Origin of the sequence: Roseburia sp. AF42-8, from assembly GCF_003435965.1 — a bacterium.
Classification (GTDB): Bacteria; Bacillota; Clostridia; order Lachnospirales; family Lachnospiraceae; genus Roseburia_C; species Roseburia_C amylophila.
Genome location: NZ_QTVB01000016.1, coordinates 1 through 57,671, shown reverse-complemented (window position 1 = coordinate 57,671; position 57,671 = coordinate 1). Strand labels below are relative to the sequence as shown.

General features: G+C 41.8%; 49 protein-coding genes, 2 tRNA genes and 7 pseudogenes (1 of these 58 running past the window's edge). 8 read left to right on the top strand and 50 right to left on the bottom strand.

Annotated elements, in window-relative coordinates; all coding sequences use genetic code 11:
* The 3 genes from DW059_RS08645 to DW059_RS08630 form a co-directional block, all read right to left on the bottom strand.
* Positions 1–333: the 5' end (the start) of a MobA/MobL family protein gene (locus DW059_RS08645; protein ID WP_040893156.1), read on the bottom strand. It extends 1,389 nt beyond the left edge of the window; the window shows 333 of its 1,722 coding nt (coding positions 1–333); its start codon is at positions 331–333; its stop codon lies beyond the left edge, outside the window.
* 329 nt (positions 334–662) lie between these two features.
* A complete protein-coding gene (locus DW059_RS08635) occupies positions 663–977 on the bottom strand; it encodes a hypothetical protein (RefSeq protein WP_005608351.1) in 315 nt (104 codons plus the stop codon).
* A 140-nt stretch (positions 978–1,117) separates the two neighbouring features.
* Complete coding sequence (locus DW059_RS08630) at positions 1,118–1,348, bottom strand: helix-turn-helix domain-containing protein (RefSeq protein ID WP_004843519.1); 231 nt, start codon at positions 1,346–1,348, stop codon at positions 1,118–1,120.
* 171 nt (positions 1,349–1,519) lie between these two features.
* Here DW059_RS08630 and DW059_RS08625 point away from each other — a divergent pair, with 171 nt between their 5' ends.
* Together DW059_RS08625 and DW059_RS08620 are read left to right on the top strand one after the other, a co-directional pair.
* Complete coding sequence (locus tag DW059_RS08625) at positions 1,520–2,149, top strand: helix-turn-helix domain-containing protein (RefSeq protein ID WP_005608353.1); 630 nt, start codon at positions 1,520–1,522, stop codon at positions 2,147–2,149.
* Positions 2,150–2,235: 86 nt separating this feature from the next.
* The gene (locus tag DW059_RS08620) at positions 2,236–3,531 is read left to right on the top strand and encodes a tyrosine-type recombinase/integrase (RefSeq protein WP_005608354.1); all 1,296 of its coding nucleotides are present in this window, start codon (positions 2,236–2,238) and stop codon (positions 3,529–3,531) included.
* A 406-nt stretch (positions 3,532–3,937) separates the two neighbouring features.
* Here the strand turns inward: DW059_RS08620 and DW059_RS08615 are convergent, their stop codons facing one another.
* Positions 3,938–4,183, bottom strand: coding sequence for a LacI family DNA-binding transcriptional regulator (locus tag DW059_RS08615; protein ID WP_242986179.1), 246 nt, complete (start codon positions 4,181–4,183; stop codon positions 3,938–3,940).
* A gap of 132 nt (positions 4,184–4,315) precedes the next feature.
* On the opposite strand from DW059_RS08615, the gene DW059_RS17240 reads away from it, so the two are divergent.
* Positions 4,316–4,543 (top strand): hypothetical protein, encoded by a 228-nt coding sequence (locus DW059_RS17240; protein ID WP_330408351.1) that lies wholly within the window; start codon positions 4,316–4,318, stop codon positions 4,541–4,543.
* Between the two features lie 13 nt (positions 4,544–4,556).
* On the opposite strand, the gene DW059_RS08610 is transcribed toward DW059_RS17240, so the two are convergent.
* The 23 genes and pseudogenes from DW059_RS08610 to DW059_RS08500 all read right to left on the bottom strand — a co-directional run bounded on the left by DW059_RS08610 (position 4,557) and on the right by DW059_RS08500 (position 29,819).
* Positions 4,557–5,951 carry a GTP-binding protein gene (locus tag DW059_RS08610; protein ID WP_330408350.1) on the bottom strand — a complete coding sequence of 465 codons (1,395 nt, stop codon included), beginning with the start codon at positions 5,949–5,951 and terminating at the stop codon, positions 4,557–4,559.
* A gap of 1 nt (position 5,952) precedes the next feature.
* On the bottom strand, positions 5,953–6,852 hold the full coding sequence (gene cysD, locus DW059_RS08605; protein WP_117698502.1) for a sulfate adenylyltransferase subunit CysD: 900 nt from the start codon (positions 6,850–6,852) through the stop codon (positions 5,953–5,955).
* A 33-nt stretch (positions 6,853–6,885) separates the two neighbouring features.
* Positions 6,886–7,200, bottom strand: a complete 315-nt coding sequence (locus DW059_RS08600) for a 4Fe-4S dicluster domain-containing protein (protein ID WP_117698501.1) — start codon at positions 7,198–7,200, stop codon at positions 6,886–6,888.
* Positions 7,184–8,896 carry an adenylyl-sulfate reductase subunit alpha gene (locus DW059_RS08595; protein ID WP_117698500.1) on the bottom strand — a complete coding sequence of 571 codons (1,713 nt, stop codon included), beginning with the start codon at positions 8,894–8,896 and terminating at the stop codon, positions 7,184–7,186. Before DW059_RS08595 ends, DW059_RS08600 begins: the two co-directional genes overlap by 17 nt.
* A 6-nt stretch (positions 8,897–8,902) precedes the next feature.
* Complete coding sequence (locus tag DW059_RS08590; RefSeq protein WP_117698499.1) at positions 8,903–9,964, bottom strand: ABC transporter ATP-binding protein; 1,062 nt, start codon at positions 9,962–9,964, stop codon at positions 8,903–8,905.
* A 1-nt stretch (position 9,965) separates the two neighbouring features.
* A complete protein-coding gene (locus DW059_RS08585; RefSeq protein ID WP_117698498.1) occupies positions 9,966–10,829 on the bottom strand; it encodes a sulfate ABC transporter permease in 864 nt (287 codons plus the stop codon).
* A 12-nt stretch (positions 10,830–10,841) separates the two neighbouring features.
* Entirely contained in the window at positions 10,842–11,690 is an 849-nt protein-coding gene (gene cysT / locus DW059_RS08580) for a sulfate ABC transporter permease subunit CysT (protein WP_117698497.1), read from the bottom strand.
* A 14-nt stretch (positions 11,691–11,704) separates the two neighbouring features.
* Positions 11,705–12,670 carry a sulfate ABC transporter substrate-binding protein gene (locus tag DW059_RS08575; protein ID WP_242986180.1) on the bottom strand — a complete coding sequence of 322 codons (966 nt, stop codon included), beginning with the start codon at positions 12,668–12,670 and terminating at the stop codon, positions 11,705–11,707.
* 113 nt (positions 12,671–12,783) lie between these two features.
* A complete protein-coding gene (cysK, locus tag DW059_RS08570) occupies positions 12,784–13,716 on the bottom strand; it encodes a cysteine synthase A (protein WP_117698496.1) in 933 nt (310 codons plus the stop codon).
* 130 nt (positions 13,717–13,846) lie between these two features.
* Positions 13,847–15,316, bottom strand: a complete 1,470-nt coding sequence (gene cobA, locus DW059_RS08565; protein WP_117698495.1) for a uroporphyrinogen-III C-methyltransferase — start codon at positions 15,314–15,316, stop codon at positions 13,847–13,849.
* A gap of 48 nt (positions 15,317–15,364) precedes the next feature.
* On the bottom strand, positions 15,365–16,384 hold the full coding sequence (locus tag DW059_RS08560) for an ABC transporter substrate-binding protein (RefSeq protein ID WP_117698494.1): 1,020 nt from the start codon (positions 16,382–16,384) through the stop codon (positions 15,365–15,367).
* A 200-nt stretch (positions 16,385–16,584) separates the two neighbouring features.
* A complete protein-coding gene (locus tag DW059_RS08555; protein WP_117698504.1) occupies positions 16,585–17,232 on the bottom strand; it encodes a thiamine diphosphokinase in 648 nt (215 codons plus the stop codon).
* Position 17,233: 1 nt separating this feature from the next.
* Entirely contained in the window at positions 17,234–17,893 is a 660-nt protein-coding gene (rpe, locus tag DW059_RS08550; RefSeq protein WP_117698493.1) for a ribulose-phosphate 3-epimerase, read from the bottom strand.
* A 100-nt stretch (positions 17,894–17,993) separates the two neighbouring features.
* Entirely contained in the window at positions 17,994–18,872 is an 879-nt protein-coding gene (rsgA, locus tag DW059_RS08545; RefSeq protein WP_117698492.1) for a ribosome small subunit-dependent GTPase A, read from the bottom strand.
* 8 nt (positions 18,873–18,880) lie between these two features.
* Positions 18,881–20,944 carry a Stk1 family PASTA domain-containing Ser/Thr kinase gene (gene pknB / locus DW059_RS08540; RefSeq protein WP_117698491.1) on the bottom strand — a complete coding sequence of 688 codons (2,064 nt, stop codon included), beginning with the start codon at positions 20,942–20,944 and terminating at the stop codon, positions 18,881–18,883.
* On the bottom strand, positions 20,938–21,681 hold the full coding sequence (locus DW059_RS08535) for a Stp1/IreP family PP2C-type Ser/Thr phosphatase (protein ID WP_117698490.1): 744 nt from the start codon (positions 21,679–21,681) through the stop codon (positions 20,938–20,940). Before DW059_RS08535 ends, pknB begins: the two co-directional genes overlap by 7 nt.
* 10 nt (positions 21,682–21,691) lie before the next feature.
* Entirely contained in the window at positions 21,692–22,729 is a 1,038-nt protein-coding gene (gene rlmN, locus DW059_RS08530) for a 23S rRNA (adenine(2503)-C(2))-methyltransferase RlmN (protein ID WP_117698489.1), read from the bottom strand.
* Positions 22,726–24,034: pseudogene (gene rsmB / locus DW059_RS17810) on the bottom strand (16S rRNA (cytosine(967)-C(5))-methyltransferase RsmB). The gene rlmN and the pseudogene rsmB overlap by 4 nt, the downstream one beginning before the upstream one ends.
* Positions 24,027–24,730 (bottom strand): annotated as a pseudogene (locus tag DW059_RS08520) (zinc metallopeptidase). Before DW059_RS08520 ends, rsmB begins: the two co-directional pseudogenes overlap by 8 nt.
* 15 nt (positions 24,731–24,745) lie before the next feature.
* The gene (gene fmt / locus DW059_RS08515) at positions 24,746–25,687 is read right to left on the bottom strand and encodes a methionyl-tRNA formyltransferase (protein WP_117698488.1); all 942 of its coding nucleotides are present in this window, start codon (positions 25,685–25,687) and stop codon (positions 24,746–24,748) included.
* 2 nt (positions 25,688–25,689) lie between these two features.
* Positions 25,690–26,160 (bottom strand): peptide deformylase, encoded by a 471-nt coding sequence (gene def, locus DW059_RS08510; RefSeq protein WP_117698487.1) that lies wholly within the window; start codon positions 26,158–26,160, stop codon positions 25,690–25,692.
* A gap of 27 nt (positions 26,161–26,187) precedes the next feature.
* Positions 26,188–28,413: a replication restart helicase PriA gene (gene priA, locus DW059_RS08505; RefSeq protein WP_117698486.1), complete on the bottom strand. Its 2,226-nt coding sequence runs from the start codon at positions 28,411–28,413 to the stop codon at positions 26,188–26,190.
* A gap of 9 nt (positions 28,414–28,422) precedes the next feature.
* A pseudogene (locus DW059_RS08500) lies at positions 28,423–29,819 on the bottom strand (UDP-N-acetylmuramoyl-L-alanyl-D-glutamate--2,6-diaminopimelate ligase).
* Between the two features lie 531 nt (positions 29,820–30,350).
* On the opposite strand from DW059_RS08500, the gene DW059_RS08495 reads away from it, so the two are divergent.
* Positions 30,351–30,749, top strand: coding sequence for a putative ABC transporter permease (locus tag DW059_RS08495; RefSeq protein WP_117698485.1), 399 nt, complete (start codon positions 30,351–30,353; stop codon positions 30,747–30,749).
* Between the two features lie 86 nt (positions 30,750–30,835).
* Here the strand turns inward: DW059_RS08495 and DW059_RS08490 are convergent, their stop codons facing one another.
* Positions 30,836–31,252, bottom strand: a complete 417-nt coding sequence (locus tag DW059_RS08490; RefSeq protein ID WP_117698484.1) for a PH domain-containing protein — start codon at positions 31,250–31,252, stop codon at positions 30,836–30,838.
* Between the two features lie 179 nt (positions 31,253–31,431).
* Here DW059_RS08490 and pyrB point away from each other — a divergent pair, with 179 nt between their 5' ends.
* Positions 31,432–32,346, top strand: a complete 915-nt coding sequence (gene pyrB / locus DW059_RS08485) for an aspartate carbamoyltransferase (RefSeq protein ID WP_022243183.1) — start codon at positions 31,432–31,434, stop codon at positions 32,344–32,346.
* 5 nt (positions 32,347–32,351) lie between these two features.
* Entirely contained in the window at positions 32,352–32,792 is a 441-nt protein-coding gene (locus tag DW059_RS08480) for an aspartate carbamoyltransferase regulatory subunit (protein ID WP_022243184.1), read from the top strand.
* A gap of 104 nt (positions 32,793–32,896) precedes the next feature.
* On the opposite strand, the gene DW059_RS08475 is transcribed toward DW059_RS08480, so the two are convergent.
* From DW059_RS08475 to DW059_RS08450, 6 genes are all read right to left on the bottom strand, one after another.
* Positions 32,897–33,829 carry a hypothetical protein gene (locus DW059_RS08475; RefSeq protein ID WP_117698483.1) on the bottom strand — a complete coding sequence of 311 codons (933 nt, stop codon included), beginning with the start codon at positions 33,827–33,829 and terminating at the stop codon, positions 32,897–32,899.
* Between the two features lie 319 nt (positions 33,830–34,148).
* The gene (locus DW059_RS08470; RefSeq protein ID WP_022243186.1) at positions 34,149–34,376 is read right to left on the bottom strand and encodes a KH domain-containing protein; all 228 of its coding nucleotides are present in this window, start codon (positions 34,374–34,376) and stop codon (positions 34,149–34,151) included.
* Between the two features lie 12 nt (positions 34,377–34,388).
* Entirely contained in the window at positions 34,389–34,634 is a 246-nt protein-coding gene (gene rpsP / locus DW059_RS08465; RefSeq protein WP_022243187.1) for a 30S ribosomal protein S16, read from the bottom strand.
* 49 nt (positions 34,635–34,683) lie between these two features.
* On the bottom strand, positions 34,684–36,045 hold the full coding sequence (gene ffh, locus DW059_RS08460) for a signal recognition particle protein (RefSeq protein WP_117698482.1): 1,362 nt from the start codon (positions 36,043–36,045) through the stop codon (positions 34,684–34,686).
* A 1-nt stretch (position 36,046) separates the two neighbouring features.
* Positions 36,047–36,391 (bottom strand): YlxM family DNA-binding protein, encoded by a 345-nt coding sequence (gene ylxM / locus DW059_RS08455; protein ID WP_117698481.1) that lies wholly within the window; start codon positions 36,389–36,391, stop codon positions 36,047–36,049.
* A 239-nt stretch (positions 36,392–36,630) separates the two neighbouring features.
* A tRNA-Leu gene (locus tag DW059_RS08450) sits at positions 36,631–36,714 on the bottom strand.
* Between the two features lie 182 nt (positions 36,715–36,896).
* Here DW059_RS08450 and DW059_RS08445 point away from each other — a divergent pair.
* Positions 36,897–36,981: transfer RNA gene (locus tag DW059_RS08445), tRNA-Leu, on the top strand.
* Between the two features lie 162 nt (positions 36,982–37,143).
* Here DW059_RS08445 and DW059_RS08440 read toward each other — a convergent pair.
* From DW059_RS08440 to DW059_RS08415, 7 genes and pseudogenes are all read right to left on the bottom strand, one after another.
* Positions 37,144–37,920: an NYN domain-containing protein gene (locus DW059_RS08440; protein ID WP_022243191.1), complete on the bottom strand. Its 777-nt coding sequence runs from the start codon at positions 37,918–37,920 to the stop codon at positions 37,144–37,146.
* Between the two features lie 22 nt (positions 37,921–37,942).
* Positions 37,943–39,364 (bottom strand): annotated as a pseudogene (pyk, locus tag DW059_RS08435) (pyruvate kinase); the annotation flags it as partial.
* Between the two features lie 45 nt (positions 39,365–39,409).
* The gene (locus DW059_RS15910) at positions 39,410–39,547 is read right to left on the bottom strand and encodes a hypothetical protein (RefSeq protein ID WP_158552089.1); all 138 of its coding nucleotides are present in this window, start codon (positions 39,545–39,547) and stop codon (positions 39,410–39,412) included.
* Positions 39,548–39,644: 97 nt separating this feature from the next.
* Positions 39,645–40,049, bottom strand: a complete 405-nt coding sequence (locus DW059_RS08430) for a hypothetical protein (RefSeq protein ID WP_117698479.1) — start codon at positions 40,047–40,049, stop codon at positions 39,645–39,647.
* Between the two features lie 197 nt (positions 40,050–40,246).
* Positions 40,247–40,858, bottom strand: a complete 612-nt coding sequence (locus DW059_RS08425; RefSeq protein WP_117698478.1) for an HAD family hydrolase — start codon at positions 40,856–40,858, stop codon at positions 40,247–40,249.
* Positions 40,859–40,876: 18 nt separating this feature from the next.
* A pseudogene (locus tag DW059_RS08420) lies at positions 40,877–42,150 on the bottom strand (adenylosuccinate synthase).
* Between the two features lie 228 nt (positions 42,151–42,378).
* The gene (locus DW059_RS08415; protein ID WP_117698476.1) at positions 42,379–43,266 is read right to left on the bottom strand and encodes a LysR family transcriptional regulator; all 888 of its coding nucleotides are present in this window, start codon (positions 43,264–43,266) and stop codon (positions 42,379–42,381) included.
* Positions 43,267–43,414: 148 nt separating this feature from the next.
* Between DW059_RS08415 and DW059_RS08410 the strand changes: the two are divergent.
* A pseudogene (locus DW059_RS08410) lies at positions 43,415–44,763 on the top strand (MATE family efflux transporter).
* A 144-nt stretch (positions 44,764–44,907) separates the two neighbouring features.
* Here DW059_RS08410 and DW059_RS08405 read toward each other — a convergent pair.
* From DW059_RS08405 to gltB, 9 genes and pseudogenes are all read right to left on the bottom strand, one after another.
* A complete protein-coding gene (locus DW059_RS08405) occupies positions 44,908–45,624 on the bottom strand; it encodes a zinc ribbon domain-containing protein (protein ID WP_117698475.1) in 717 nt (238 codons plus the stop codon).
* Between the two features lie 11 nt (positions 45,625–45,635).
* Positions 45,636–46,811: a hypothetical protein gene (locus tag DW059_RS08400; protein WP_117698474.1), complete on the bottom strand. Its 1,176-nt coding sequence runs from the start codon at positions 46,809–46,811 to the stop codon at positions 45,636–45,638.
* Positions 46,808–47,059, bottom strand: a complete 252-nt coding sequence (locus DW059_RS08395) for a zinc-ribbon domain-containing protein (RefSeq protein WP_158552087.1) — start codon at positions 47,057–47,059, stop codon at positions 46,808–46,810. The genes DW059_RS08400 and DW059_RS08395 overlap by 4 nt, the downstream gene beginning before the upstream one ends.
* 131 nt (positions 47,060–47,190) lie before the next feature.
* The gene (locus tag DW059_RS08390; RefSeq protein ID WP_117698472.1) at positions 47,191–48,054 is read right to left on the bottom strand and encodes a DegV family protein; all 864 of its coding nucleotides are present in this window, start codon (positions 48,052–48,054) and stop codon (positions 47,191–47,193) included.
* A gap of 190 nt (positions 48,055–48,244) precedes the next feature.
* A complete protein-coding gene (groL, locus tag DW059_RS08385; RefSeq protein WP_022242509.1) occupies positions 48,245–49,867 on the bottom strand; it encodes a chaperonin GroEL in 1,623 nt (540 codons plus the stop codon).
* A 67-nt stretch (positions 49,868–49,934) separates the two neighbouring features.
* A complete protein-coding gene (gene groES / locus DW059_RS08380) occupies positions 49,935–50,219 on the bottom strand; it encodes a co-chaperone GroES (protein ID WP_022242508.1) in 285 nt (94 codons plus the stop codon).
* Positions 50,220–50,451: 232 nt separating this feature from the next.
* Positions 50,452–51,240, bottom strand: a complete 789-nt coding sequence (locus DW059_RS08375) for a Cof-type HAD-IIB family hydrolase (RefSeq protein WP_117698471.1) — start codon at positions 51,238–51,240, stop codon at positions 50,452–50,454.
* 166 nt (positions 51,241–51,406) lie between these two features.
* A complete protein-coding gene (locus DW059_RS08370; RefSeq protein ID WP_117698470.1) occupies positions 51,407–52,900 on the bottom strand; it encodes a glutamate synthase subunit beta in 1,494 nt (497 codons plus the stop codon).
* A 14-nt stretch (positions 52,901–52,914) separates the two neighbouring features.
* Positions 52,915–57,467: pseudogene (gltB, locus tag DW059_RS08365) on the bottom strand (glutamate synthase large subunit).
* Between the last annotated feature and the right edge of the window lie 204 nt (positions 57,468–57,671).

Here is a 57,671-nt window from a genome sequence, read left to right as displayed (position 1 = left end):
TTTTTCAATCTTCAATACCTCATTCCATAACCGTTGTTTCTGAAATGTGATTTTAAATTTTTCTAAAGCAGCTTCTTTATCTTCTGACCTTTTGTATCGGACAGATTTTTGAAAGCGTTTTATATTTTCTTCTGGTACTATCTGCCATTCAGGAGGTGCGTTTTCGCACATCATCAGACTGGTGTAGACCACTTCTTTTTTAGAAGTGTAATAACTGATTCGCCCGGTTTCCTCGTTTTTCATCACATCCCCATTGAGATATGCGGAAGCGGAGATAACAGATTTCCCTTTACTTCGTCCGACTATTTTGATTGTGTAATGAAAAATCGCCATGTCTGGATTCCCCCTTTCTGCACATCCGGCATAGATTTCCGGCAACATTGCTTTCAGTTTTAGAAAAAGCAGTATTGCCGGAACGCCCTCTGCGTAAGAGTGCCCTGCGCATAGCAGCCTGCATGGAATGCGCCCCTCTGGCGAAGAGTGCCTCCTGCGGCATGAGCAGGTCTGGCTGAAAGCCCCGCCGACGGAACGAGCCCGGCAAGCGTGAGCGAAGACCGGTTGCCACTTGTGGCAAACTTATTGGGACGACCTCTGGTTGTCCATAAGTGCGCCCTTCATGAAAAAGCAATGAAGGGAATGAAAAACTCATCCCCCCCCCGCCATTACACTTCCTCCATATCGGTATGTGTTTCTTTCTGCATTGCCTTTGAAAAAAATTTCCCATTGGCTTCCTGCTTTTTCAGAAAACCAATCAGCTTTGGGATGTCCTCTTCCTCGATAGGCGCACCGAGAACGGATTCCACCGCACCGCCAACCTGACAGAGCCTATGGGTTCGTTTTTTACTTTCTTCGGCTTTCTTTCGTTTCAGAAGTTCTTTCTTCTGTGCTGCATATCGTTTTGCTTTTTCAAGGCTTTCCTGTTCCTTCTTTTCCATTTCAAGCATTCGTTCTTCATAACTTTTTGTTGATTTTGCCATGATTACATTCCCCTTTCTTTTACAAACATAAGTTCTCGGTTGCGTATCAGAAGAAGCACATGGTATAATCTTCTTGCGTGTAGGTATATCATGGCTTCGGTCTGATAGAACCTTTGGCGGTTTCTTTGGAAGCCGCCTTTTTAATTTGCCGCAGTTCTTGTTACGGCTTTTACATTTCCTCTATCCCTCAAATCACGACCTTCATTCGCTTCCATAAACATTTCCAGAATATCGGTTTTAATCAGGACTTTGCGACCAACCTTTAATACTGGAAGTTTCTTCCATTCTACAAGCTGTCTTAAGGTGTTTCTGCCGATTCCCGTATAGTCAGCAGCTTCTTCGATGGATAATGCAATTTTTCTTTGCGTCATATAATCACCTCCTTATAAATTGCATTATGCAATTCTTGTGATGTAAGTATATCCTTTTCATATCTTTTTGTCAAGCGTTACGAAATATTAAAAATAATTTTTAAGTTGCATATTGCAATTGCAGAAAAACAATGCTATAATTCATACATACCGAAAAAGGAGGCAGTCAGCATGAAAGATAAAGAACTACGCAAGCTGATAGGCAGCAGAGTAAAACAGCGCCGTCTGGAATTGAATCTGACACAGCCTTATGTCGCAGAAAAGATGGGTGTTACCGCTTCTACAATCCTGCGTTATGAGAATGGTTCGATTGACAATACGAAAAAAATGGTGCTGGAAGGTCTTTCGGAAGCACTCCATGTATCTGTGGAATGGCTCAAAGGGGAAACAGATGAATATGAAACCGACATTACGGATAAGAGAGAGTTACAGATTCGTGATGCGATGGGAGATATTCTGGAACAGTTACCGCTTGCCCTTACCAAAGAAGAAGATGCTTTTTCAAAAGATTTATTACTGCTGATGTTAAAACAATATGGTCTGTTTTTGGATTCCTTCCAGTTCGCCTGCAAAAACTTCAAGGGGAATGCTGGTCAGACGGATATTGCCAAAACAATAGGGTTTGAATCGAATGATGAATATAATGAGATTATGTTCTTAAGGGAAATCACTCACACCATCAATGCTTTTAATGAGATGGCAGACGTTGTAAGGCTCTATTCCAAGAAACCAAAAACAGCAGAACAAAGGCTTGCAAATCTTTTATCAGAAGTCTTATACGAAGATTCCGAATCGGTATAGTAAGACAACCGGAGTTATGATATACTTACACGCACGAAGCATTTCATCAGTTCCGATTGTCTAATATCGAAAGGAGACATACGATTATGGCAAAAGGATCTGTAAGAAAAAAAGGAAAGAAATGGTACTACCGCTTCTATGTAGAGGACGCAAGCGGCAATCTTGTTCAGAAAGAATGCGTTGGAACAGAAAGCAAAAGTGAAACTGAAAAGCTGCTCCGTCAGGCAATGGATGATTATGAGAAAAAGAAATTTGTTGCCAAAGCGGAAAATCTCACAGTCGGACAGCTTTTGGATGTGTGGGCAGAGGAGGAATTAAAAACAGGTACGCTCAGCAATGGTACGGTGGAGAATTACCTCGGAACAATCCGAAATATCAAGAAACACCCATTGGCAGAACGGAAACTGAAAAATGTAACCTCTGAACATTTGCAATCCTTCTTCGATTTGCTTTCCTTCGGGGGAGTTCATCCCGACGGAAAAGAGAGAAAGGGTTACAGCAAAGATTATATCCATTCTTTTTCCGCAGTCATGCAGCAGTCCTTCCGTTTTGCAGTATTTCCAAAGCAGTATATTACGTTCAATCCCATGCAGTATATTAAACTGCGGTATCAGACGGATGAAGTGGATTTGTTTTCCGATGAGGATATGGACGGAAATGTCCAACCAATTTCACGAGAAGATTATGAAAGATTGCTTGCTTATCTGCAAAAAAAGAACCCAGCCGCAATACTTCCAATCCAGATAGCCTATTATGCCGGGCTTCGTATTGGAGAAGCCTGCGGTTTGGCATGGCAGGACGTAAATCTGGAAGAACAATGCCTTACCATAAGACGCAGCATCCGATATGATGGCTCAAAGCGCAAATATATCATCGGACCAACCAAGCGGAAAAAAGTAAGGGTTGTTGATTTTGGAGATACACTGGTAGAGATTTTCCGTAATGCCCGGAAAGAGCAGTTAAAAAATCGAATGCAGTACGGAGAACTTTATCACACGAACTACTACAAAGAGGTCAAAGAGAAAAACAGAGTGTACTACGAATATTATTGTTTAGACAGAACAGAGGAAGTCCCGACAGATTATAAAGAAATTTCTTTCGTCTGTTTAAGACCGGATGGTTGTTTGGAACTTCCAACTACTTTGGGGACTGTTTGCAGAAAGGTGGCAAAAACATTAGAGGGATTTGAAGGCTTTCATTTCCACCAGTTACGTCACACCTATACAAGCAACCTTTTAGCAAATGGAGCTGCCCCAAAAGATGTGCAGGAATTGTTGGGACACTCAGATGTCAGTACCACAATGAACGTCTATGCTCACTCCACAAGAGATGCGAAACGAAAATCAGTTCGGCTTCTTGATAAAGTGGTGGGCAATGACTAAAAAATTTCCCTTATTTCCCTTGTGATTATCTCATAAGGGCAAAAATAAGGGAAACTACATATCATTTCACTAATGGACAGGCGGGAAAGCCTATAAAATGGGGAAAGTTAGAGGAATAATTATATAAATTCCAGTTTGTCAATTACAGATGACATTGAAAGAGTCAGCCCATTCAAGATGCTGGCTCTTTCAAAAATTCCATTCTAATAAATTGCACGACAACTTATCAAAAAATAAGCTCCACATTATGGAAAATGAATATAAAATGTATAAAAGTAGAAAAAGCGAATAATTATAAGGAATTATGCATCAGACACACTTTTGTAAAAAGGGAGTTACTTTATAGTAGGAAGACAGCTTCTTTAACACCTGGGGCTCACATTTTCCAGGTATAATTAAGCCGTCACTATTCCTGATTATTTCCCGTCCGTGTCATTAAAATATCAAGGTAATACATCGTGTCTTTTGTAGTACTCTTACCCATTTTCAGATTCCTGGCTGCCTCGTTTGGCATATAGTTCATCTCTCTTGCTATCTGCCAGATTTTCTCCCGCAATTCTTCGGAAGAGCATTTGTAATCCAGATTATTCAAAACACGGGATACAGTGGCTGTCGAAACGCCTGCTATCGCCGCAATTTTCTTAATCGACATATGAATCCCTCCTGTATCCCGCATTTTTTATGGGGAACCGCAAAAAGCGTATTCCCCGCAGCTTTCTTATTTTTATAACCAGATTTCGTCTTTGAAAATATCTTACGATAAGTCTCAAAATGTAACCACTTATTGAAGAAGTCGCTGGATGGTTTTTCACCTGCTGCAGCCAAATCGTCTAAGAATGCCTGTGCATCCTGTGCAGATGTAATGGCAACAGCAAATCCTCTTCCGTTGATAACCGGAACATTGTTGTACTGGTATTCTGCCAGCGGTGCAATCTTTTCTACCTTGCGTCCACGAACCTGTACAAAGATTCTTTCTCTTAAGATGACAATATCGAAGTCATCCGGATACTGATAGCTTTCTCCGCTTACCGGGATTTCATCTCCAATGGTATAGGTCTTCTGAACCGGACGTACCTTGCAATCGTCATGCTCTCAAGGTTATAATAGAACTCTTCGAAAATGTCTCCATTTCCCTTAAGACTTCCATATACGAAAGCTGCTTTTAAATCCTTGCTCTCATCTACGGTAGCATCTTCTACTACACCGCAGGCAGAAGTCATATTGGAAATACGGTCAATCAGAATCAGCTCTCCTAAAGTCTTATGCTTTTTGAATTCATCGATGACAACCGGCTCCTGCAAATCAAGGTCACAGACTGCAATCTCATTTTTCTTAAGCTGTCCTGCCGGAATAAATTCACCGGTATTTACATCAATCTTATACTGAATGTTCTTTAAGATACCAGGAATCTGCTTGGTTCCAAGTTTTACCAGATAATCGGTTCCCGGTGTCAGCTCCTCATCATCCATCCAGAGAATGGTTGCTGTAAAGGATTTGCTGATTGGCAGGTTATTGCCGGATGCAATGACACAGCCTCTGGATACGTCTACTTCTTTATCAAGCTGCAGTGTAACCGGCTGTCCCATAAAGGCACTATGGCTGTCTTTATCTCCTACTAAAATGCTCTTGATATGCGCACGCTCATTGCTTGGCAGGGTAACGATTTCGTCTCCGACTTTTACTTCACCGGATTCAATCTGCCCCTGGAATCCACGGAAAGTATGGTCCGGACGGCACACTCTCTGTACCGGCATATAGAAGCCCTCTTCCTGCTTCTTCTCTGTTACATCTACTTTTTCAAGGTATGGAAGCAATGCCTCTCCCTTGTACCAGCTAATCTTATCAGACTTGGTTGTTACATTATCACCTTCTGTTGCAGAAACCGGAATAATGTAAATGCTCTCTAACTTCAGTTCGTCTGCTAATTCTTTAATCTGTGCTTCGATTTCTTTGAAACGCTCTTCGCTGTAGTCTACCAGATCCATTTTGTTTACTGCAAATACAAAGAACTTGATTCCCATTAATGCACAGATTCTGGCATGTCTTCTGGTCTGTACCAGTACCCCTTGTTTTGCATCAATTAAGATAACTGCAAGGTCTGCAAAGGATGCACCAACCGCCATGTTTCTGGTGTACTCTTCATGACCCGGTGTATCTGCTACGATAAAGCTTCTGTTGTCTGTTGTAAAATAACGGTATGCTACGTCAATGGTAATACCCTGCTCACGCTCTGCCATCAGTCCGTCCAACAGAAGAGAATAGTCAATTGCTCCACCGCGGCTTCCTACTTTGGAATCTAATTCCAGTGCTTTTTCCTGGTCTGTATACAAAAGCTTTGCATCATAAAGAATGTGTCCAATCAAAGTGGACTTTCCGTCATCCACACTACCGCATGTAATAAATTTTAATAATCCACTCATCTTAGAAATACCCCTCTCTCTTTCTTCTTTCCATACTGCCTGCTGCTTCGTTATCAATGACACGGGTGGTTCTCTCGGAAGATACTGCACTTAAAGTCTCATCGATAATTTCATCCAATGTAGTTGCTGTTGACTCTGTTCCTCCGGTCAAAGGATAGCATCCTAAGGTACGGAAACGTACACTCTTGTACTGGATTTTCTCTCCCGGAAGCAGACGCATACGATCATCGTCCACCATGATAATATTTCCATCACGATATACTACCGGACGTACTGCTGCAAAATATAATGGCACAATGTCAATTTTTTCACGTTTGATATACTGCCAGATATCGGTTTCTGTCCAGTTGGAAATCGGGAATACACGAATGCTCTCGCCTTTATTGATTTTGGCGTTGTAAAGTTTCCACATTTCCGGTCTCTGGTTCTTCGGGTCCCAGGCATGATTTTCATTACGGAAGGAGAAAATTCTTTCCTTTGCACGGGATTTTTCCTCGTCTCGTCTGCCACCGCCAAATGCTGCGGTAAATCCATATTTATTCAATGCCTGCTTCAATGCCTGTGTTTTCATGATATCGGTATATGCAGAGCCATGGTCGAATGGGTTAATGCCCTTCTTTACACCATCTTCATTGATATACTCTAACATTTCAATGCCAAGCTTCTTTGCTGTCTCATCACGGAATTGAATCATTTCCTTGAATTTCCATGTGGTATTTACATGCAGGAATGGAAATGGCGGCTTCTCCGGATAAAATGCTTTCATGGCAAGATGCAGCATTACGGAGCTGTCTTTTCCAATGGAGTAAAGCATAACCGGCTTCTCGCACTCTGCGGCTACCTCTCTTATGATGTAAATTGCTTCTGCTTCCAGTTCATCCAAATGTGATAATTCACCCATACTTACCTCTTTCTGCCACCCCGTGGCGATTTATTAATATTGATTCGATTGCTTTCTGTCAATAACGATGGTTTCTACGCTGCCATCTCGTTTCTCTATCTTCCAGTCCAGATATTGTTCCCGGCTTGCTACACTCATCTTACTTCCCATGCCGCCCATATCTGCACCCAAGTAAAGTGCTATGGCATCTACCTTACATTCCTTAATACAGGAGCAACAGCCCCAGCAGTCCTTCGGATACAGCATACATGCCTTTCCGTCAGAACCCATTCCAATCAGTGTTCCCGGACAGACCTGACTGCATCTGCCACATCCCACACATTTACTTTGATTAATAGCTATGCTCATAGGTCTCACCTCGCTTTACTAATTCCCGGAAGAGCACTTGGATTTTTCCATTTTCTTTTCTGGTATTCACATATTTTAACCACTCATCACTCTTATCCGGATAATCTAAGTTTTCTGCAAAACTGTGCCAGCGGGTTTCCTTTCTGGCTCTCAGATGATAAATCAGTGTCTCACAGACCGTCAGCCGGTTCTTAAGCTCATAGACAAACATCAGCTCATGCATATTGGAAGCTCCAAGCTCCTTCGAAAGTTCCTTTAACTTTTCGATTTTCTCTTCTGCCAGATTCAACTGGTTTTCATTAAACTGATAATGATTACTGATTCCGCCTGCATAGGTATCCATTACCTTCTGCATAGCTTCCTCTAACTGTTCCGTATCATATAAGCCGGACTGATTTGTTAAAATCTTATCATACTCTTTTATCTTTTCTTCAAATCTGCTATCACAGAATGCTTTCTCTTCTCCGGTCATTTCATGGCTTGCAGCATTTTCTTCTACAAGGTCTTCTAACATTGCCTTTGCTGCAATCTCGCCCTCTACCATGGCTCCTGTTACATATTTCTGTGGACAGCCTCCTGCCACATCTCCGGCTGCATACAGTCCGTGAATCGTAGATTCTCTTCTGGTGTCAACCCAGTAACCACTGGCGGTATGTCCACCTACCACATACGGCTCGGTTCCTTCGATTTCCACATTCTGCTCACTTGGGTTCTTTCCCTGCTCAATCCATTTTAAGGTCTGGCTCGGTGCCATGTTAAGATAAGCTTTCTTTAATGAATCGTCCTGCTCTGCACTGATTCCTTCTGTCCGAAGATAACATGGACCATGTCCTAATAAATTCTCTTTTACGGTTCCATACACACGCTGTGAAGTGGTAAGTCCGTATTTTGTCTCATATACTTCGCCAAGGGCATTTACCTGTTTTGCTCCCACACCCTGTGCAATGGTTCCGGTCGGTGCGATGGTATCTTTGCAACGCAGTGCAATAAAACGCATTTCAAAAGTGGTCATCTCTGCTCCCGATTCAATTCCCATGGCATAACCGGCTCCGGTATTAAATGGCGGATACCACATCTTATGTCTGGAGAATCCCGGATTGTTCGGCCGGTAAAGACCGGATGCTCCACCGGTTGCACAAAGCACTTTCTTCGCCCGGATTTCTACTGCTGTCTTATTTTCAATGGAAAATCCCACTGCACCATAAATCCTGTTCTCCTTTACCAGATAATCGGTAATTGCCACCCGGTTTAATATGGTAACATTCGGCAGTGCTTCTACTGCAGAAGCAAGTAACGGCTTGATATTCTCACCGTTGATTTTGATATTCCGGTTTCCTCTTGCCACATATTTACCATTCTCATCTTTTAAAATGACAAGACCAAGCTTCTCCATTTTCTCTGTTACACGGTTTAAGCCCTCCGACATGGTAAGAAGTAAATCTTCTCTTACGATGCCGTCTGCATCCTTTTTGGCATAATCCACATAATCTTCCGGCTTTCTGCCCTCTACAATATATGCATTAATGGCATTTACTCCGGCTGCAAGACAGCCGCTTCTTTTGATGTTGGCTTTCTCTGCAATGATAACTTTCGCATCGGACTGTTCTGCAATGGTCAGTGCTGCATAACAGCCTGCGGTTCCACCGCCAATAATTAAAATGTCTGTATCCAATATTTTCCTGTTCTTAATTTCCATAGCAACTTAGATGTAGAATACATCATCCTCCTGCATTTCTTTATTTTCACAGAGATACGTCCGCTCTTTATCCAGCACATATAACCGGTAAATCAAAAGGCTTACCTTCTCTCCGATTTCAAGACTTTCTTTTTCTAATGGCCATTCACAGATTATCTCTATGCCGCCTACGTCTACCGTAACATCCAGACGGTTTCCACGGAATACGATATCCTTTACAATGCCATCCTGGGATGCACTCATATAGCGGTCAATTTTGCCAAATTTATGTATCTTTACAAATTCCGGTCGGATGACTGCTTTCGCTGCGCCCTCGATTTTATCAAATCCATGTAATTCTTCGTAATGTTCCACCAGGGAAGAACGTCCGATGAACTGTGCTACAAACGGAGTATCCGGTGTATTATAAATCTCTGCCGGTGTTCCAATCTGTTCGATGGTTCCGTGATTAGTAATGATAATCTCATCTGCCACCTCAACGGCTTCATCCTGGTCATGGGTTACGAAAATGCTGGTGATTCCAAGCTTTGTAACCACACTGCGAAGCCAGAGTCTTAATTCCGAACGAACTTTGGCATCAATTGCTGCAAACGGTTCATCCAAAAGCAGTACCTGTGGTCTTGGTGCCAGTGCCCTTGCAAAAGCAACTCTCTGCCGCTGTCCGCCGGACAACTGGTTCGGATACCGCTTCTCCATACCGGAAAGTCCGGTAATCTCCAAAAGCTCCATTACCCGCTTCTTAATCTCTTTCTTTGGCACCTTCTGAAGCTCCAGTCCAAATGCCACATTGTCATATACGGTCATATAGCGGAACAATGCGTAGTTCTGAAAAACAAATCCGATGCCTCGTTTGGAAGCCGGTACATCATTGACCCGTTTTCCGTCGATGTAAATATCTCCGGAATTTGGCATTTCCAGTCCTGCAATCATACGAAGCAGTGTTGTCTTTCCACTGCCGGATGGTCCAAGCAATGCCACCAGTTTTCCTTTTTCAATGCCAAAGCTGACATGATCAGAAGCTTTAAAACTGCCATATTGTTTGCATATATCTTTCATTTCAACATACATATCAGTGGCTCTCCCTTCTTGTTTTTGCCCGATATTCCAGAATATTTCGAAGGAATAATATGATAACTGCCAGAATAACCAAAAGCGAGGATACTGCAAATGCTGCAGTAACGGACTGCTCTGTACCCGACATATATAATGCATCGATTTCCAGTGGAAGTGTAAAGGTCTCTCCTCTTGTCTTTGACAGAGCATTGACCGCACCGAACTCTCCCAACGCTCTCGAGGTACAAAGAATGACTCCATAGAGCAATGCCCATTTCATCTGCGGGAAGGTAATCTTAAAAAAGATTTTCAGTCCGCCGGCTCCCATCAGGGCTGCTGCTTCCTCTTCGTCCTTGCCCTGGGCATTTAAAACCGGAATCACTTCCCTTGATACATAAGGGAATGTTACAAATACCGTTGCTAAAATAACGCCCGGAATTGCAAAAGCGATTCTGATATTTGTTCCAAAGAACTGGTTGATTGCCCGGATAAATGGATATGTCCAGCCCAGTCTTCCAAATGTCATCAAAAATGCCAGTCCCACGATAACCGGTGAAATGGAAAACGGAATATCGATTAAGGTTGCCAGCACCTGTTTTCCTCGGAAGGAAAACTTGGTTAAAAGCCAGGAAACACATAATCCAAAGAATGTGTTAATCACCACCGCTGCCACTGTTGCAATCAGAGTTACCTTTAAAGCACTCTTTACATAATCTGTCCGGATGGACTGCATGTAAAAGGCAAATCCTTCTTTTAAGGAACTTGCAATGATGCAGAGCAGCGGAAGAACCAGCATCAGGAACAGGAACAGTACACTGACTGTAATCAGAATATGACGCGTACGTTTTTTTCTTTTTTCCAGTTTTTCAAGCTCATTCATACTTTTCTCCTTCTATAACTGATTCGTGCGTTGCGCCTGCTTCATCTGAATGATATTCACTGCAAATAAAATAAGGAATGATATGATTAACATAACCAGTGCAATTGCTGTTGCAGAGGCATAATCGATATAATTTAATTTCTGCATAATAACATAGGAAATTACCTGTGTATGCTCCTTGGCACTATTGCCGGATATGTAGATAATGCTTCCATACTCTCCTACTCCTCTGGCAAATGCCAGACCAAATCCAGTTAAAATTGCCGGTTTCATCTCAGATAAGATTACCTTGAAAAATGTTTTCGACGGTGTCGCTCCAAGGATATAAGCTGCTTCTTCATACTGTCCATCCAATTTTTCCAATATTGGCTGAACGGAACGCACGACAAATGGAATTCCCACAAATACCAGTGCAATGACCAGTCCCACATGGGTATATGCTGCTTTTATTCCAAGGACTGCTAACGGCTTTCCGATGACTCCGGTGTCAGAATACATCTTTGATAAAGTAATACCTGCAACTGCAGTAGGCAGTGCAAATGGAAGTTCAATAAATCCATCTAAAATCCGTTTTCCCGGAAAATCATACCTGGTCAGCGTCCAGGCTAATATCACACCAAACACCACATTGATACATGCTGCTAAGAAAGAACATCCGATGCTGGTGGCAAATGCATATAATACATTTGACTTGGTCAGAAGTCCGAAAAATTCTGACAGAGATAACTTTAAGGAATATACCATTACGGATGCCAGTGGAATCAGTACAATCAGTGAAAGCATTGTAACTGTAATTCCAAGCGTTAAATGAAATCCCGGTATGACTCTGATTTTTTTATTTTTACGGAATCGTCTTTTCATACTTGCCTCTTCTTCTAGTAGTTATATATCTCATCGAACCAGGCATCATCATCAAAATAATCTTTGTATGCCTGATCCCAGCCACCAAAATCATCAATACTCCAAAGTGTCATCGTCAGATCAAAGGTATCTTCATATTCCTTTAAAATTTCCTGATTGGATGGACGGTAACCATTCTCTGCGGCGAGCCGCTGTGCATCATCTTCATATAAATAAGATAAATATGCTTCTGCCACATCTCTTGTTCCATTGAAATCTACATTATCATCTACCACTGCCACACTGGGCTGTGCTAAGATACTGACCGTCGGAGAAATCAGTTCATATTCTCCCGGATAATTCTTAAGTACTGTCATGGCTTCATTTTCCCATGCAATCAGTACATCGCCTTTTCCATTTTCCACAAAGGTGGTTGTGGAACCTCTTGCTCCGGAATCCATCACGGAAACGTTGGCATAAAGTTCTTTTAAGAATTCCTTTTGTTCTGCCTCACTATAATCCTTTTCCCTTGCATAGCTTAATGCTGCCAGAAAGTTCCAGCATGCACCGCCGCTGCTCTTCGGATCCGGCGTGATTACTTCAACACCCGGTTGAATCAAATCATCCCAGTCTTTGATATTTCTCTCATTTCCCTTTCGTACCAGAAAGACAATGGTTGAAGTATATGGTGCGGATTCATCCGGGAATTGATCCACCCAGCCCTCATTAATCAATCCGGTATCCTCTATCAACGAAATGTCATGTGCCAGTGCCAGTGTCACCACATCCGCATTACAACCTTCCACTACGGAACGTGCCTGCATGCCGGAGCCTCCATGAGACTGGATGACTTCCACTTTTTTTCCGGTTTCTGCTTCATAATGCTGTATGAACATTTTATTATATGCTTCATAAAACTCTCTGGTCGGATCATAGGAAACATTGGTTATGGTAATGACATCACTCTTTTGTCTGCCACATCCACTGAGCAGCAACATCATGACTGCAAATAAAAGTGCAGTGATGTGGTAACGATATGTAATTTTCTTTCCCTGCTGTTTTCTGCTCTTTTGCATGTCACCCAACATTTCCTTTCTATCTCTTTTCATTGATTTTATAATTCGAATAAAGAGGTGGATAAATACCGCTCTCCGCTGTCCGGCATTAAGATAACAATATTTTTATCTTTATTCTCCGGTCTGCCTGCCAGTTCTTCTGCTGCATGTAAGACTGCACCGGACGAGATTCCAATCAGGAGTCCATCCGTCTTTGCCACTTCTCTTGTGGTATCAAATGCCACATCATTATCTACCGGAATAATCTCATCAACCAGTGACAAATCCATAACCTTTGGAATAAATCCTGCGCCAATTCCCTGTATCTTATGTGGTCCCGGTTCTTTTCCGGAAAGAACGGCGGAAGTTGCAGGTTCTACTGCCACAATCTTAATGTCTGCTTTCTTTGCCTTTAAGCCTCTTGCTGTTCCGGTCAGTGTTCCACCGGTTCCTACAGAAGCTACAAAGATGTCTATCCTGCCATCCGTATCCCGCCAGATTTCCTCTGCGGTAGTAAGCTCATGGATTTTTGGATTGACCGGATTTTCAAACTGTTGCGGAATAAATGCATTTCCATATTCTTCTTTTAACTGGGCTGCCTTCTCAATTGCGCCCCGCATGCCAAGCCGTCCCTGGGTCAGTACCACTTCTGCTCCCAGTGCTGTTACAATCTTTCTTCGCTCAACACTCATGGTATCCGGCATGGTTAAAATCAGATGCAGCTTCTTTGCCGCACATACAAATGCCAGCCCGATTCCGGTATTGCCACTGGTCGGCTCTATAATAACGGTCTTGTCATTAATCAGCCCATCTTTTATTCCCTGTTCTATCATTGCTTCTGCCACACGGTCTTTTACGCTGCCCAATGGATTAAAATACTCAAGCTTTGCTAAAAGGTGTGCCGGAAGATGCTTTGCTTCTTCGTAATTTTTCAGTTCCAGTATTGGTGTATTACCAACTAATTCTGTCAGAGATTGTGCTATTTTCGCCATTTCCTTTTTTCTCCTTCCCTGTAACTATTTACCATAATACCCTATAATTCATATATGGTCAATAGGAAAAGTAAGAAATTTTTTTCAGGACCTCGTTTTTCCGAAAAGTCCTGAATTTTTTTTCTTTTTCTTACTCCGGTAAACGGACGGTATCTCCTACCACAATCACTGCCGGCATTGGAATCTGTTTCTCCTGCACTTCTTTTTCGATGGTAAGAAGTGTTCCATAGGCTGCCCGGCTGCTTCCATCAGAAGTTCCATGAATTACTGCTACCGGTGTCTCTGCCTCTGCACCGCCGTTTTGTAATTCTCTTACAATCTCCGCAAGTCTTGTGTATCCCATCAGAAAGACACAGGTTCCATCCATGGCAGCCATTTTGTGAATCTCATCTTTTAATGATTCCTCATCTCCGGCAAAATGCCCGGTCATTACATGAAAGCTCCGGCTGACCTTCCGCTCCGTCACCGGAATTCCGGCAAGCTCCGGCACTGCAATGCAGGAGGAAATGCCGGGAATTACTTCTGTTTCAATGCCTTCCTCCGTCAGTGCGTCTACTTCTTCATTTCCTCTGCCAAAGACAAATGGGTCACCGCCTTTTAACCTTACAACATGCACACCTTCTCTTGCCTTCTCTATCAGCAGCATATTAATCTCTTCCTGCTTCATGCTGTGTCTGCCACTGCGTTTTCCTACACAGATTTTTTCACAGTTTTCAATGGTAAAATCAAGAAGCCTTGTATCAATTAACGCATCATAAATCAGCACCTGTGCTTTTCTGATTTCCTGCATGCCGCGCAGTGTTATGTATTCATAGGACAGACAACCGGCTCCCACCAGAACTACCTTTCCTGGTGATATTTTTCTATCTGAATATACATCTTTTCCAGATTGCGTCTCCCTATCCGAAGGTGCTCCTTTATCCGAAAGTACATCTTTTGATGTCTTGTTTCGATAATTTTCCAGTAAAATTTCGCATTCAGTTTCTGTCAGGGGACGTCCTTTTCCCATACACACATCTGCCAATTCCATCAGAAAAGCAGCTCTCTTTTTGTCATCTTCGATTGCCATTTTTGCAAAAGGACGAATCTTTTCAAGATAATCCAAGATTTCTTCCATCCGCTCCGGGATGTCTGCGCTTAACCGGGCACGGAACGTGGTTGCTACTCTTGGACTTGCTCCTTCGGTAGAAATGCCGATACTGAGCTTTCCTTCCCGAATCAGTGACGGGAACAGGAATCCACATTTTTCCTTATCATCTACAACATTTACCAGAATATTCCTCTCTTCACAAAGCTTTGCAATCCTTGCATTCAATGTTTCATCCGAGGTTGCCACAATAACAAAATCCATTTTTTCCAGATTTGTAGTTTCAAAATCCCGCTCGGATAAAATAAGTTCCGACGTATCTGCGTTCTTTTTTCTTTTCTCTTTTATTTCTTCGGAAAGTTTCCAGATTCCATCATCAATCTTTGGTGCAACAACCAGAAGCTCTGGTTCATAAGGCAGCAGCTTTCTTACCTTGCGTTCTGCTACAATACCGCCACCGACAATCAGTCCTCTTTTTCCTTTTAGTTCCACAAAAAATGGAAAATATCCCATCCCGCTTCTCCTTTATTGCCTATACTCTGTCACTTAAGTTTCTGCGTCTTAGTTTTCCTGATATAAAATGTCTGCCAGTTCTTTATACGCTTCTCCCCAGCGGGCATTTGGTTTCAGGTTGTAAAGCCGTTTATCCAGTACATAATAGTGATTCTCTTTCACTGCAGTAAGACTGCTCCATACCGGACTGTTAATTAATGTTTCCTGCACATTTTCCAGTGCCGCATCTGTATCGGTTCCCTGTGTAGTCACGAAAATATAATCCGGATCTGCGGTTACGATTGCTTCAAGGCTCAGATTATCCAATAATCCGCTGTCGCTGTCTGCAATATTCACACATCCCAAATCCTTTAACAGCTCACCACCTACGCTGCCTTCACTTCCTTTGGCTTTTACACCACTTGCTGCTGCACGTAAAAATAATACGCTTGGATGGGAATCATCTACCCTTGCCTTGATTTCTTCAATCTGTTTCTGAACCTCAAGTCCGTTTTTCTCATATAAATCTTTTCTTCCGGTAATATCTGTGCAAATGTCTAACATCTGAAGATATGCGTCAAAATCAGATACATCAAAATATGCTACTGTAACGCCTGCTTCTGTCAGCATATTTTCCATCTCCACATTAGAAGTAGTATTGGTGCTTGCAATTACAAGATCCGGCTGTGCGGCAAGCAATGCTTCTGTATTTGGCTCCTGAATACTTCCAAGATTTACCACATCATCTCCTAAGTCAAGGTCTAATGACTCCCAGGAGTCATTGGCTGTTGCCACCAGTTCACCACCGGATAATAACCAGACATCTGCAAAGCTTCCAATCATGGCTGCCACACGGTCATGGGAAGTTACGGTTACATCTCTTCCCAGTGCATCCGTAAAAGTAATCGGATTCTCTTCACTGGCTCCCTCTGTCACATTTTCTGTGCTCTCTATTACCTCAGTCGCAGACTGCTGTTCTGTGCTTAAAGTATCTTTTGCATCCTTATTTCCACATCCTGTCAGTGCTGTAAACATTAATATTACACCAAGACCGAGTGTTGTTAATTTTGTTCTTACGCTTCTGTTCATTTTTTCTTTTCATCCTTTTCCTATTTATTTACTATGAATTGTATTGTACTATATTTTTTTAATTTGTCAAGATAGAAACGGTCTTTCCGTTAAAAGAATAATGGCACAGTCTATCCGCTCCAATACAAGCATAAAGCCTGAAGAAGCTTAATAACAAAAAAGAGACCTCTTCTGTCTTACAGAATTCAGTCTCTCAAAAATCAGTCTCTCGATTCAATCATAATCAATATTCCGTTTTCTAAATCTATCACAGCTTCGTCCGCTACAATTTCATTGCTGACACCCAGTGTATTATCGCTGGTAAATGCTGCATCCTGCAGAGGATATTTCATTCCGGTCAATGTTACTCCGGTTACTTCTGTTGTAAGAGGAAGTAAGGATACATACTTTCCGAACTGCTGACTCTTTTGAAGAACCGCGCGCTCTTTCAACAGACGAATCCGGTTATGGGAATCTATGAGAAAACACGGAATATCTTTTGCCAGCGGCTGCATCAGAAGCTGTATATTGCCTAACACATGGTCAAGCCTTGTACCGGTGCCACCTAATATATGGATTTCGCTGCTGTTTCGCTCCATAGCTTTTCCGATGGCAATTTCAGAATCGGTATAATCCTTCTCCGGCTGATACTGGTGCCACTCAATGCCGCTTTGCCGTCGAAATGCTTCCAATATGGTTTTGTCTGCCGAATCATAATCTCCTAATATGACATCCGGTTTTATCTGATTGCGGTAACAGAATTCCATGCCACGGTCTGCTGCTAAGATACAATCCGGTTTTACCCGCTCTATATAACTTAATGCAAATGCATCCTCTATGGTTCCGCCATTGATAATCAATGTTTTCATCTTATTTACCACCATTAATGAGATTTAAGAAACATCTGGTGTTCTCTTCCGCATCTCCGCCAAAAACTGCGCTTCCGGCAACAATAATATTTGCTCCTGCATCCATCAATGTTTCAACATTGGAAAGGTTTACGCCGCCATCTACTTCAATATCAATCTTTAACTGACGCTCCTGCACCATTTTCTTTAACTGACGCACTTTATCGATAGTATAAGGAATCAGCTTCTGTCCGCCAAAGCCCGGATTTACTGTCATGATTAATACCATATCCACTTTTTCTAAAATATGTTCAATGGCAGTTAATGGTGTAGCAGGATTTAATGCTACTCCTGCAATGATGCCACGTTCCTTAATAGCTTCAATGGTCCGGTCTAAATGCTTACAGCTTTCTGCATGCACCGTAATCAAATCGGCTCCACAGTCTACCAGCTCATCAATATAACGGATTGGCTCATCAATCATCAGATGAACATCAAATATTTTATCGGTGCATTTTCGAATGGAGCGGATTACCGGCATTCCAAAAGAAATGCTTGGCACAAAGCTTCCATCCATTACATCGATATGAATGTACTGCGCCCCGGCTTCATCTACCGTCTTAATCTCTTCTCCTAATTTACTAAAATCTGCTGATAAAATAGATGGGGATAAACAATTCATCGTCTGATTCCTTTCTGTATCTGATATTTCTTTCGTATCTTATTTGGCTGTACTTTATTTTCGATATCCTATTTTCTATCTCTTTCGATACTCTAATTATTTAATACTTCTTTCTGTCCTTTAATTCTCCATAAAGCTGGCAGTAATTCTCATAACGCACCGGATGAATCTTTCCTTCTGATAAAGCTTCTTTGACTCCGCAGTCCGGCTCACTGATATGGGAACAGCCCTGAAATCTGCAATACGGTTCAAAGGCTGCAAACTCCGGATAACAATCCTGCAATTCTTCCTTCTCCATTTCCGGAAGATAAAGAGAACTAAATCCCGGTGTATCCATGATATAACCATCGCCCTTAAGCTGAATCAGTTCTGCATGTCTTGTGGTATGCCGGCCGCGCTCTATCTTCTTACTGATTTCACCGGTTTCCATACAGGCTTCCGGTGCTAAAAGATTAATAAGTGAAGATTTTCCCACTCCGGAAGGTCCTGCTACCGTTGTAGTCTTTCCTTCTAATATTTTCTGAAGTTCTTTCAGTCCCAGTTCCTTTTTTGCACTGACAAAGAGTATCTTGCAGCCGCTTGCTTCATAAATAGATGCAATCTCCTGCTGCTGTTCTTCAGTAATCAAATCACACTTATTAAAACAAAGGATTACCGGAACATCCTGCCGTCCCATCATCACCAGAAAGCGGTCTAAAAGATTAAAATTCGGATTGGGACTTGCCGCCGCAAAAATCAAAAGAGCCTGGTCTACATTGGCAACTGCCGGACGAATCAGTGCATTTTTTCTAGGAAGAATTGCTGCGACATTTCCGGTCTTCTTTTCTTCTGAAATAATATCAATCTCTACATCATCTCCCACCAGCGGTTTCATCTTCTGCTGGCGGAATATTCCTTTTGCCTTACATTCATAAATTCCGGATTCCACTACATGAACGTAGTAGAATCCGGAAATTCCTTTGACTATTTTTCCCTGCATGTGCATCCTTATTTTTCAGTAAAGTTTACAGAGGTCGATACCACATTGGTTCCTGTTGTACCATCTTCGTTGGTATATGTCCAGTCAACCTCAAGGGTACCGCTGCTCATATTTTTAATATTATCTACATTCACAGAACCAGGTGTTGTTCCCTCGAAGGTTGTTGTCCAGAGGGTACTTCCATCAGAACCTTTCAGTGTAACGGTTCCGCCGGTATAATTCTTGCCATCCTGCGGTACTGCTAATGTATCACTCTTATAAGAATAGTATGTGGTCTTCTTGCCTAAACTGATGGTCAGGGTAACGGTTGTTCCACGGTCAACAAATTTGCCATTTACCGGATCCTGACTGATAACAAGGCCTTCTGCCACATCATCACTGTAATCGGTCTTGGTTGTAACATTTAAGCCTGCACCGGTTAATTCATTTTTCGCATCAGTTTCTGAGTGTCCTCTGACATCCGGTACCTGTACGCTTTCAATACCACGGCTCAAAATCAGGGTAATGGTATCACCCTTCTTCGCATTGGTTCCGATATCCGGTGTAGTCTTGATAACATAATCCTGCTGTACGGTATCGCTGTAATCATAATCCGTGCTTACCTTAAAGCCCATATCCTCTAATTTTTTCTGTGCTTCCGAAGACTTATAACCGGCTACGTCAGGAATCGGAACATCTCCTGCTCCGCTGCTGATACGGACAGTAACGGTATCGCCAGCCTTTACAGATTCACCCTTCTTCACACTCTGCTCGGCAATCTGTCCTTCCTCATAATCATCAGAGGAAATCTCCTCGCCTTCTTCTAACTTGATATCAAGCTTCTTATCTTTGATTTCATTCTGTGCTTCTTCAAAAGTAAGACCACGCAAATCAATCATTTCGATTTTATCTTCGGTGTCTGTTTCGGTTTCTGTTGCAATCTCTGTCTCGGTATCATTTTTCTTGTTGCCGCCAAATCGGAAAATTCCAAGGATATTACCAACCAGGCAAATGACGATTCCTACGATGATAACTGCAGCGACAATTCCCATAATAGTAACTGCTTTTTCCATCTTCGGATTGAGAATTCCATTCTCCTTCTCCTCATCCTCTGTTAATTCATCCTCATCCGGTTCTTCTTCCTCTCCTGCTTCTTCCTCTTCATCATAGGAAACTTTTCCGGAGCCTTCCCGGATCTGCTCTAATTCATCCTGTCCGATGACTCTTGTCTTATCATTGCTGCCAAGTGGAACCATGGTAACAAAATCTTCATTCGGACTAATCAGACATTTCTTTAAATCAATCAACAGTTCGCCCATATTCTCATAACGGCGGTCCGGGTTCTTCTGTGTACATTTTAAAATAATCTTCTCCAAGCTGATTGGAAGGTCCGGTGTATACGCGGTTGGTGGAACCATTTCTTCCTGTAAATGCTGGATTGCTACTGCAACGGTAGTATCTCCATCAAAAGGAACTCTTCCGGTTACCATTTCATACATGACAATTCCAAGAGAATAAATATCACTCTTGCCATCTACGAAACCGTTTCTTGCCTGCTCCGGAGAAGAATAATGTACGGAACCCATAACATCAGAATTAATGGTGTTGGAAGTTGCTGCACGGGCAATTCCAAAATCGGTTACCTTTACTTTTCCTTCTGTGGAAATAATAATATTCTGTGGCTTGATATCACGGTGCACAATATTCTTATTGTGTGCAGCCTCAATACCTCTGCCTACCTGAATGGCAATGCTGACTGCTTCTTTGTAAGTCAGTTTGCCTTTCTTCTCAATATATGTCTTTAATGTGATTCCATCCACATACTCCATGACAATATAATGCATGCCGTTTTCACTTCCGACATCATAGATATTTACGATGTTTGGATGCTCTAAGCCTGCTGCTGACTGTGCCTCTGTACGGAACTTTGTCACAAAATTAACATCTTCACTGAATTCCTGCTTTAAAACTTTAATTGCCACAAAACGTCCTAAGACATGATCCTTTGCCTTATAAACATCAGACATTCCGCCTGCGCCTATTTTTCCAATAATTTCATAACGTTCTGCGATAAACATTCCCTCTGTTAACATATCTTCACCTCATCCGAAAATGGTTTTATTACAATTACTGTAATGTTGTCTTTACCGCCATTTTCATTGGCAGTCTTTACCAGTCTTTCTGCTTGTTCTGCAATATCACGCTGACTGAGCATAATATTTCTGATATCTGCATCCTCTACCATGTTGGTTAATCCATCGGTACACATAAGTATTTCGTCTTCCGGATCCAGATTAATCTCAAAGAAATCCACATCCACTTCCGGGACTGCTCCGATTGCCCTTGTAATAATGTTTTTATCACGGTGATTCCGGGCTGTTTCTTTGTCCATCTCACCCATCCGCACCATTTCTTCTACCAGCGAATGGTCTTTCGTAATCTGCCTGATTTCCTGATTTACTACATATAGTCTGCTATCTCCCACATTGGCAACCGTAAGCACGTTGTCATGAATAGTACAAATTACCAGAGTAGTTCCCATTCCCTTCATTTCCTCATGGTTATTCGCTTCCTCTAACAGCATGGTATTTGCCTGCTTTACTGCAGACGCAATAATTGCAGCCGGCTCTGACAATGTCGACTCACGAATCAGCTTCTCCAATGTCTCTACCGTATATCTGGAAGCATAATCTCCTGCTTTATGTCCTCCCATTCCATCTGCAACAATGAAAAGATTTGGCAGATTACCAATCGGCTGCTCAGAGGAAAAGACATAGTCCTGATTGGAGCTGCGCTTTTGTCCGATATCTGTAATTGAAAAAGTCTTCATGATAGTCCACCTACCTTTCTAAAAATTTCTTTCTTAACTGTCCACAGGCACCATCAATATCTCTGCCCATTTCCCTTCTAATAGTAACATTAATTCCGTTTTTTTCAAGTTTATTTTTAAATTTGAGGATTTCCTCATGGTCTGACTGCACATAATCCCGCTCTTTAATGGGATTTACCGGAATCAGATTAATGTGGCAGTTCATGCCGGAAACCAGCTTAACCAGCCGCTCTGCATCCTCATCCGTATCATTGACGCCGCCCACCAGACTGTACTCAAAAGTGAGTCTTCGTCCTGTCTTGTCAAAATAATATCTGCAGGCATCTAAGACCTCGGAAAGCTCATAACTGTTGGCAACCGGCATCAGCTCTTTCCTCTTTTCCTGTGAGGATGCATGCAGGGAAAGTGCCAGTGTAATCTGAAGTTTCAAATCAGCGAGCTGCTTCATCTGTGGCACCAGTCCACAGGTAGATACCGTAAGATTTCTCTGGCTGATATGAAGTCCATGCTCGTCTGTCAGCAGTTCAATGAATTTTACAATATTATCATAATTATCCATAGGTTCTCCGCTTCCCATGACTACCACATTGGAAATACGTTCTCCGATGCTCTCCTGAATCCGGTATATCTGCTCTAAGATTTCCGATGGTGTCAGATTACGCACCAGTCCGTCCAGTGTGGATGCACAGAACCGGCAGCCCATACGGCAGCCCACCTGGGAAGAAACACATACGGAATTGCCATGCTTATATTTCATCAGCACACTTTCTATCATATTCCCATCTGCCAATGCAAATAAGTACTTTCTCGTTCCGTCAATCTTCGAAATCTGTACCAGTTCTTCTTCTAATACTATAAGGTCTGCTTTCTCTTTTAATGTCTCCCTTAAATTCTTCGAAAGATTTGTCATTTCATCAAAGGAGGTGACATGATGGATGTGCATCCATTCATATATCTGCTTTGCCCGGAATTTCTTCTCTCCCAGAGACAAAAGAAATTCTTCTAATTCTTTTAAATTTAAGGATTTTACATCAACTTTTTCTATCATACATTATTTTTCCTTAATCTGGCAATGAAAAATCCATCACTGCCTAATTCATCCGGCAGAATCTGTTCCATGCTTTCTAATTCAAATTCTTTATGATTTGCCATAAACCATGCAACATTTTCTTCATTCTCTCCCACATCAATGGTGCAGGTACTGTAAATCATTCTGCCGCCCGGCTTCACATACTGATGTACCGTGGATAAAATCTCACGCTGTAATGCTATCAGTGATTTTATATCTTCCGGCTTCATCCGGTATTTGATATCCGGTTTTTTCCGGAGCACGCCCAGTCCGGAACATGGTAAATCGGCAATGACTATATCTGCTTTGCCGATACTGCCTTTATCTGATACACGGGCATCCCACTGTTCGGCTGTCATATTGGTCACCTGATGACGTTTGATATTCTCTTCTATCAAAGAGACTTTATACTCATTGACATCCCTGGTGATAACCCTGCCACTGCCGGAAAGCAGCTGTGCAATATGTATACTCTTTCCACCGGGTGCTCCGCACACATCAATGACAGTATCATTTGCTTTTACCTCTGCCGCCTCAGCCACCTTCATGGAGCTTAAATCCTGCACATAAAAAAGTCCTTCCGCAAATTCCGGAATGCTGCCAAGATAATCCACACCTCTTACATGCAATGCATAAGGAAGTTTTTCATCTATGTTCACTTCCATGCCACGATTTTTCAAGCGCTCCACCAAGCTTCTGGTGTAATCTTTGTAATATTACACCTTATGGTCAGTGGTTCTTCTTTCAAAAATGCTTCTGCTATCTTTTCAATCCGTTCTAAGGATAATTTTTCTCCCAGAGTGTAATCATCCATTCCGGGATGGAACAGGTTACGGATAAATACTGTTTATAAGCTTTTTCCTTATCCGGGTATATAATCTTATCAAGATTTCTTCCGATATTCCGAAGCACTCCATTGACAAATCCGGAAAGCTTTCCAAAGCCTTTTTTCTTTGCAAGCTTTACTGCTTCGTTGCAGGAAGCCGATACCGGAACACTGTCCATATATTTCATTTCGTAGACGGCACTCCGGATAATACAACGGATTACCGGCTTCATTTTATTCACCTTCACACTGGAAAACTGATTGATAATATAATCAAGCTCCAGCATGCGCTCCAGAGTACCCTCGCTGACTCTGGTAATAAAGCTGCGCTCCTGTTTCTCAAGATACTGATATTTGGTCAGTACATCAGAAATCGCCACATGGCTGTATATGCCATCCTTTGTTACCGCCAGCAAAATTGCAAGCACCAGTTCCCGGCTGTTCACCGAATCAGTCATCCCGTCGTCCTCCAAATAATAAAATCAGACGCAGTAACTGAAGAATCGCTGAAGCTGCTCCCGCTACATAGGTTAACGCTGCAGCTCCTAAAACTTTTCTCGTATAGCCCAGTTCCTGTTCTCCTAAGATTCCTGTCTCTCCAAGGATTCTTACTGCTCTTCTCGATGCATTAAATTCTACCGGAAGTGTACAATCTGAAATAATACTGCCAGTGAAAAGCAGATGATTCCTGCTGTAATCAATGCCTGACCACTGCGGCTGCTGATAAATAATCCAATCAGGATCAGCGGCCATGCCAGTGTAGAACCGATATTGGCTACCGGAACAATGGCACCACGAATGGTAAGCGGTGCATAATTCTTCTGATGCTGGATAGCATGTCCACACTCATGGGCTGCTACACCAACCGCCGCAACAGATGTCGAACCATAGACACTGTCTGAAAGACTTAAAGTCTTATTTCTCGGGTCATAATGGTCGGTAAGGTTTCCGGAAATATGGCGGATTTCCACATCATAAATGCCTGCTGCATTTAAGATTCTCTGTGCCGCCTGTGCCCCTGTCATTCCGGACATACTGCGGTATTTTGAATATTTTTTAAACGTATTGTTTACATGGGCAGATGCCAGAAGACAGATTACTGCACCAATAATTACCAAGAAATAAGTCGGGTCCCACCAATAATAATATGGCATATGAATTCCTCCTTTTTATTGCTGTTTTGTTCCAAGCACCGTTCCGTTTCCGATTGTAAATCCACGTAAGAAATCGGCAACCGGCATACGTTTTTTTCCTTCTAACTGCACTTCTTCCAGCGAAAGACGGTCAACGCCTGTCTGTATGACAAGGCTCTGTTTATCTGCCTTTACCACTGTTCCCGGTGCAGCATCCGTATTGCCCGGATGTACCGTTGCCTTCCAGATTTTCAATGTCTTACCGGAAAGGTAAGTATAGGCACTCGGCCATGGATTCAGTCCACGAATCAGCCTCTCAATCTGCACTGCAGATAAAGACCAGTTAATCTTTCCCAATGACTTCTGAATCATTTTGGTATGCGTTGCAATCTCATTATCCTGTGGTGTATACACTGCTGTACCATCTTCAATGGATTTCATGGTTTCTACACACAATTGTGCCCCGGCATCCTGCAATTTATCAAAAAGGCTGCCACCGGTCTCCTGTGCATCCAGTTCCACAGCCACAGATGCTATCATATCTCCGGTATCCAGACCTTCATCCATACGCATAATAGTTACGCCGGAAGCCTTCTCTCCATTGATTACTGCCCACTGGATTGGTGCAGCTCCACGGTATTTTGGAAGCAGGGATGCATGGACATTGATGCAGCCATATTTTGGCATCTCTAAAATTTCTTTTGGAAGTATCTGTCCAAAGGCTGCTACCACAATGATGTCCGGCTGATATTTTGCCAGATATTCTATGCATTCCAGGCGGCGTACCCGCTCCGGCTGATACACTTCAATTCCATGGGCGATTGCAGCTTCCTTTACCGGAGGATACTGCATGCTCTTTCCTCTTCCCTTTGGTTTATCCGGCTGTGTTACTGCAAGCACTACTTCATGTCCTGCTGCCACAATTGCCTCTAATGTACCCACCGCAAAATCCGGTGTTCCCATAAATATTACTTTCATTTCTAGCCCTCCTCATAGACTACATCATGAAGCTCGCCCTCTACTTTTTCCATATACATATGTCCATCCAGATGGTCTAATTCATGACAGATTGCTCTTGCTAAAAGCTCTGTTCCCTCAATCTCATATTCATCACCATCTTCATTAAATGCACGGGCTTTTACATAATTTGGTCTTGTAACTGTTCCTGCCTTGCCCGGAAGACTTAAGCAGCCTTCATCCCCTGTCTGGGTTCCGGAAGTCTCGATAATCTCAGGATTAATCATAAGAATCGGACCATCTCCGATATCAATAACTACCATTCTCTTTAAGATTCCAACCTGCGGTGCAGCAAGTCCCACACCATTGGCTTCATACATGGTTTCTAACATATCATCTGCCAGTTCCAAAATCTTTGGTGTTATCTCTTTAATTTCTTTACAGGTCTTTGTCAATACCGGATCTCCTACTGTCCGGATCTGTCTTAATGCCATTTTTACTTCCTCCTTAAATTTCTTTCTCTAAAAGCCATTTACCGGGTCAAAATCAAATTGCACCGATACGTTTCTTACTCCCTGTTTTTCTTCCATAAGCTGTTCTACTTTATCTTTTATCTGAATCAATACACCATAATCCGGGTGTTTGAAATAAAGTACTTTTTTATAAATGTCATTTACCTTGGCTACTGCTGCATCTGCTGGTCCAATCATCTGAAGCTTTTTATCAGCCTGCACTTTTTCCATGGTATCTGCAAGCTCTTTTGCACATGCATAGGCTTCTGCTTCTTCTTTTGATGCACAAAGCACAACCAGCATATGCCATACCGGCGGATAACGCATTGCCTGCCGGTAGAAAATTTCCTCTTCATAGAACTGGTTATAATCCTGATTCTTTGCACAGATGACGCTGTAGTGCTCCGGATTATAAGTCTGGATAATGACCTCTCCCGGTTTCTCACCTCGTCCTGCCCTTCCGGCTGCCTGGGTCAAAAGCTGAAAGGTTCTCTCAGCGGCATGATAATCGGATACATAAAGAGATAAGTCTGCCGCCAGCACTCCTACTAATGTTACATTTGGAAAATCATGTCCTTTTACAATCATCTGGGTTCCAATCAGGATATCTGCTTTCTGATTGGCAAATGCAGAGAGGATTTTCTCATAGCTGTCTTTGCTTCTTGTGGTATCAAAATCCATCCGAAGAATCCTTGCCTCAGGAAATTCTTTTTTTACCAGTTCCTCAATTTTCTGGGTTCCGGCTTTAAAACCACTGATATATTTTGAACCACAGCTCGGACATATCTTAACATGATTTTGCTCATAACCACAATAGTGACATATCAGTTTTCCATTATTATGTGCATGCAATGACACATCACAGTGGGGACATTTCATTACATGACCACAGGCACGGCAGGATACAAAGCCTGCCATTCCCCTGCGGTTAATAAATAGCATAACCTGTTCTTTCCGCAATAACCGCTGCTCTATTTTTTCATGAAGGCTTCTGCTTAAAATCGAAAAGTTTCTTGCCTTTAATTCTTCTCTTAAGTCCACAATTTCACATTCCGGCAGTGGCTTTTCCTTCACCCGCTTATCCATGGAAAGGAGTAAATAGTCACCCTTTTTTGCATGATAAAAGCTTTCTATGGAAGGGGTCGCCGAGCCTAAAATCACAGTGGCACCGGACATTCTCGCCCGCTCTATTGCGGTTTCCCTTGCATGATACCTTGGTATCGTCTCACTTTTATAAGTGCCCTCATGCTCTTCATCTATTATAATATACCCAAGATTTGAAAAAGGTGTGAACAAAGCAGAACGAGGGCCAATCATAACATCAATTTCACCTTTTTTTGCCCGCTCAAACTGGTCGGAACGCTCTCCCGGTGACAGTTTCGAATTCATAATGGAAACCCGGTCGCCAAACCTATGGTAAAACCGCATCACCGTCTGATAAGTCAGTGCAATCTCCGGAATTAATACGATGGACTGCTTTCCCCTGCCGGCAGCTTCTGCAATCAGTTCCATGTAGACTTCTGTCTTACCGCTTCCGGTCACTCCGTGAATGAGGCACGGCTTCTTTTCTGTTCTGGCATTTTCTATCACTGCATCCACCACTTTTTGCTGCATTGCATTTAAGGTCAGGGTATAGGCTCCCATCTCCTGTGTACGGACAGGGTTACGGTAAGTCCGCACTTCTTCTACCGTTATAACGTCCTGCTGCATCATTGCTTTGATGACATCTGCCGTAATATGAAGCTTTTTGGTTATTACATCATAACTTAAGACAGTTTCTTCTAACAGTGCTTCTAACAGTCTTGCCCGGGCAGTTCTGTGCTTTCTTTTCAGTTCTTCCAAAAGGCTTGCCGCCTCGTTAAAAGGAAGTACAAGACGCACCAGACGGCTCTTTTTTTCCTTTGCTTTCTCTTTAATCGGAATCACTGTCTTTAATGCCTGGTTCATGGTTCCGCCATAATTTTTACGCATCCATGCTGCCAAGGCAATAAACTGTGATTCGATTTGCATGGCATTGTTATCAACAGCTTTAATGTCCTTTAATTTTGCCGTGTCAAATTCTGCTTTATCTGTCAATTCTATCACGTAGCCCTTTATCGTCCGGTTTCCAAAGGGAACAATGACCTGCATTCCTTCCGTTATCTCATCCTTCATTTCCGGTGGAATCCGATACTGAAAAGTTTTATCTAATTTTTCATGAGAAATATCAATTATGATATTGGCATATTTTGCCATAGATTCACCTCATATACTGTTCTCTATCATTTCCCGTTCGTTCATCGGATAAAAATGTCCTTCTATCTCCTGATACTCTTCATGACCTTTTCCTGCCACTACAATCAAATCGCCCTCCTGTGCCTGGGAAATAGCATAAGAAATGGCTTCTCTTCTATCCGGAATAATTTTATACTTTCCTTTCGTTCTCTTCATTCCCTGTTCGATGTCAGAAAGGATTGCCTCCGGCTTTTCATATCTTGGATTATCCGATGTCAATATCGTGACATCCGAAAGTCTTCCGGCTGTCTCACCCATCTGAAACCTCCGCAGCGGAGAACGGTTTCCACCGCAGCCAAACAATAATACCAGACGCTTGGGCTGATACTGCCGCAATGTCTTTATCAGGGATTCCAGACTTGCCGCATTATGGGCATAATCAATGACTACATCAAATTTATCTGAAATTCTTACTTCTTCAATTCTTCCTTTTACTGAAACATTTCTTAAGGTTTTCCTTATCGTCTCCGGGGAAATTCCAAGGAGATGTGCTGCTTCCATGGCAGCAAGGGAATTATATACATTGGCAGTTCCGGGCATTTTTAATACGATTTCATCCTTTATCCACCCGGTTGTCTGATATGTGACATTTAATCCACGACTGCTTCTTTCATATATGATATGCTCCGCTTTTACATCGCAGGGTTGTTCGATTCCATAAGTATAAACCGGAGCCGAAAGATCCGCTGTCATAAAACCATGATATTTATCATCTGCATTGATACAAATCATCCGGCTACGCTCAAAAAGCCGTTTTTTACAGCAGGCATACTCCCGGAAACTCCGATGCTCCCCCGGTCCGATATGATCCATGGACAGATTAGTATAAATTCCAATGGCAAAGGTGATTCCTTCCACCCGGTAATGCTTCAGTCCCTGGGAGGATACTTCCATCACACAACAACTGCATCCGGCATCCGCCATTTCCCGCAGTTCCTTCTGTAATACCAGGCATCCGGTGTCGTATTGCTGCCTGGCTTTTTTAATCCATCGCTTCTTCGTACGCCAAGAGTTCCGATCAGTCCGCATTTTACCCCGGCTTCCTTTAACATCTGATACAGCATACAGGCAGTCGTGGTCTTTCCTTTTGTTCCGGTAATTCCTATCATCTGCATGGCTTCTGCCGGTGCGCCATAATAATTTCTGGCTATCCATGCCATGGCTTCACTGGTATTGCGTACCCGGATGACTGTCACATCACCTTCCACCCAGACATGCTTTGATACTACACACACTGCTGCTCCTTTACGAATTGCCTGAGCAAGATAATCATGCCCATCTTCTCTGCTTCCCTTCAGGCAGATAAACATGCTTCCTCTGACCACCTGTCTGGAATCATGGCAGATATGTGTCACCTTACAATCCATCGTTCCCCGTGTACAAATATATGTAACCTGCTTTAGTAAATCCTTAAGATATGCCATAGACGTATCCTTAAAAATACACTTTTATCATTATATGCTACCAGGTGGGTTTTTACAAGTTTTCCACTTTTTATTTATGAAAGATTTCATAATTTCTTACAGATATTTTATGAAATTACGAAACAGGGTGATGCTGTAAATGTATTTATTGTGTAACCGAAATAACCGGATGTTCACGAAATCCGAATGTAACATAATGACCTGCAAGAAGCACTAAGAATTCTGCTATTGTTATGATTTGTTCCGGCAACCAGCGCAAATTCACATCCATGTTCATATGCGCTTCGCTGCCACATCCATGTGTCAGCGTTGCCTGTTTTTATACAGAATTCCAAGTGCTTCTAACAGGTCTTATCATACATTCGTCCTTTCGTGAACACCCAGTTATTTTACACACAAAAATTACCAGCCGCATTCCATCCCTGTTTCATAATTTCATAGTATTTTTCTAAATTCAAAGGAGATACTTTTCTTATGATGAAGAATAATTTTATGATATGCGGACTCACGGGCTGGTGCATGGAAATTATCTTCACCTCCCTTGATTCTATCCGCAATAACAATTTTAAACTGACGGGACATACTTCTATCTGGATGTTCCCGATTTATGGTATGGCGGCGGTTATTCCGCCGGTTTATAAACGCATTCGAAAGCTGCCTGCCATCTTCCGGGGTTCCATTTACTCTGCCGGTATCTTTGTCTGTGAGTATCTGACCGGAACCTTCTTAAAGAAAAAGGGCATCTGTCCATGGGATTACAGCAATGCCAAAACCAATATCAACGGTGTCATCCGCTTAGACTATGCGCCTCTCTGGATGATGGCAGGTCTCCTATTTGAACGTGTTACCACTGTTCCCCTGAGAAAATCTTAAATCCCCTTTCCTGCATAAAACAGCATCGCACGGAACTTCTTATTTAAGTCCGTGCGATGCCTGAATCCTGCAATGTCCTGTTACGCTTATGAGTCTAAATCATCAATATCTGCGCCAGCTCCAATATCTAACGTATTTAAAGTACGGCGTTTCATTCTTGCAATTTCGGATGCTTTTAAGATGTAATTTTTTACTTCCCTGGAATGTTTGATATGTGTCAGCCGAAGCTCCGGTGTAGTAACATCTCCGGTATAACAGATTACAGTTCCAAGTCCGAACATCCGCTCCAGCAAAGTTGCCGTTAATTTTACATCCTGTACCTTATACATATAGCAGTCATTTTCTTCAATTTTGAATAAGCCTGCATCTACTGTAATTACACTTGGTTTGATGATATATTTGGTAAAGGTCCATGGCAGACCGAAAAAGAGTATTCTCTTGCGTTCTGTGTACTGGGCATCCTCATCAAAGTCCATCTGCATATCGTTTCTTTCCTCAATCATTTTTGCTCTCCTTCTCTTTGCATCACCTTATGATACCCTACTTTATCATATACTGAAAAATTTTTCAAATTTCAGAATATTGCGTCTTTATATTTTACCTTGAATTTTATATTTTATTATTATATGATAGTAAAAATGCCTAGATGACATTACTAAAAACATCATACAGGAGGAATCTTATGCGACACTTAATGAGTCCCCTCGATTTATCCGTAGAGGAGCTGGATCAACTGCTGGATTTAGCAGGTGATATTGAAAAAAATCCACAAAAATATGCACATGCCTGTGATGGCATGAAACTTGCAACCTGTTTCTATGAACCAAGTACCCGTACCCGTCTTAGTTTTGAAGCTGCCATGTTAAACCTTGGTGGTTCTGTTCTTGGTTTTGCCAGTGCAGACAGTTCATCCGCAGCAAAAGGTGAAAGTGTTTCCGATACTATCCGAATCATTTCCTGTTACGCAGATATATGTGCCATGCGTCATCCAAAGGAAGGTGCGCCTCTCGTAGCTTCCCAGAAATCTTCTATTCCAGTAATCAACGCCGGTGATGGCGGTCATCAACATCCAACCCAGACATTAACTGATTTATTAACCATTCGTTCTTTAAAAGGGAAATTAGACAATATGACAATCGGTTTATGCGGTGATTTAAAATTCGGCCGGACCGTGCACTCTCTGATTAATGCACTGATTCGTTATCCCGGAATCCGCTTCGTTCTTATTTCTCCGGAAGAACTTAAAATTCCGGACTATATCCGCGAAGACGTTCTGGTAAAAAATAATATTCCGTTTGAAGAAGTAACAAGACTGGATGATGCAATGCCAAAACTTGATATTCTTTATATGACCAGAGTGCAGAAGGAACGTTTCTTCAATGAAGAAGATTATGTCCGTCTGAAAAACTATTACATATTAGACAAGGAAAAAATGAAACTTGCCAAGGACGATATGTATGTTCTTCATCCACTTCCTCGTGTCAATGAAATATCCGTAGAAGTAGATGATGACCCAAGAGCTGCTTATTTCCGTCAGGCACAGTACGGTGTCTATGTGCGAATGGCTCTGATTCTTACACTATTAAAATGGAGGTAATCAATATGTTAAATATCAGTGGAATTCATGAAGGTTTCGTTCTCGACCATATCAAAGCCGGTATGAGCCTTTCTATCTATCACAATTTAAAGCTGGACAAGTTAGACTGTACCGTTGCCATTATCAAGAATGCCAAAAGCAATAAAATGGGAAAAAAAGACATCATCAAAGTCGAATGCCCGATTGATGCCTTAGACTTAGATATCTTAGGTTTTATCGACCACAATATTACCGTAAATATTATCAAAGGCGATAAAATCGTTGAGAAAAAGGAACTGCATCTTCCAAAGCAGGTAAAAAATGTAATCCGTTGCAAGAACCCACGCTGCATTACTTCCATCGAACAGGAATTAGACCAGATTTTCCTGCTCACAGATGAAAAAGAAGAAACCTATCGCTGCAAATACTGCGAAGAAATGTATACCGACTACGGTTTTCGTGCATGAGTAAAATTGTTAAAAAGTGCACAGGAACGAATTCCTGTGCACTTTTTATGAAACTATATAACTGCTTTTCTTTTCCCCTAGAAAAAACTTACAGTTTTATCTTTTTATCTTGTCAATTGTCCACAGATTTTCTCTACATCATAGTCTGGTGCCATATCTCTTGCCAGTTCATATATATTTTGAATTTTTTCCGGAGTTTCTTCTAGCATATCCGCAATTTCTTCTACAGATTTTCCTTTTTTCATTTTCTTTATTACAAGTGAAACTAAACTCTGCTCTATTCCATGCTCGACTCCTGCCTCAAATTCTGCTTTCCTTAATTTCTTTTCCTCTTCCTCTTTGTCATATTCAAATATACTCATAGCAATTACCTCCGCCTGATTTTTCCTAAGGAAATCTGCCAGAATATTTTCATGGATGCATTCTGCAACTGCTTTTTGTACAGCAGCATCTACTGGCATCTGTTCCGTAAAAACACGCACTTTTGCGACATAAATGGAATATTCCCTCAATATCTGGCACTGGGACATTAACTCCGTGTTGTGCCCCACATTCACATTAAATGTGGTAACAACAAGCTCCAAAGATGGATTGTCTGTTGCATGATAAAACGCATCTGACAGCCGTCTGGTACAACAATCCTCTATCGGCATGCTTCCGTTATAAAATACAATAAAATGGGGATTGGGAATTTTCTGTAATGCAGAAGAATATAGGGATTTCTTATCTACAAGCCTCTGGTATTCTGCTGCAATATAAAATAAATCCCGAAGCGGAATGTTCGGATTTATTGTGGATTGATGTTCATATAGATAAAGATTCATATCCAGAATAAAAGCCAGGTCATTCTTCATTCCCATATAAATAGCATTTTCTAAAGTTACAATTTCCAGTGCATCTGCATCCGTATAATTACTGCTATTAACCGCATTATAAAGCGACAGCAAAGCTTCCTTTTCCGAAAATAGCATGCGAAAAATAGTGTCCTTGAATTTACGGTTTGCTACCGGTGTGTTTTCATTTGTTTCTCTTGTCATAGGCAAGTCCTCCTTGTATGTGGCAGGAGAACCATTGCTACAAAATCCACTGCTGTACCTCTCCTGCTTTTTTGATTAATTAGTGAATAAAAGCATAGATAGATACAGAAATGTCATGTTCAAAATGAAACAAGATTTGAATAATAGAATTTGCTATTTCGATTGTATTAATGTATGCTTTTTTGTATTTTAACATATGTCGCATAATGGGACAAGATGGAAAAGTGCACAGGAACGAATTCCTGTGCATAATTATTAGCATATAGATAAAAGGAAGCAGCAGATTACTCTGCTGCTTCCTTTTATGTCATCGATATTATTACATAATATCAACGATTACTTTTTTGTTTTCTTTTGAGGCTGCTGCTTTCACAACAGAACGGATTGCCTTTGCAATACGTCCCTGCTTTCCGATTACCTTACCCATGTCGGACTGAGCTACGCGCAGTTCCAATACGATGGCTTTCTCGTTCTCTGTCTCTGTGACATTGACCTCATCCGGGTAATCTACAAGTGATTTTGCAATTACTTCTACTAATTCCTTCATAGGTACACCTCACTATTTTACGATACCGGTTGCTTTGAAGATACGGTTTACGGTTTCTGTTGGCTGTGCGCCGTTTGCTAACCATTTCTTAGCCAGTTCTTCATTTACATGGTACTCACTAGGATCCTTAGTTGGGTCATAAGTTCCAATCTCTTCGATGCATTTTCCATCTCTTGGGGAACGGGAATCTGCAACTACGATTCTATAGAAAGGAGCCTTTTTCTGTCCTAATCTTCTTAATCTGATCTTTACTGCCATTACTGTTTCACCTCCTTGAATTATGCTATCCTAAGCAAATGCTTATATGTTAAAAAGGAAACTTGAATTTTCCCATTTTACCACCGCGTCCACGTCCACCCATAAGTCCGGGCATCTGTTTCATCATTTTCTTCGCCTGTTCAAACTGCTTTACCAGACGGTTTACTTCACTGATATCTACCCCTGCACCTTTTGCAATCCGGTGCTTACGGCTCGGATTCAAAAGCGAAGGATTACTTCTTTCCTTCTTTGTCATGGAATAGATGATGGCTGTTGTACGTGCCATATTTTTCTCAGCTTCACCTTCATCAATATCCGGCATCTTTCCGCCGCCAAGTCCCGGCAGCATACCAAGAATATTTCCAAGACCGCCCATTTTCTTCATCTGTTCCATGGAAAGCAGATAATCATCAAATGTAAAGTCTGCTTTCTTCAGACGCTGCTGCATGTCTTTGGCTTTCTCTTCATCTATATCAATCTCGTTCTGTGCTTTTTCAATGAGTGTAAGCACATCGCCCATGCCAAGAATTCTACTTGCCATACGATCCGGATAGAACTGTTCCAAATCAGAAAGTTTCTCTCCCATACCAACATAAAGAATCGGTTTACCGGTTACTGCACGGATGGATAATGCCGCTCCACCTCTGGTATCACCATCTAACTTTGTCAGTACAACTCCATCAATTCCAATCTTCTCATCGAACGTTCCCGCCACATTTACGGCATCCTGTCCGGTCATGGCATCTACAACCAAAATGGTCTGTGCCACATCCACATTTTCTTTTATCTCAATCAACTCATCCATCATATCTTCATCTACATGAAGACGTCCGGCGGTATCTAAGATGACTACCTGATTGCCATTCTTTACTGCATGCTCTACTGCCGCTTTCGCAATATTTACCGGCTTATTCTTATCGCCCATGGAGAATACTTCAACTTCCTGCTTCTCTCCATTGATTTTCAACTGCTCAATAGCAGCCGGGCGATACACATCACAGGCTACCAGCAGTGGTTTCTTGCCCTTCTGCTTTAACTTACCTGCAATCTTAGCTGTTGTGGTGGTTTTACCAGCTCCCTGAAGACCTACCATCATAATAACGGTAATCTGCTGTCCCGGACGAAGTGCTATCTCCGTTGTTTCGGAACCCATGAGCCTGACCATCTCTTCATTTACAATTTTAATTACCATCTGTCCAGGATTCAGTCCGTTCATTACATCGGAACCAATTGCACGCTCCTGCACCGCTTTGGTAAACTGTTTTACTACTTTAAAGTTAACATCTGCTTCAAGCAGAGCCATCTTTACTTCTTTCAGTGCTGCCTTCACATCATCTTCCGTAAGCCTTCCCTTACTGCGAAGATTCTTAAATACATTTTGAAGTTTCTGTGAAAGACTGTCAAATGCCATATTACAGCTCCTCCAATATTTCTCCCGAAATTCTCTCTATTTCATCAATTACTGTATCCTTGCGTCCTGCCCGGAAGCTTTCCGCTAATTTGTTAATCTCTTCTACCTTCTGCTTCGTCTCTAAGAACTTCTTTACCAGATGAAGTTTCTCTTCATAGCCTTCCAGCATCTTATTGCACCGCTTAATCAGGTCATGTACACCCTGGCGACTGATGCCCTCGCAGGAAGCTATCTCGCCTAAAGATAAATCATTGAACACGAAATCTTCGTAGATTCTTCTCTGATGTTCATTGAGCAGCTCTCCATAAAAATCATATAAATAAGTCTGTTCTACTTTTTCTTCCATGTTCTCACTCCTTGCGACCTTAGCTATCATACTATAAAGGAAGCAGGGTGTCAAGTATTTTTTCTTGACACCCTGTTTTTTCTTCTATTACACTCGCTTTTCATTTTTCCGAATATTTGTTATACGCTCCTTTTTACGATTCATCAAGTAATTTCAGAGTTGCAAAGCCTGCTGCCGGCAGCTTCTTACGAATACTTTGTAACAGCAAAAAAGCCCTGATATCATCAAGGCTTTTTTCATGCAGGAGATGGGACTTGAACCCACACGATATTGCTACCACAGGCACCTGAAGCCTGCGCGTCTGCCAATTCCGCCACTCCTGCGAACAAATGATATTTTACCGTTTCAACGGTAATAAGTCAACCCCTATTTTTAATTTTTTCCCTTTTTTGAAAAAATATATAAAATTGGCAAAAATCGAAAAAAGTTAAAAATAAGCATTGACAATTGCCCCGGAATTTGTTACTATTTACAAGTCGTCATGAGACGTAAGTTCATACGGTATGCGGAAGTGTCGGAACTGGCAGACGAGCAAGACTAAGGATCTTGTAAGCATTGCGCTTGTGTGGGTTCAAGTCCCATCTTCCGCATTATTTAATGGAGCGGGAAGCCTGATAAATCAAGGCTTCCTGTTTTTTTGCTTATAACCAGATTTTAGTTACAGCATGTATCTACGCTTTAAAAATATTATGTAAAAAGCTTCTTTCGCCAGCCAAATACAACTCTGGAAAAAGAAGCTTTTACATTCTTTTCTACTCTTTTATTTTTGCATACACAACCTTCAACAGCTTATTGTGTGGATTCTCAATCGGGTTTAATTCAATGCTCCTAAACTTCTTTAAGAAGGTAGAAAGTTTACTGCACTGATAATTTCGTGGGTCAAAGCCCGGAATACGTTTGCTCAGATTGATTCCAAGCTCAGAAATATTAATCCAGCCATTTTCCTCTGCATTGCTCCGGATAATGGAGATTACCTCCTTTTCAATATCCGAAAGCTTCGGAAGGTTGTCATTGTCCCCGGCATCCTTTTCCGAAGATGCATTCGTATTTCTTCTTGTGGTAGCTGTGCGCTGTTTTTCCTCTGCTTCTTCTTTATTATAAAGTAAATCAAGATACTTGAAATTCTCGCAGGCATTTACAAAGGACTTCGGTGTCTTCTCCTCTCCCATTCCGATTACCATCATACCGGCTTCCTTTAAGCGCATGGCAAGTTTGGTAAAATCACTGTCTGACGACACCAGACAGAAACCGCTGACTTTGCCGGAATAAAGAATATCCATGGCATCTATAATCAATGCCGAATCAGAAGCACTTTTTCCTGCAGTATAATTACACTGCAATTCCGGTGTCAGAGCATACTCCTGCATATTTTTCATCCATGCAGATACGCTCGGATTCGAATAATCTCCATAAACCCGCTTATAAGTAGCCACCCCGTAATTGCTGACCTCATCCATAATTAGTTTCACATATTTATTGGATACATTTTCTGCATCAATCAGCACTGCTAATTTCGGTTGTTCATTCATACCATCTACGCTCCTATTTCTTTAAGTGTCCCGTCACTACTACACGAATCAGATTGGTGGTACCGGAAATACCCAATGGAATTCCAGCTGTAATAACCGCCAGATCTCCATGCTGTACATATCCATGCTGTTCTGCGGATTCCATTGCATTATTAAACAATGCTTCTGTATCCGTCTCTTCCTGTATCATAAGTGGTGTTACGCCCCAGGAAAGATTCATCTGATAATAACTCTTTTCCGATGGGGTACAGCCGATAATTGCACATTTCGGACGATATCTTGAAATCATGCGGGCAGTCTTGCCGGATTTGGTTACCGTAACAATTGCTGCCGCATTGATGTCAATGGCAGTCATACAGGTTGCATGGGAAATGGCATCTGTTACATCCGGATTATCAATCTTCTCCAGCTGGCGGAAACGTTTCTCATAATCAATATCATTTTCTGTATATTCCGCAATCTCTGTCATGGTTTTTAATGCCTCCACCGGATATTTCCCGGCAGCAGTCTCACCAGACAGCATAATTGCACTGGTTCCATCATAAATAGCATTGGCAACATCGGTTGCTTCTGCTCTGGTCGGGCGTGGATTCTTCATCATGGAATCCAGCATCTGGGTTGCCGTAATAACAACCTTTTCTGCATGGTAAACCTTTTTTATAATTTTCTTCTGAATTGCCGGAACTTCACGAATCGGAATCTCCACTCCCATGTCTCCTCTGGCAACCATAATGCCATCTGACACTGCCAGAATCTCATCAATATTATCTACACCCTGACGGTTTTCGATTTTAGAGATAATCTTAATGTCATTGCAGCCCTGCTCTGCCATAATTTTCCGTAACTGCAGCACATCATCTGCACAGCGTACAAAAGATGCTGCAATAAAATCTACACCCTGCTCAATTCCAAATAGAATATCGGAGCGGTCTTTCGGGCTGATATAAGGCATGGACAGATTTACATTCGGTACATTAATTCCTTTGCGGTCTGAAATCACACCACCATTTTCTACTTTACAGGTAATCTCAGTTTCTGTTACATTGGTTACCAGCATTTCAATCAGTCCATCATCAATCAGAATTCTGGTTCCGGCTTTGACATCATGCACCAAATCCTTGTAAGTAATAGAGACCCGCTCTTTATTTCCCATAATATCATTGGTGGTAAGTTTAAAGGTATCTCCCGGAAGCAGTTCTGCTCTGCCACCCTCCAGCTGTCCAATCCTGATTTCCGGTCCACTGGTATCAAGAAGAATCCCAACCGGTCTGCCCAGTTCCTTACGCATCCTTTTTACACGATCCATGGTTACTTTATGTTCTGCCTGTGAGCCGTGGGAAAAGTTAATTCTCGCCACGTCCATTCCATTTTCCATTAACTGTTTTAATACTTCATCATCCTTTGTTGCCGGTCCTAATGTACATATAATTTTTGTCTTTCTCATATTCTGTCCTTTCCTGCTACAAGCCCTCTATCTTCTTTTATTCCTTTATACTTCTTTCGTCTTTTCCTGTTCCTCTTTAGAAGAAGTCTCATCTTCTCTGCCATGATGCTCATACCACCAGCATGCAGCAACTGCTGCCGCTACCATAACGCCCATAAGCGCTACTACAATATCCTGTGCCATATTTTATTATCCTCCTATCACAGTTATGACCTGATATTGTACGCAAAGAAACCTATGCTCCTCTGCGCACAGGTAAATTGCTTCTAACTTGTGATAGTCAGCCCTTCGCTCCATCCTGATGATGGATATAGCCTATAATGACACGCCTGCTGTCCAAAACATCCTTTGATTTCCGTAATTCAAAGTTCCAGCCGTCTTTTGCCTGATTTTCAGGCAATACTGCTTCCAGTGATAATGCGGCTCCTTCCAAATCGCTGTTTTTCTCCGACAGTCTGCGGTATCCCGCTGCAATCCTGCCGGTCTCCCGAGTTCCCAAAAGTTCTTCGGTACAGCTCTCTGATGGTCTGGATAAATGTGCTACCTGTGTGAAATTCTGGTTCGCAGTATCTTCACATGCAAAGGAAGAATCTATGTTGATATTTTCAACATACATTCCTGAAACCGTCATAATAACAGCCACTATGAGACTTATCAGCTTTTTCTTTAAACCTGTTATCCTCATTGTATTCTCCCTGCTTACTGCGTAACTGCGAAAACACGCTTTACAGGAAAGCAATTTCCTGTAAAGATAAAAACTGGCAGGAGTAACTCCTGCCAGTTGCGTTGCTACCCGTCTGCTTACGCTCATTATAAGCATTTCGCTATTGAAATGCAAGAAACGAATAGGCAATTATTCTTTTTTTACATAATCTTTACTTATTAACGGTCGGATACGACACCAAGTTCCAAAAGTCTTCTTTTTGCCTGCTGCTGATTCTGAAACTGTATGCCTGTAATGCCAAGCTTTTCTGCTGCCTCTATGTTTTCCGGACGGTCATCTATGAATACACATTCCTGTGGCACTAAGTGGTATCTGTCAAGCAGCAGGTTATAAATTTCCGCTTCCGGCTTGATGCACTTCACCTGATAGGAAAAGATTGCTCCGGTAGTCTCCTTTTCAAAAGAAAGTTCTTCTGTTGCTTTTTCATAAGTGCTCTTTGGAAAATTAGATAATATATAGGTATGATATCCATTTTCCTCAAGGCTTCTGATCCACCGCACCGTATATGGATAAGTACGAATCGTCTCTCCTACATGGTCATAAAAGAGTCTTATTTCTCTTTCATAATCCGGTGTTTCCTTGATGCATGCAGCAATAATCTCTTCATCCGGCTTTGCCCCCCGGTCGAATTCATTCCAGGTTACGGAACGGACGGTAGCATCCGCCACACATTCAAAAGTTTCCCCCTCAAAACCGAGCTTATGAAATACTTCTTCCCAGCAAAAGTCTACCAGCACTTTTCCTACGTCAAAGATTACATTTTTTATCATCACGATCTGCCTTTATTCTTAACGATAAATGATATCATTCTTCCCGGTCCGTTAGAAACCATGGTAATCGGATATCCAATCTGTTCTTCAATGAATTCTACATATTTACGGCAGTTTTCCGGAAGGTCTTCGTATTTCTTAATTCCACGGATATCTGTCTTCCAGCCCGGAAGGTTCTTTAATACAGGTTTTGCTTTTTCAAGCTTTGTAGTTACAGGGAAGTCTGTGGTTACTTCTCCGTCGATTTCATATCCTACGCAAACCGGAATCTCATCTAAATATCCTAAAACATCTAACACGGTAAATGCTACATCGGTAGTTCCCTGCATGCGGCAGCCATATTTACTTGCCACACAGTCAAACCATCCCATACGTCTTGGACGTCCTGTGGTTGCGCCGAATTCTCCGCCGTCTCCACCGCGTTTTCTTAATTCATCTGCTTCTTCGCCAAAGATTTCGCTGACGAATGCGCCTGCACCAACAGCAGAAGAATATGCTTTACATACAGTAACAATTTTCTTAATCTCATATGGTGGGATTCCTGCTCCGATTGCACCATATGCAGCCAATGTAGAAGAAGATGTTACCATTGGATAAATTCCGTGATCCGGGTCTTTTAAGGTTCCAAGCTGTCCCTCTAAGAGAATGTTCTTTCCTTCTTTGATTGCCTTATCAAGATATAAAGAAACATCACAGACATACGGAGCTACCATATCACGGTACTCATGTAATGTATTTAACAGCTCTGCCTTGTCCAGTAATGGTTTGTGGTACATATACTCTAACATAATATTTTTCATTTCACAGATACGGTCTACCTTTTCTGTTAAAGTATCTTCATCGAAAAGTTCACTTACCTGGAAACCGATTTTTGCATATTTATCTGAATAAAATGGTGCAATACCTGACTTGGTAGAACCGAATGATTTCTTTCCAAGACGCTCCTCTTCGTACTGATCAAAAAGCACATGATACGGCATAACAATCTGTGCACGGTCAGAAACCAAAAGCTTAGGTGCCGGTACATTACGGTCTGTAATAGACTTCATCTCATTGAAAAGCTTCGGGATATCAAGTGCAACACCATTTCCGATAATACTTGTGGTATGTCCGTAGAACACTCCTGATGGAAGGGTATGTAATGCAAATTTTCCGTAATCATTTACGATAGTATGTCCTGCATTTGCACCACCCTGGAAACGGATAATAATATCTGCTTCCTTTGCAAGCATATCAGTAATCTTGCCTTTTCCTTCATCTCCCCAGTTTGCACCAACTACTGCTGTAACCATTTTTATTTCCTCCTTATAATAAGAAATATGTTCTTCTCGCTGCTCGCGTAACTATGAGAAACACGCTTTACGAGCTACTCGCGGAGCGTTTTTTACTTTACAGGAAAGCAATTTCCTGTAAAGCAAAAAAGAACCGGTGTAAAAACCAGTTCTCTGCTTCTTACTTTCTGATTATACCGAATCAGATATTATAAGTAAAGTCAATATTCCTTATACTCGACATAAGTTTTACTTATGTTGCAGTAATTTCAACAATTTTTCTGCTGCTGCAGTCAACGGAACCCTGTCATCTGAAACAATACAGAACTGTCTGGCAGGAATCTTCTTATTAAATGTAATCTGAAACAGTTCCCCCTTTTCAATTTCTTCCTGGGCAAAGTCCCTGACCACATTTGCTATGCCAAGGCTCCTTTTCGCAAACTGTATCAGCATATCGCTGGTGGCAAGTTCTATCTCCGGATGAATCACAACGCCTTCTCCCAGCAGAAATTCCTCTACATATTTTCTGGTAGAGGTATTTCCCTCCAGGCACATAACCGGCAGATGTTCCAATTCTTTATAGCTTAATTTACCGCCCTTTAAATATTCAAATTTTCGTCCTGCCACAAAGACATCTTCTATCTCACGCACCGGAATCACATGCATATTCTTCGTTGTCTCCATGGGCGTGCTGACTACACCAAAATCAATTCTGCCGCTCTGCAGATATTTCAGTGTCTCCGGTGTCGGTGCATTGGTAACTGTAATTCTGATTTTCGGATACTGCTCATGAAACTGTTCCAGATAAGAAAGCAGATAAAACTGCAGTGTCATATCGCTGGCTCCGATACATACTTCTCCGCTGGTCAGCTCCTGCATTTCAAGGAATTTGCGTTCGCCTTCCCGGATGGTCTCATAGCCCCGCTGCACATAGCCGTAAAGTGTCTGCCCCTCTGCAGTCAGACGCACCCCTCTGGATGTCCGCATGAAAAGGGTGGTTCCCAGTTCCCGCTCCAAATTACGGATTGCCTGGGACACTGCCGGCTGTGAAACATTCAGTTCTTCTGCTGCCAATGTAATACTGTGAAGTTTTCCTACATAATAAAAAAATTTGTAATATTCTAAATTCGTATTCATGAGCGAATTATACCATAATTAAATTGATTTTTACATTGTCATTTTTATTTTACCAATGTATACTAATCCCGTTTCCAAAGAATATAGTACTTTTTTCTCATATAGTGCAGAACATTTCTGCAAAAAATTATGAAAGGAGCTTATAATTATGACGAAAGATATGACAACCGGAAATCCACTGAAATTAATTCTTTTCTTCTCACTTCCTGTATTGTTCGGAAATCTGTTCCAGCAGTTCTACAGTATGGTAGATACCATCATTGTAGGACAGTTTTTGGGAGAAGATGCCCTGGCTGCTGTAGGTGCAACCGGTTCTATTATGTTTCTGGTACTTGGTTTTGCATCCGGACTTGCCAGGGATTCGGTGTTATGGTATCACAGGCTTTCGGTGCAAAGGATGAAAGCCGTTTAAAGCATATTGTTGCTTTATCCTTCCTCTTAACCATAATCATTTCCGTGGTTCTTACCGCATTGACTGTTACTACTTCCCGGGAGCTTTTAATCTTTATGAACACACCGGATAATATTCTTGATATGGCAGACTCTTATATCCGGGTTATCTTCTGGGGTATCATTACCAGTATGATGTACAATGTTGTTTCCGGAATTTTAAGAGGTGTTGGTGACAGCAAGACTCCATTATACTTCCTGCTGTTTTCCTCCGCTCTTAATATTGTGCTGGATTTATTCTGTATTGTAACTTTAAAATTAAATGTTGCAGGTGCTGCATATGCCACCGTAATCTCACAGGGTATTTCCGCTGTTCTCTGTCTTATTTATATGTACCGTAAATTCACGATTCTCCGCACCAGAAAAAGTGATTACTACATCGACCGCGTGACAACCGCCCAGATGATGGGACTTGGTATCCCGATGGCTTTGAACTACTCTCTGATAGCTGTTGGTTCCATGATTCTTCAGTCTGCAGTAAATGTATTTGGTTCCAGTGCTGTTGCAGCCTTTACTGCTGCATCCAAGGTAGAACAAATTTCTACCCAGCCAATGCCAGCTCTTGGAACCACAATGTCTACTTACTGTGGTCAGAACTTAGGTGCCGGAAAATACGAACGCATCTTCGATGGCATGAAGAAGGCCTTTGGAATCGCCCTTGGAACTGTTGCAATTGCTGCATTCATCTGTACTGTATTTGGCCGTTCCATTGTTTCCCTTTTCTTAAGCGAACCGACGGAAGCCATTTACAGTTATGCCACACAGTACTTAAATACCATCAGCTGCTTTTTCTTCTTTCTTGCTCTTATTTACCTTTATCGTACTTCTTTGCAGGGACTTGGAAAAGGTATCATGCCTATGGTCAGCGGTATCTTTGAAATGATTTGCCGTGTCGGTGTCGTATGGCTCCTTTTAAATCCATATGGATACTGGTCAGTCCGTCTGGCAAGCCCGGTAGCATGGATTGGTGCCGGTGTACCACTTATGATTTCCTATCTTGTTTGGAAGAACCGGAAAAAGAAACAGCTCTGCAGTCAGGCTGTATAAAATCCTGAGCCTGCAATGCTGCAGCACGCAGAAAAGAAGCCCCATCCTCTGAATCATCAGACGATGGGGCTTCTACTTATTTACGCGAGTAGCTCGCAAAGCGTGTTTCTCGTAGTTTACTTATTACTTATTTCATATTCCAGTTTATGCAACCGGATTTCCGCACTTGGTACAAAACTTATTTCCAGCTACAAGCGGAGCACCACATTTACTGCATACCGGCTGTACTGGCTGCTGTGGCGGCATTGGCTGTCCCTGGAACTGTCCCTGCTGCTGTGGCGGCATTGGCTGTCCCTGGAACTGTCCCTGCTGTGGTGGCACATTTCCATACATATTCTGCTGTGGCATTCCCTGATATCCGTTCATCATTTTCTGTCTGATTAATGGTTTCTCAGCTTGAAGTACGTTGATAATAATCAACAGATCCAACACTACAATTGCCAGAATAAACAATATATTAAATATAAATCCGGCTGTAACTTTCGCTGTACAGTAATTATCTGTTGCTTCCTTATTTACTCCGACGCAAAGTGCAATCCAGAAAATAAAGTCAACAACTGCACAGCTTCCGGATGCGATTGCAGCAATTTTGTCTTTTAATACGCTCTTTAAGCACCAGAGAGCCAGCATAGCGATTGGAAGCAACAGCATTATAATGCAGATTACTTTTGGATCTGTTACACTTTCACCCTCTATCTTAATACCTGTCATAGCTTTAAAAGCGCTGATTTTAATATTTCCATATCCTGCACAGGATACCATAAATGATGGCACAAAGAAAAATACCATTAATAAAATAGATAACAGACGAATGATATTTTTCACATGAATGTGCTTTGTAAAATCATTTCCAGAATTCATTTCCTTCTCCTTTAGTTTCCAAACTGAGTTAAATTATCAGTTACTTCGTAAGTATAATCAACCTTCTGAGTTACAACCAGATCATTAAACATCTGTGCCCCATCTGTATAACCATCAACATTATACCATCCGTCATCATACTCTAAATCAGTATATCCTTCGATATCACCGTATGTATTGAAACTCTGGCTTCCATCAGATAATGCCATTATATTTGTATATTTTACCGGGAAGTATACAACAGTTGGCTCAAATGCACTTTCTGCACTGGTTACAGTTGTCGAAAATACCAGATAAAGGACGTTCGTATCACCCCATGTATCACTGTTTTTTGCAACCAGATAATAAGAACCTTCATAACTGAATCCGGAATTTCCAATATAGGAATTGTTATTTGCAAAATATGCATCTAACGCATCTGTTGCTTCATTTTTCATGGAATCCAGATTGTCTGCTGAAATATCTGCAGCAGATGTTACATAAGAATCTACTCCGGATACAGTATATTCTTTTGATGTCTGTGTGAATTTGTAACCATTTGCCAATGCATTCTCTTCTGATTCATCAACTGTTAAAGTTACGGTATCTCCGACATCAAGACTGTCATAATCTTCAAAATTGAACCACAGATAACGTAAGTAATCATCATCTGAATTATTGGTCCAGTCTGGATATACATAAGGTGGTGTTCCTGAGAAGGTTACCTCGATATCTTCAAACGGATCAACTTCTTTTACTTCTTCCAGTCCTTCTACTGTAAATTCCTGTTCTTTGGAAAGAATTTTAACTCCTGCTTTTTTCTCATAATCTTCATTCCATGAAGCAGTAACGGTTACCACATCACCATTTGACAGGTCTGAATCCGGTTTCACATCAAAAGTAATACTGTCAATCAAATCCCAATTACTACTTCCCATCAAATCTGTGAGGTCACTCCAGTCAAGGTCATCAAGAGATTTTACATTTTTAAGTTTCTTTCCCTGTGCCTTGATAACAGCTTCACTGAATCCGGTCTCGTCAAAATCAACATATGCTGTTCCCGCTGTTTCATATCCGTTATACTCTACAGAAATATAATCGTTGATATTTACTTTCTTTTTCTGATTCTTCACTACCACAAGTGCAACAATTGCAACTACTACAACTGCAATGACTGCAATAAGCAATGCCCATAACTGTTTCGTCATCTTAAATGGTTTCTTAGGCGGGCGTGCCTGCTGTGGCTGTCCCTGGAACTGTCCCTGCTGCGGCTGACTCTGGAACTGTCCTTGCTGCGGCTGTTCCTGTACCGGTGTTTCTGTTCTGCCGGCTGTTCCTGTACCGGTGCTTCCTGCTCTGCCGGCTGTTCCATCTCCCCTTTTAATTTCTGGCCACAATTTGGGCAAAAATCTGCATCATCACCCACTTGTGTGCCACAATTACCACAAAATGCCATTTTCATTTTCCTCCTTCGTTTTACCATGATATGTTACTTGCTTTTATACATTAACAAGTTAAACTATTTCAATTCTACACAATATTTTGTGGTTGGTCAATCAATTTTACCAAGAATTTACACTTTAAATCCTATAATTTTCTTGCACAGGCAAGTGCTAATGCTCCCGGTCCGATATGGCAGGATACATTTAAAGAAAGCGGATCCATCATAATGTCTGTAATCCCAAATTCTGCTTCCACTTCTTTGCGGAATTCCATCGCTGCACTTATATCTCCAGTGTATGCAATACAAAGCTGCATCTCATCCTGACACTCCTTAAAGCGGGATGCATAGTCATCTTTTACTGCTTTTATCATAATGCTTTTTGCCTGCTTTACCGTTCTGGCTTTTGCAAAAGCATCCAGCTTTTCACCCTGAATCTGTAATACCGGTTTTAATTTCAACAATGTTCCCAGTGCTGCTGCTGCCGGTGTAATTCTTCCACCTTTTTTCAGATAGTAAAGGGTATCTACCATGATATAAATGCTGGACTGGAATTTTGCATCCTCTAAAATATCTTTAATCTCTTTTCCGCTCTTGCCACTCTCTGCCAGCCTGATTGCATCAAATACGGACTGTTTCTGTGTTACAGAAATTCTCTGATTGTTTACTACAAAAACCCTGCCCTCATACTCTTCATCTGAAGATAATGCTGTTGCTGTCTCACAGGAACTGCTCAATCCACTGGATAAAGGAATGTATACTATTTCATCATATTCTTTTAAAAGCTCATCCCAACGGTCTGTAAGGTCTCCTACTGCCGGCATGGATGTTGAAATCTCTGCTCCATCTGTCAGATGCTCATAAAATGTATCCTGTGTCAGATTGATATCCTCAAACAGTGTTTCACCATTTATAAAAAAAGGCATTGGTAATACGCTAATCCCTAACTGCTGCGCTTCTGCCTGACGAATTCCACTGGAACTGTCTGTAAGAATAACTACCTTTCCCATTTTTCTTCCTCCTTGCTGTTCAGACTTCATGTTACACAATGAAATAATTGTAACATATTTTGCAAATCAAAACAACTGCCCCCAAAAAACTAACATCAGGAAAAAAACTGCATAGTAAAACTCCTGACTGCATTATCCGCAGCCAGGAGCTCTCTATCCTTACTTTTCAGTAATATATTTTATTTTCTTATTACATCATTCCCATACCTGGGTTTCCTGCCGGCATTGCAGGAGCATCTTCTTTGATATTTGCTACAACAGATTCCGTTGTAAGTAATGTAGATGCTACAGATGTTGCATTCTGCAAAGCACTTCTTGTAACCTTAACCGGGTCAAGGATACCAGCTTCTACCATATCTACATATTCTTCTGTTGCTGCATTAAATCCGATACCAGGAGCGGACTCTTTTACTTTATTAATAATAACTGCACCTTCAAGACCTGCATTTGCGGAAATGTAATACAATGGAGCCTCCAATGCTTTTAAGATAACCTTTGCACCGGTCTTCTCATCACCTTCCAATGTCTCAGCAAGCTTTGCAACCTCTTTGGATGCATGGATGTATGCAGAACCGCCACCTGCGATGATTCCTTCTTCGACTGCTGCTCTTGTTGCATTCAAAGCATCTTCCATACGAAGTTTTGCTTCTTTCATTTCTGTCTCTGTTGCAGCACCAACACGGATAACTGCTACGCCGCCTGCCAGTTTTGCAAGTCTTTCCTGTAATTTTTCTTTATCAAATTCAGATGTTGTCTCTTCAAGCTGTGCACGAATCTGGCCGATTCTTGCCTGGATTTCTTCTTTATTTCCTTCACCATCAACGATAACGGTGTTCTCTTTCTTAACCTTAACAGATTTTGCACGGCCAAGCTGTGCCATAGTAGCATCTTTTAATTCCAGACCAACTTCTTCTGAAATTACCTGACCACCGGTAAGGATAGCGATATCTTTTAACATTTCTTTTCTTCTGTCGCCATATCCTGGAGCTTTTACTGCTACAACGTTAAATGTTCCACGCAGTTTATTTACAATCAATGTAGTTAAAGCTTCACCCTCGATATCTTCAGCAATGATAAGAAGTCTGGAACCGGACTGAACAATCTGTTCTAACAGTGGAAGGATTTCCTGAATGTTGCTGATTTTCTTATCGGTAATTAAGATGTACGGCTCATCTAAAACTGCTTCCATCTTATCCATATCTGTGCACATATATGCGGAAATGTATCCACGGTCAAACTGCATACCTTCTACCAGGTCAAGCTCTGTCTGCATGGTCTTGCTCTCTTCAATGGTAATAACACCATCATTGGAAACTTTTTCCATTGCATCTGCTACCATGTTGCCAACGCTTTCATCACCTGCGGAAATAGATGCAACTTTTGCAATCTGGTCTTTTCCGGTTACTTTAGAAGACATTGCTGCGATTGTTTCAACTGCTTTTTCAGTTGCTTTCTTCATACCACGTCTTAAAACGATTGGGTTTGCACCAGCCTCTAAGTTCTTCATTCCTTCCTGAATCATTGCCTGTGCAAGAACGGTTGCTGTTGTAGTACCATCACCAGCAACGTCATTGGTCTTGGTTGCTACTTCTTTTACAAGCTGTGCGCCCATATTTTCGAATGCATCTTCCAATTCGATTTCTTTTGCAATGGTAACACCATCATTTGTGATTAATGGAGCGCCATATGATTTATCCAGTACAACGTTTCTTCCTTTGGGTCCGATTGTTACTCTGACTGTATTTGCCAGTTTATCAACTCCAGCCTCTAATGCTGTTCTGGCTTCTGTTCCATATTTGATTTCCTTTGCCATAATTTCTTACCTCTTTCTTCTATTTTCCTATTTTATTATTTGTTTTATTTACCAATTATCAATTCGATTATTCTACTACTGCAAGAATATCATTCTGCTTTACGATGATATATTCTTCGCCATCCAGTTTTACTTCTGTTCCGGCATATTTAGAATAAATAACCTTCTGTCCTTCTTTTACCTGCATGGTAACTTCTTTGCCATCTACCACTCCGCCAGGACCAACTGCGATTACTTCTGCTTCCTGTGGTTTCTCCTGTGCAGCACTTGCTAAGATAATTCCGGATTTGGTTTTTTCCTCTGCTTTTAACTGTTTTAATACAACTCTGTCTGATAATGGTACTAATTTCATGATTCATTGCCTCCTTGATTCGGTCTCTTTGTTTTCTTTCTTTTTTATTAGCACTCATTCAAACCGAGTGCTAACTGATAGTCATATAATAGTTTCTGCGTCTCTTTTTCGCAAGCCTGACCATTTTTTATTTTTCTCTTGTTTCCTTATATTTACTCTTAATATCTCGTTTTTTCTCTCGTTTTCTCACTTTCTGTAATTTGTAACGATTTAATACTTTTTTTAGATTTGTTTATGAAATCAGTCCAAAATGCTCCAATCCCTTATAAATGCCGTCTTCGTGCAATGGTGCTGTGATATAATCCGCTGCTTCTTTTGCTGCTTTGGTACCATTTCCCATGGCAATTCCATGCTGCACATGCTTTAACATTTCCACATCATTGATACTGTCTCCAAATGCATAGGTATCTTCTTTCTCAATACCAAGAAGCTCACAGGTTTTTTCGATGCCGGACGCTTTGGAAAATCCTTTTGGAACAAACTCTGCACATGCCGCATCATGCACCAGCGGTGTGAAATTCTCTTCCAGATGGGAAAGTACCTTAAGATAAGTATCATCCGGTGTGGAGCAGGAAAACTTACTGATTTCCATAATTGCTTCATTTCCCGTTACCGGCAGCAAATCCTCTCCCAATGTCTCTTTTAGTTTCAAGCCATAAGGGTCTTCTTCAAATTCTTCCAGATCCATATACAAATTCCGGCTTCCCTCATATACCGTAGGAATTCCATACTCTTTTAATATATGTATGGTATCCTCTATCAATTCCTGTTCTAATTTTTTATAAAAAAGTGTTTTTCCATCCATCTCTATCCAGGTACCGCAGCCTGCCACAATTCCGTCGAATCCCAGTGTCAGCAATCTTTCATCCTGAATAAATGCTCTGGTTCTTCCGCTGCAGAGAAATGCCAGATGTCCATTTTCCCGCAGCTTCCGGATTGCTTCCTTTGTGCTCTCCGGTATCACAAAATGCTCGTCCCACAATGTTCCATCAATATCAAAAAATACTGCTTTCCTGCTCATTCTCTTTATGTCCTTTCGCTGTTTTCTTCTCGCTCTTTTTGTCACAAGGGTTATTTTATGCCCCAAAAGCAGAATGTGTCAACCACGAAAAAGCCGCCTGCCACAGCTCACCCTCCGGTGCACCATAGTCAGACGACTTTCTTCTATCATTATATTGTAATTTTCATTACTGTACGGAAAGATAAGAATATCCCATCAGACTTTCGTCTACTTCACGGGCTGCTTCTCTTCCTTCACGGATTGCCCATACAACCAGGGACTGTCCACGATGCATATCTCCTGCTGTAAAGACATTTTCCACATTGGTCTTGTAATGACCGGCTTCTGTTGCCACATTGGTTCTGGCATTTAAGTCTACGCCGAATGCTTTGGCAATGTAATCTTCTGTTCCAAGGAAGCCTGCTGCAATCAGAACCAGATCACAATCTAACTTGCTTTCGGAGCCCGGTACTTCCACCATCTGCATCCGTCCGGTCTTTTCATCCTTTTTGCCCTCTAATTTTACGGTTTTTAATCCGCAGAGCTTACCGTTCTTGTCTTTTAAGAACTCTTTTACGGTTGTCTGGTAAATACGAGGGTCGGAACCGAACATGGCAATTGCTTCTTCCTGACCGTAGTCTGTCTTGCAGACTCTTGGCCACTCCGGCCATGGGTTGTTCTCTGCACGCTCATCCGGTGCTTTTGGCATCATTTCAAGCTGGATGACACTGGCTGCGCCGTGACGGATAGAAGTTCCGACACAGTCATTTCCGGTATCTCCACCACCGATGATAACTACTTTCTTTCCCTTGGCAGAAATATATTTGTTATCTTTAAGCTCGGAATCTAAAAGGCTCTTGGTAGTTGCCTTTAAGAAATCTACTGCAAAGTAAATGCCTTCTGCATCTCTGCCCGGAGCTTTGATGTCTCTTGGATTCTTTGCTCCACAGGCTAAGATGACACGGTCATATTCTTTTAAGAGTTTTGCCGGCTTGATGTCTTTTCCAACATTGGTATTGGTAATAAACTCGACACCCTCTTCTTTCATTATATTAATCTTACGGTCAATAACCCATTTTTCCAGCTTCATATTCGGGATTCCATACATCAAAAGTCCACCGACACGGTCATCTCTTTCAAATACGGTAACGGAATGTCCTCTTTTATTCAACTGGTCTGCTGCTGCAAGTCCGGCAGGACCGGAACCGATGATTGCAACCTTCTTTCCGGTACGGACTCTTGGAGGTTTTGCTGCAGCATATCCTTTTTCATAGGCATTTTCAATGATTCCATGCTCATTTGCCTTACAGGTTACCGGGTCTTCCCAGTGTCCACAGGTACAGGCTGCTTCACAAAGTGCCGGACATACTCTTGAGGTAAATTCCGGGAAGTTGTTGGTCTTGGTCAGACGGTTATATGCCTGCTCCCAGTTGTTGGTATACAAAAGGTCATTCCACTCCGGTACCAGATTATGCAGCGGACATCCGCTGGTCATTCCCATGATATTCATACCAGCCTGGCAGAACGGCACGCCGCAGTTCATACAACGTGCTGCCTGTACTCTTTGTTTCTCTTTTGAGAGAGGGGTATGGAACTCGTTAAAGTTCTTGATACGCTCCTTTGGTGCAACCGCTGCTGCATTCTCTCTGTCATATTCCATAAATCCTGTTGGTTTTCCCATTTTGCGTCCCCTCCTTAATTTCTTGTATTCGCATAAAATGCTTCAATCTGTGCCTGTTCGGAAGACAATCCTTTTTCTTCCATCTGAACAATTGCCATTAACATACGGTTATAATCGTATGGAATTACTTTCTTGAACTTCGGCAGATACTCACTGAAGTTATCTAAGATTTCTTTTCCCTTTTCAGAATTGGTCAAAGCTACGTGTTCTTTAATCATATCTTTTAATTCCATAACATCATATTTGTTTCCGACTTCTTCTGAGAATACCATTTCCTTATTGATTCTGGTATAAAGGTCGTTGTCCTCATCTAATACATAAGCGATACCACCACTCATTCCGGCTGCAAAGTTTTTACCAGTCTTACCAAGGATAACCACACGGCCACCGGTCATGTATTCACATCCATGGTCACCGACACCTTCTACTACTGCAGAAGCTCCGGAATTTCGTACGCAGAAACGTTCTCCTGCCACACCACTGATAAATGCTTTACCACTGGTTGCACCGTAAAGTGCTACGTTACCGATGATAATATTTTCATCCTTCTTATATTTCACACCTGCCGGAGCGTAGACAACCAGTTTTCCACCAGAAAGTCCTTTTCCGAAGTAATCGTTGGAATCTCCTACCAGCTCTAAGGTAAGTCCCTTTGGAATGAATGCGCCAAAGCTCTGTCCGCCGGCACCGGTACATTTTACGATAAAGGTATCTTCCTCTAAAGTATCGTCATATTTCTTTGTAATCTCGGAACCAAAGATGGTACCAAAGGAACGGTCTGTATTGCTTACTTCTACATCAATGCTTCTCTTCTGTTTCTTATCCAGTGCAGAAGAAAGCTGTTTTAACAGTACAGTTTCGTCCTTGGTCTTCTCCAGTTCGAAATCGTATACATGTTTTGGATCAAATGTAACTTTCTCCTTTGGTCCTGCAAACGGGTTATTCAAAATCTTGGAAAGGTCGATTTCTTTTTCCCGGTCTGTCAAATCCTCTCTTACCCGGAGAAGGTCACTTCTTCCTACCATTTCATCAATGGTACGGCAGCCTAACTTCGCCATGATTTCTCTTAATTCTTCTGCAATAAACCGCATGAAGTTTTCTACATATTCCGGTTTTCCCGCGAAACGTTTCCGAAGCTCCGGATTCTGTGTTGCGATTCCGGCAGGGCAGGTATCCAGATTACATACACGCATCATCACGCATCCCATGGTTACCAGCGGTGCAGTTGCAAATCCGTACTCTTCTGCTCCAAGCAATGCAGCAATTGCTACATCACGGCCGCTCATCAGCTTACCATCTGTCTCGATTCTTACCTTATTACGAAGTCCGTTCATAATCAGAGTCTGGTGTGTCTCTGCAAGTCCAAGTTCCCAAGGAAGTCCTGCATTATGGATAGAACTGCTTGGTGCTGCACCGGTACCACCGTCATATCCGGAAATCAATACTACCTGCGCTCCTGCTTTGGCAACACCGGCTGCGACTGTACCCACACCTGCTTCTGATACCAGTTTTACGGAAATTCTTGCATCACGGTTGGCATTCTTCAAATCGTAAATCAACTGCTCCAAATCCTCGATGGAGTAGATATCATGATGAGGTGGCGGCGAAATCAAGGATACACCCGGTGTGGAAAGTCTTGTCTTTGCAATCCAAGGATATACTTTCTTGCCCGGAAGGTGTCCACCTTCACCAGGTTTTGCACCCTGTGCCATCTTAATCTGAATCTCTTCTGCACTGACTAAGTAACGGCTGGTTACACCAAACCGGCCGGACGCTACCTGCTTGATTGCAGAACATCTGTCTAAGCTTGTATGTTTACTTGCGATACGGTCCGGATCTTCTCCACCCTCACCGGTATTGGATTTACCATGTAAATGGTTCATGCAATTGCCAGTGTTTCATGGGCTTCCTTGGAAATAGAACCATAGGACATCGCACCTGTTTTAAATCTTGTTACAATAGAATCTACGCTTTCTACTTCTTCAATTGGAACACCTTTTTTCGGGAAATTGAAATCCATCAGTCCACGAATATTTGCATCACGCTCTTCGCTGTTCACAAGATCTGTGTACTGTTTGAAAAGGTTGTAATCTCCACGTTTGGTTGATTCCTGCAGAAGATGGATGGTTGCCGGATTGTAAAGATGGCTGTCTGCGCCACTTCTCATCTTGTGACGTCCCTTGCTGTCTAAAGTAAGGTCTGTCTCTAATCCCAATGGATCATAGGCTGCAGAATGCAGAGTATCTACATCTTTTGCAATGTCTTCCAGTGTAATTCCACCGATACGGCTTACGGTATTTGTGAAATATTTATCAATTACTGCGGAGTCAATACCAATTGCCTCAAAAATCTTAGAACCCTGATAAGACTGAATGGTTGAAATACCCATTTTGGAAGCAATTTTTACGATACCACTGATAATTGCCTGATTGTAATCATGGATTGCTGCATAGTAATCCTTGTCTAACATATGCTCGTCTACTAACTGCTTTACGGTATCCTGTGCCAGATATGGGTTGATTGCACAGGCACCATAACCAAGCAATGTTGCAAAATGATGTACTTCTCTTGGTTCACCGGATTCCAGAATCATGGCAACTGCAGTTCTCTTCTTGGTCTTTACCAGATGCTGCTGCAGTCCGGATACTGCCAGAAGGGATGGGATTGCCACATGGTTCTCATCAATGCCACGGTCGGAAAGAATCAGGATATTTGCACCGTCACGGTATGCACGGTCTGCTTCTACAAACAGATGATCCAATGCTTTTTCCAGGCTTGTATTCTTATAATATGTAGTAGGAAGAACCACAACCTTGAATCCTTCTACTTTCATATTTTTAATTTTCATCAAATCTGTGTTGGTAAGAATCGGGTTATCTACCTTTAATACCTGACAGTTAATCGCCTTTTCTTCCAGCAGGTTACCATCTTCTCCGATATATACGGTAGTGGATGTAACCACTTTCTCACGAATGGAATCAATTGGCGGGTTTGTTACCTGTGCAAATAACTGTTTGAAATAATTAAACAGTGGCTGATGGTCTCCTGCCAGTGCTGCCAGCGGAGTATCAATACCCATTGCAGAAGTTCCTTCTCCTCCGTTTAATGCCATCGGAAGGATTGCTTCACGCAGTGATTCGTAAGTATAACCGAATGCTTTCTGCATTCTCTGACGCTCTTCTTTGGTATATTCCGGAACACGCTGATTTGGAATCTTTAAATCCTCCAGTTTAATCAGGTTACGGTCAAGCCATTCACCATAAGGCTGTTTGCTTGCGTAATACTCTTTTAATTCATCATCATTGATGACTCTTCCCTGGATGGTATCTACTAAGAGCATTTTACCCGGACGAAGTCTTTCTTTTACAACAATCTTGGTCGGATCAATATCAAGCACTCCAACCTCGGAAGAAAGAATCAGCTGGTCATCATCGGTAATATAATATCTGGAAGGTCTTAATCCATTACGGTCAAGAACGGCTCCCATGACATCTCCATCTGAGAAAAGAATGGAGGCTGGTCCATCCCACGGCTCCATCATGGTTGCATAGTACTGATAGAAGTCTTTCTTCTTCTGGGACATGGTATTGTTATTTGCCCATGGCTCCGGAATCATAATCATAACTGCCAGTGGTAAATCCATTCCACTCATTACTAAGAACTCTAAGGTATTATCTAACATTGCTGAGTCAGAACCTTCGGAATTAATAACCGGAAGGACTTTCTGCAGTTCCCCTTTCAGTTCTTCGGACTCCATGGTCTCTTCACGGGCAAGCATCTTATCTGCATTACCTTTGATGGTATTAATCTCTCCGTTATGTACGATGAAACGGTTCGGATGTGCTCTCTCCCAGCTTGGATTGGTGTTGGTTGAGAATCTGGAGTGTACGGTTGCGATTGCAGATTCATAATCTTTATCCTGAAGGTCTGCAAAGAACTGACGCAGCTGGTCTACTAAAAACATTCCCTTATATACGATGGTTCGGCTGGAAAGGGATACTACATAAGTGTCATCATTGGACTGCTCGAATACCCGTCTTGCCACATACAGCCGGCGGTCAAAATCAAGTCCCCTGGCTACTTCAGCTGGACGTCTTACAAATCCCTGCATGATATATGGCATACAGTCTACTGCTTTCTGTCCCAGTTTATCCGGGTCAGTCGGAACTTTTCTCCATCCTAAGAATTTCATTCCTTCCTTTTCCACGATAACCTCAAACATTTTCTTTGCCTGATTCCGTTTCAGCTCATCCTGTGGGAAGAAAAACATTCCGACACCGTAATCTCTTTCTCCACCAAGTTCAATTCCTGATTCCTTTGCTACCTTGGAGAAAAATTTGTGTGATACCTGAAGCAGAATACCAACACCGTCACCGGTTTTTCCTTCTGCATCCTTACCAGCTCTGTGCTTTAAGTTCTCTACAATCTTTAAAGCATTCTCTACTGTAGCATGGGATTTGATACCTTTGATGTTTACCACAGCTCCGATACCGCAGTTATCATGTTCAAAATTCGGATTATACATACCCTGTGCTACTGCTGTACTTTCATTCCACTGTTCTGTCATAATCGTTCCCTTTCTGCTTTCTCTTTATTTTCTGTCTTACTTTGTTACCTGCACTCTGCTGCTTTAAAGTGCTTTTATTTTCTGAACTAAGTTTACACCCGGCATAATATACTTTGCAATAGTTTTTTTCTTGCTATTGTCTGATTATTAGACAATTCATTTTATATTCTTTTATTGTATTTATATTTATCATTTTTTGCATAT

Coding starts and splice junctions, on each gene's coding strand:
- DW059_RS08635 (WP_005608351.1), bottom strand. CDS start 977: ATGGCAAAATCAACAAAAAGTTATGAAGAACGAATGCTTGAAATGGAA.
- DW059_RS08630 (WP_004843519.1), bottom strand. CDS start 1,348: ATGACGCAAAGAAAAATTGCATTATCCATCGAAGAAGCTGCTGACTAT.
- DW059_RS08625 (WP_005608353.1), top strand. CDS start 1,520: ATGAAAGATAAAGAACTACGCAAGCTGATAGGCAGCAGAGTAAAACAG.
- DW059_RS08620 (WP_005608354.1), top strand. CDS start 2,236: ATGGCAAAAGGATCTGTAAGAAAAAAAGGAAAGAAATGGTACTACCGC.
- DW059_RS08615 (WP_242986179.1), bottom strand. CDS start 4,183: ATGTCGATTAAGAAAATTGCGGCGATAGCAGGCGTTTCGACAGCCACT.
- DW059_RS08610 (WP_330408350.1), bottom strand. CDS start 5,951: ATGAGTGGATTATTAAAATTTATTACATGCGGTAGTGTGGATGACGGA.
- cysD (WP_117698502.1), bottom strand. CDS start 6,852: ATGGGTGAATTATCACATTTGGATGAACTGGAAGCAGAAGCAATTTAC.
- DW059_RS08600 (WP_117698501.1), bottom strand. CDS start 7,200: ATGAGCATAGCTATTAATCAAAGTAAATGTGTGGGATGTGGCAGATGC.
- DW059_RS08595 (WP_117698500.1), bottom strand. CDS start 8,896: ATGGAAATTAAGAACAGGAAAATATTGGATACAGACATTTTAATTATT.
- DW059_RS08590 (WP_117698499.1), bottom strand. CDS start 9,964: ATGTATGTTGAAATGAAAGATATATGCAAACAATATGGCAGTTTTAAA.
- DW059_RS08585 (WP_117698498.1), bottom strand. CDS start 10,829: ATGAATGAGCTTGAAAAACTGGAAAAAAGAAAAAAACGTACGCGTCAT.
- cysT (WP_117698497.1), bottom strand. CDS start 11,690: ATGAAAAGACGATTCCGTAAAAATAAAAAAATCAGAGTCATACCGGGA.
- DW059_RS08575 (WP_242986180.1), bottom strand. CDS start 12,670: ATGATGTTGCTGCTCAGTGGATGTGGCAGACAAAAGAGTGATGTCATT.
- cysK (WP_117698496.1), bottom strand. CDS start 13,716: ATGGCGAAAATAGCACAATCTCTGACAGAATTAGTTGGTAATACACCA.
- cobA (WP_117698495.1), bottom strand. CDS start 15,316: ATGGGATATTTTCCATTTTTTGTGGAACTAAAAGGAAAAAGAGGACTG.
- DW059_RS08560 (WP_117698494.1), bottom strand. CDS start 16,384: ATGAACAGAAGCGTAAGAACAAAATTAACAACACTCGGTCTTGGTGTA.
- DW059_RS08555 (WP_117698504.1), bottom strand. CDS start 17,232: ATGAAAACATTGATTATCAATGGCGGAACCATAGAGGATGCATTTGCA.
- rpe (WP_117698493.1), bottom strand. CDS start 17,893: ATGAATTGTTTATCCCCATCTATTTTATCAGCAGATTTTAGTAAATTA.
- rsgA (WP_117698492.1), bottom strand. CDS start 18,872: ATGCAGGGAAAAATAGTCAAAGGAATTTCCGGATTCTACTACGTTCAT.
- pknB (WP_117698491.1), bottom strand. CDS start 20,944: ATGTTAACAGAGGGAATGTTTATCGCAGAACGTTATGAAATTATTGGA.
- DW059_RS08535 (WP_117698490.1), bottom strand. CDS start 21,681: ATGAAGACTTTTTCAATTACAGATATCGGACAAAAGCGCAGCTCCAAT.
- rlmN (WP_117698489.1), bottom strand. CDS start 22,729: ATGATAGAAAAAGTTGATGTAAAATCCTTAAATTTAAAAGAATTAGAA.
- fmt (WP_117698488.1), bottom strand. CDS start 25,687: ATGAAAGTAATATTTATGGGAACACCGGATTTTGCGGTGGGTACATTA.
- def (WP_117698487.1), bottom strand. CDS start 26,160: ATGGCATTAAGACAGATCCGGACAGTAGGAGATCCGGTATTGACAAAG.
- priA (WP_117698486.1), bottom strand. CDS start 28,413: ATGGCAAAATATGCCAATATCATAATTGATATTTCTCATGAAAAATTA.
- DW059_RS08495 (WP_117698485.1), top strand. CDS start 30,351: ATGATGAAGAATAATTTTATGATATGCGGACTCACGGGCTGGTGCATG.
- DW059_RS08490 (WP_117698484.1), bottom strand. CDS start 31,252: ATGATTGAGGAAAGAAACGATATGCAGATGGACTTTGATGAGGATGCC.
- pyrB (WP_022243183.1), top strand. CDS start 31,432: ATGCGACACTTAATGAGTCCCCTCGATTTATCCGTAGAGGAGCTGGAT.
- DW059_RS08480 (WP_022243184.1), top strand. CDS start 32,352: ATGTTAAATATCAGTGGAATTCATGAAGGTTTCGTTCTCGACCATATC.
- DW059_RS08475 (WP_117698483.1), bottom strand. CDS start 33,829: ATGACAAGAGAAACAAATGAAAACACACCGGTAGCAAACCGTAAATTC.
- DW059_RS08470 (WP_022243186.1), bottom strand. CDS start 34,376: ATGAAGGAATTAGTAGAAGTAATTGCAAAATCACTTGTAGATTACCCG.
- rpsP (WP_022243187.1), bottom strand. CDS start 34,634: ATGGCAGTAAAGATCAGATTAAGAAGATTAGGACAGAAAAAGGCTCCT.
- ffh (WP_117698482.1), bottom strand. CDS start 36,045: ATGGCATTTGACAGTCTTTCACAGAAACTTCAAAATGTATTTAAGAAT.
- ylxM (WP_117698481.1), bottom strand. CDS start 36,391: ATGGAAGAAAAAGTAGAACAGACTTATTTATATGATTTTTATGGAGAG.
- DW059_RS08440 (WP_022243191.1), bottom strand. CDS start 37,920: ATGAATGAACAACCGAAATTAGCAGTGCTGATTGATGCAGAAAATGTA.
- DW059_RS15910 (WP_158552089.1), bottom strand. CDS start 39,547: ATGGCACAGGATATTGTAGTAGCGCTTATGGGCGTTATGGTAGCGGCA.
- DW059_RS08430 (WP_117698479.1), bottom strand. CDS start 40,049: ATGAGGATAACAGGTTTAAAGAAAAAGCTGATAAGTCTCATAGTGGCT.
- DW059_RS08425 (WP_117698478.1), bottom strand. CDS start 40,858: ATGATAAAAAATGTAATCTTTGACGTAGGAAAAGTGCTGGTAGACTTT.
- DW059_RS08415 (WP_117698476.1), bottom strand. CDS start 43,266: ATGAATACGAATTTAGAATATTACAAATTTTTTTATTATGTAGGAAAA.
- DW059_RS08405 (WP_117698475.1), bottom strand. CDS start 45,624: ATGAATTCTGGAAATGATTTTACAAAGCACATTCATGTGAAAAATATC.
- DW059_RS08400 (WP_117698474.1), bottom strand. CDS start 46,811: ATGACGAAACAGTTATGGGCATTGCTTATTGCAGTCATTGCAGTTGTA.
- DW059_RS08395 (WP_158552087.1), bottom strand. CDS start 47,059: ATGGCATTTTGTGGTAATTGTGGCACACAAGTGGGTGATGATGCAGAT.
- DW059_RS08390 (WP_117698472.1), bottom strand. CDS start 48,054: ATGGGAAAGGTAGTTATTCTTACAGACAGTTCCAGTGGAATTCGTCAG.
- groL (WP_022242509.1), bottom strand. CDS start 49,867: ATGGCAAAGGAAATCAAATATGGAACAGAAGCCAGAACAGCATTAGAG.
- groES (WP_022242508.1), bottom strand. CDS start 50,219: ATGAAATTAGTACCATTATCAGACAGAGTTGTATTAAAACAGTTAAAA.
- DW059_RS08375 (WP_117698471.1), bottom strand. CDS start 51,240: ATGAGCAGGAAAGCAGTATTTTTTGATATTGATGGAACATTGTGGGAC.
- DW059_RS08370 (WP_117698470.1), bottom strand. CDS start 52,900: ATGGGAAAACCAACAGGATTTATGGAATATGACAGAGAGAATGCAGCA.